A 56298-nucleotide genomic window follows, 5' to 3' on the forward strand; every position below is an offset into this window, starting at 1 on the left:
TACACATCTGCAGCCGCTCCCGGTAGCAGCTTGACATAGGAGCATCAAGGAGACCCGGTGAACGTGCATCCGTTCATTGAGGCGGAGCGAGCCGGCAAGCACAACGTCAAGCGTGCGTGTGAGCTGCTCGAGGTCTCCAGGTCCGCCTACTACCAGCGCACATCCGGTGTTCAGTCCGTTCGCGGGCGCGTTGATGCCCAGCTCACCGAGAAGATCATCCAGGTTCATGCGGTGTCGAAGGGCACCTACGGGGCGCCACGCATCCACGCCGACCTCGCTGACGCCGGTATGCGGCACGGCCGTAAACGCGTCGCCCGGCTGATGCGCGCCGCTGAACTGGCCGGCAAAAGCCCTCGCCGGTGGCGGACCACGACGACCCCGGACCCGAACGCCGGCAGACGCCCTGACCTGGTCGGGCGGGACTTCACCACCGATCCGGCTGCGCTCGATACCCGCTGGTGCGGGGACATCACCTACATCAACACCTGGCAGGGCTGGCTCTACCTGGCCACCGTCATCGACCTGGCCTCACGCCGCGTCGTCGGCTGGGCCATCGCCGACCACCTCAAAACCGACCTGATCGACGCCGCCCTCACCGACGCCCTCGTGCGGCGCCGACCCCAGTCTGGGCTGGTCTTCCACTCCGATCGCGGCTGTCAATACACCAGTGCCCAGCACGCCCGCCTCGCGCACCGGCACGGCATCCGCCTGTCCGTCGGACGACGCGGGCAGTGCTGGGACAACGCGGTCGCCGAATCGTTCTTCTCCACCATCAAGACAGAACTGCTGCACCGCCAGCCATGGCCCACCCATCAAGCCGCCCGCCAGGCCGTATTCGAGTACATCGAAGGGTGGTACAACACCCGCCGCCGGCACTCGACCCTGGGCTACCTCAGCCCCGCCGCCTTCGAAGCCACCGGCTCGCACCTTCTACCAACGGTCCAAGCAGCCTGACTAACATCAACACATCGACCCTGTCCGTCGAAACGGGTCAAGCCCAGCATGGATAGCCAACGAGCTACCTCCGCCGTGGCCGATGCAGGGCTGACGTCAAGGATGTCTTGACGTCCAACTCGCCCCTGCCGGGCAACTTCGGCATTGAACGTCGCCGCATGGTTCTCAGCGCGACGTGCACCGTCGTACGAGATGCGTCGAACCGGTCGGCCAGTTCCCGCTCTGCGGGCAGCCGCTCTCCGGGCGAAAACTCGCCCCGCTGGATAGAGCCCACCAACCTCAGCCGCTCGTTCGCTCGGCTCCGGGAAGCCGCCGGTCTGCCGGGTGTCCGGCTACACGACCTGCGGCATACCGTCGTCTCGCTGCTGATGGGGCTGGGTGTCCCGCCGCACGTCGTTCAGGCAATCGCCCGGCACGCCGACGTGAAGATCACGCTCAAGGTCTACGCCCACGCCAACCTCGACGCGATGCGTCAGGCACTCGGCAAGCTCGACGGGAAGCTCTCGTGAGTGCCGTTGCTGTCAGCATTGCTGTCAACCGACCGACTCGTGGCAGAGCCGGTCGGGAAAAGCCTTGTGGATATGGAGCCCCCGGCCGGGATCGAACCGGCGACATCTCGCTTACAAGGCGAGTGCTCTGGCCAGCTGAGCTACAGGGGCGCGTGCGTCGACGTCAGCATAGCGACTGACGTCCGGATATCCCGCTCGCGATGCCTCCCCAGCATGGGAAACGTCATCAACCCGACGCGCGGGACGCCGATTGATGTCTGAGCGTGCCCGAGTGACCGGAATGAGTAGACCGTGGGCCACGTTGAGAGGTCCCACGCCTTGGCAGCGCGGGGAAACCCGTTTACGGTTCAGTCACACGGACGACAGACTCGGCGCCCCCGCGACCGAGCCGCCGTCCGCTGACCGGCACGGACACGTGCCGGTCGCTCCTTCACTCGGATCGTCCGGCACGTTCCTGCCGGTGAAAGGAAGCGCTTCACCATGGCTACGGTCACTTATTCCAAGGCATCTCGGGTCTACCCGGGCCAAGAGCGTCCCGCCGTCAACGAGCTGGACCTCGAGATCGGCGATGGCGAGTTCCTCGTCCTGGTCGGCCCCTCCGGTTGCGGCAAGTCCACCAGCCTGCGGATGCTCGCCGGCCTGGAGGACGTCGACGCGGGCTCGATCTACATCGACCAGCGTGACGTCACTCACCTTCCGCCGAAGGCCCGCGACATCGCGATGGTCTTCCAGAACTACGCTCTCTACCCGCACATGACGGTGTACGAGAACATGGCGTTCGCCCTCAAGCTGCGCAAGACCTCCAAGTCGGAGATCGACCGGCGGGTCAAGGAGGCAGCCGGGCTGCTCCAGCTGGAGGAGTACCTCGGCCGCAAGCCGAAGGCGCTCTCCGGTGGTCAGCGTCAGCGTGTCGCGATGGGCCGGGCGATCGTCCGCGAGCCGCAGGTCTTCCTCATGGACGAGCCGCTGTCGAACCTCGACGCCAAGCTGCGTGTGCAGACCCGTACCCAGATCGCGTCCCTGCAGGCCAAGCTGGGCGTCACCACGGTCTACGTCACCCACGACCAGGTCGAGGCCATGACCATGGGTCACCGGGTCGCGGTGCTGCTCGACGGTGTCCTGCAGCAGGTGGACACCCCGCGGGCGCTCTACGACACCCCGGCCAACGTGTTCGTCGCCGGATTCATGGGCTCTCCCGCCATGAACATCAAGACCGTTCCGCTGAACGAGAAGGGCGCCGAGTTCGCCGAGCTGCACATCCCGCTGACGCGGGAGCAGGTCGAGGCGGCCCGCGCCGAGGGTGGCGACGGCAAGGTCACCGTAGGCTTCCGTCCGGAGGACTGCGAGCTGGTCAGCCCGACCGAGGGCGGCATGCCGGTCGTGGTCGAGCTTGTCGAGGACCTCGGCTCGGACGCCAACGTCTACGGCCACGCCGCACTGGGTGGCAATTCGGAGCGCTTCGTCGTCCGCACCGACCGGCGCAACATGCCGAACATGGGTGACACCGTGTTCGTCAAGCCGAGCGCCGGTCGCAGCCACGTCTTCCACGCCGCCACTGGCAGCCGGATCTGACGTAACGCCTAACCGAAAGGGGCGGTCCGCTTCGGCGGGCCGCCCCTTTCGTCGTACCCCGGTGGGTGTCTCAACCTGTGGAGCCAGCGCAACTGTGGCTCTGTGGGGTGACTCGGTACGGCAGGCCGCGCTCGTACGGTCGAGGTAACCCGAACCGAGGAGTTACCGTGCCAGCCGTTGCCGCCACCCCCGCCACCCCCGTCGCCCTGCCGAGCGGGCGTTCGTTGCCGTACCGGATGGGTCGCCTGGCCGGCCGTAACCTCGCCTACTGCGCGACGCTGGTGCCGGTCGCCCTACTCGCGCTGGTGACGGTCCCGCTGGGCGGGGCCGGTGCGGCCGCCGCCCGTTGGCGGGCCCTGCGGACCGGTCTGCTCGGGGCGGCCCCGACCGCTACGCCCAGCCGGCGGCCCGGCCTGATCGCGCTGCTCGTCCACGCGGTGCTCAGCCTGCTGGTCGGTGCGGCGGCCCTGTTGCCGCTCGGCATCCAACTGCTGCTGGTGCTGAGGGGCGTGCTGTACGGGTTTGTTGATCCCGGTCCGTACGACCACTCCTGGGGTGGTCCGACCCTGGCCGGCGCGTGGGTGGCGCACTTCCTCATCGGCCTGCCGATCGCCGCCGTCGCACTGGCCGCAATGATCGGCCTCGCGGCCGTCCACCAGCGGCTGACCCGGAGCCTCGACGGAGAGCGGCGCGCCCCCTGGCTGATCCCGACCGTGCTGCTGATCGCGCTGGCCGGTGCGCTGCTCTTCGTCGCCTGGACCCACCAGATCTAGACACACGACGAGGCCCCTTCCCGGCTCCGGGAAGGGGCCTCGTCGACGTTGTTACAGCTCGACGGCGCGCCGGCGGGCTACCTCGGCCAGGGTGACCGCAGCGGCCACGCTGGCGTTCAGCGACTCCACCTCGGAGATCATCGGGATGCTGACGGTCAGGTCGCAGGTCTCGCCGACCAGACGGGACAGCCCGCGCCCCTCGGAACCGACCACCACCACCAGCGGACCAACTGCGGCCTCCAGGTCGTAGAGGTCCGTGTCGCCGTCGGCGTCCAGGCCGACCACCATGAAGCCGGCGTCCCGGCACGCCTTCAGCGACCGGGTCAGGTTGGTCACCTGCGCCACGGGCACCCGCGCGGCCGCGCCGGCACTGGTCCGCCAGGCGGTCGCGGTGATCCCAGCGGCCCGCCGCTCGGGTACGAAGACACCCTGCGCGCCGAACGCGGCAGCCGACCGGATCACGGCACCCAGGTTGCGCGGGTCGGTGACACCGTCCAGCGCGACCAGCAGCGGGGTCTGCTGCTCCAGGGCAGCGGCGACCATGTCCTCGAACGGCTGGTACGCGAATGGCGGCACCTGCAGCCCGACACCCTGGTGCAGCACTCCACCGGTCATCCGGTCCAGCTCGGCCCGGCTGATCTCCAGGTTGGCGATGCCCCGGTCGGCGGCAGTCCGGATGATCTCGTTGATCCGGTCGTCCATGTCGATGCCCTGGGCGACGTAGAGCGCAGTCGCCGGCACCTGGGCGCGCAGCGCCTCCAACACCGGGTTACGCCCGACCAGCAGCTCCGGGGTGTCCTTGCTCGGGTTGGACTTGCGCCCCGGCGCGACCCGCGGGCCGGACCGCGCGGTGGGCTTGCCGCCCCGACCGCCGGTGGCACCCCGGCCTGCGGCAGCACCCCGCACGCCCGGTACGCCCCGACCGCCGCCCCTGCCCCAGGTGGTGTCCTTGCTGCCAGGCTGACCGATCTTGGGGGAGCGCCCCTCCTCGGCCGCCGCGCGGCGCTCCTTGTCCTGCTTCCAGGCGGTGCGCTGGGGCAGCTTCTCGGTGCCCGAGTAGCCCTTGTGCCACGGCCGCTCGTCCGCGGGCAGGGTGCGCCCCCGCCCGGCCAACGAGTCCTTGTTCTTGCCGCCGGTGCCCTTGGGGGCGCCTGCCTTCGACGTCAGTCGCCGGCCACGGCGCTGCGAGTTGCCGGCCATCAGTCCTGCTCTCCAATAGTCCAACGGGGGCCCTGGGGGGTGTCCTCGACCACCACACCGGCCAGCTTGAGCTGGTCACGTACCGCGTCGGCGGCAGCCCAGTCCTTGCGGCCCCGGGCCTGCGCGCGCTGCTCCAGGGCCAGCGCGATCAGGGAGTCCACCACGGAACGTAGATCATCCGAGCGGCCGCCACCGGTCCAGGCCGGGTTGAGGGGGTCGATCCCGAGGATATCCAGCATCGCCCGCACCACGGCCAGAGTGGTGCGGACGGTCACATCGTCGCCGTTACTCAGCGCGGTGTTGCCGTCCCGGATGTGCTGTTGCAGCACAGCCAGCGCGGCCGACGTGTTGAGGTCGTCGTTCATCGCCGCGGCGAAGCCGTCGGGCAGCTCACCGAGCTGCCCTGCGCCGACCCGCTCGGCCGCCCGCTGCACGAAACCCTCGATCCGGCGGTAGGTGGTCGCCGCGTCGCGCAGCGAATCCTCCGAGTAGTCGATCACCGAGCGGTAGTGCGCGGCGGCGTAGTAGTAACGCAGCTCCACTGGCCGCACCCCGAGCGAGTCCACGTATGCCAGGCCAAGCGCGTTGCCGGCGGACTTGCCCATCTTGGCCCCGCCGATGCTGAGCAGCCCGTGGTGCACCCAGTGGCGGGCGAACGGCAGCCCGGCCGCCTGGGACTGGGCGATCTCGTTCTCGTGATGCGGGAACGTCAGGTCCAGCCCTCCGCCGTGGATGTCGAACTCCGGGCCGAGATACCGCCAGCACATCGCCGAGCACTCGATGTGCCAGCCCGGGCGGCCACGCCCCCACGGCGACGGCCAGTAGGCATCCGCAGGCTCGTCCGGTTTGGCACCCTTCCAGAGCGCGAAGTCGCGCGGGTCCCGCTTGCCCCGGTCGGGGGCGTCCCCGGCGGACTGCATCGCGTCCGGGGATTGACCCGACAGCGACCCGTACGCCGGCCAGGACGCCACATTGAAGTAGACGTCGCCGGAATCATCGGTGGCCACGTAAGCGTGCCCGTCGGCGATCAACTTCGTGATCAGCTCGTGCATCTCCGGAATGTGCCCGGTGGCGCGCGGCTCATAGGTGGGCGGCAGGACGTTCAGCGCTCGGTAGGACTCGGCGAGGAGCAACTCGTTGGCGTACGCGATCGACCAGAACGGTCGACCCTGCTCACCCGCCTTGGCCAGGAGCTTGTCGTCGATGTCGGTTAGATTGCGAATGAAGGTGACCTCGTAGCCGGCAGCCAGCAACCAGCGGCGCAGGACGTCATAATTCACGCCGGAGCGAAGGTGGCCAATGTGCGGCGGAGACTGGAGAGTGAGACCACACAGGTAGACCCCCACCTTGCCGGCTTCCCGCGGGACGAAGTCCCGCACCGATCGGGTGGCAGTGTCATACAGGCGTAGCGTCACCGTACAAGGGTAGCTGTCCGTGCCTGTCCGAGTCGGCCGGTGCCGGGTCGTACGCTGCCAGGCGTGGATGCGACCGCACCTGCCGGTGAGCCGCCGGCCAGCCCCAGCGCCCCCGTCGACGCGCCTGCAGGGCAGCCCGGTGCCGTCGCCGGGCAGGCCGACGCAGTCAACGAGCAGGCTGACGCAGTCGCGGGGCGGGTTGCGGAGACGTCACAGACCCTCGACCGGGGGTTACGGCTGCTGCACCTGGTTGCCGACGCCTCGGCCGGTCTGACCGTCACCGAGGCGGCGAACCAGCTCGGCATCGGCCGGGCCGCCGTCTACCGGCTGGTCGGCCCGCTGACCGGGCACGGCATGCTGCGCCGCGACGGCGACGGCCGGCTGCGCCTCGGCGCCGGGCTGCTGCACCTGGCCCGACGCGCCCAACCGTTGCTCGCCGAGGGTGCGCTGCCCGCGCTACGCCGCCTCGCCGAGCGGGCCGGAGCGACCGCGCATCTGACCGTCGTCGAGGGTGGCGAGGGCGTCGCCCTGGCCGTGGTCGAGCCGAGCTGGACGTCGTTCCACGTCGCGTACCGGGCTGGGGCACGGCATCCGCTGGACCGGGGGGCGGCGGGCCGAGCCATCCTGGCTGGTCGAGCCGGGGTCGCGGAGCCGATCAGCAGCAGCGGAGAGTTGCAGGCAGGGGCGTACGGGGTGGCCGCACCAGTCCTCGGCGTGCCTGGCTTGGAGGCCAGCGTCGGCGTGGTCGCGCTCGCCCCGCTGGACGTCGAAACGATCGGCCCCCAGGTGCTGGCCGCCGCCACAGCCATCGCCACCGCCCTCAGCTGACCCCAGACAGCCAGCCGAGCGCCGACCGCTCGACCCGCTCCCAACAGCGCAACGCCCGAAAGCGCGACGCCCGAAAGCGCAACGCCCGACGGCGCGACGCCCGACAGCGCGACGCCCGACAGCGCGACGCCCGACAGCGCGACGCCCGACGGCGCGACGCCCTCCGGCTTGATCAACACCAGATCGCCGATGTTGCGGCATCATCGCGGATCGATAGCGCCATATCGCCGACATGGTGATGATCTCGCTGTATAGCACTCTGATCGGGCGGCTGGCGGTCATCCACAGGCGCGCGCCGAGCGCTCTCCGGGCGCTATCCACAGGGGTATCGGGCGCCACGCCGGAAGTCTGAGTCTGGTCGCATGCCTCCTCACCCCCACCGACCTCCTGCCCTGGCCTGGCAGGTCTTCCGCGGTTCAGACGTGATCCAACGAGGCCTGGTCACCAGACATCAGCTACGCGGATCGTCCTGGATCCGCCTTCGACACGACGTGTACGCCGACGCCCGCCTTGATCGTGACCACGAGCTGGCCTGCCGCGCTGCGATGTTGCGTCTGCCGCCCGGGGCGATGATCGCTGGGCCCTCATCCGCCTACCTGCACGGCATCGAGCATGCCGCCGGCTTCGACGACGACGTGCACGTCCTGGTGCCGAGGCTCGCCCGCGTCGACTCGCAGCGCGGCCTACGCGTACACGTGGCCGGAGCCGACACCCCTCTCACCCCGCCCCTTGGCGTGATTGCCGACGCACCGCAACCCACGGCGGCCCTTGGCGCGGCTGCCGACACACCGCAACCCACGCCGGTCCTTGGCGTGGTTACCGACACACCGCAACCCAAGCCCGCCCTTGGCGTGATTGCCGACGCACGGCGACCCACGCCGACGACGGCTCGAATTGGCGCGCGGAGCAAACCCCCACTCCGCCGAACAGATCCGACGACGGCTCAGACCGGCCCTCGCAGCAAACCCACACTCCGCCGAACAGATCCGTCCTCTGCGGCCTGGGAGACGGCCGCCTGGTTGGACCCGCTACGCGCCGTCGCGATCGTCGACTCGCTGCTCGCGAGCGGCTTGACCACCAGGGCGGCGCTGACCACCGTCGAAAACGCCAACGCGGAACGGCCGGGTGGCCGACGTGCGCGGTGGATCTTCGATCTGGCCGATCCGGGCGCGCAATCGCCACCCGAGTCGCAACTACGGGTACGACTGGTGCTGGGCGGGCTGCCCCGGCCGGTCGCCCAGCACCCGATCCAGTTGGCTGGCGGGCTCGTGCTCCACCCCGATCTGGCCTGGCCCGAGTTTCGGGTCGCCGTGGAGTACGACGGCCGATGGCACTCTGACCCCGAGCAACTGCACCGGGACCGTCGACGGCTCAACCTTCTCGTTGGTGCGGGCTGGCTTGTGTTGCACGTGACCAGCCGACGGCTGCAGAACGACTTCCCGGCCGTGCTGAGCGAGGTCCGGTCAGCCCTGATCTCTCGCGGCTGGCGCCGTTGATCACCACCGGCCATGGTCGACTCCAGCTCGCCGACATGGGTGCATCCAGCGAACCGGAAACCGCCACATCGGCGATCTGGAGTCGATCAAGGCCGGGCACGCCTCAAGGCCGGGCACGCCGCCTCAAGGCCGGGCACGCCTCAAGGCCGGGCACGCCTCAAGGCCGGACACGCCACGCGGCCACACACACCACCAGGCCACACGCACCACGAGGCCAACCTCCCGAACTCACCGACCCGCCCCAGCTCACCGACCGTCGAGCGCCAGCGCGGGCTCGGGCGAGACCGGCGCGGACGCCGACGGGGTCCCGCGCAGCTCGTCGAGGCGTACCAGCGCGACCCCGGAGACGATCAACGCGCCGCCGAAGAGCTGCCAGCTCGTGGGCAACTCGTCCAGCAACAGCCAGGCGATGAGCACCGCGAAGAGCACCTCGGTCAGCCCGACGAACGACGACAGTCGGGGGCCGAGGATTCGGGTGCCGGCGATACCGGTCAGGTACGCGATGACGGCGGCCACCAGCGAGAGCCCGGCGATGGGCAGCAGCCAGCTGGTGGACTGCCCGGCGAAGGTGACCTCGCCGAAGGTGGCGTGCAGCGGCAGCAGACCGGTCAGCCCGATGAGGAGCAGCGCGGCGGCGCCGACGGCCATTCCTCCGCTGGCCATGGCGACCGAGGGCAGTCGGGGATCGACGCGGCCAGCGAGCACGAAGTAGCCGGCGAGGCCGAATGCCGCGCCCAGACCCCAGAGGACGCCCACCGGGTGGAAGTCGGCGGTCCCGGCGAGGTCGAGCACGAACGTGAGCCCGGCCAGGGCGGCAACCGACCCGGCCACGGTGAGTCGACGGGGGCGCTGCCCGTGCCGCAGCCACATCCAACCGACGACGAGGATGATGCCCAGGTATTCCAGCAGCAGCGCGACACCGACCGGCAGGTAGCGCACGGCGTTGAAGAAGCAGACCTGCGCCAGCGCCACCCCGAGGAGCCCGAACAACCCGATGGCTGTGGCGTTGCTGCGCAGCACGTGCCACCTGCCTCGCAGGGACAGCAGAGCGGGGATCGCCAGCACCAGGGCGGCGATTCCGACCCGGGCGATCACGGCTGCCTCCGCCGACCAGCCAGCCTCGATGAGCGATCGCGCGAAGGTGCCCGAGGTGGCGAAGGTGACCGCGGAGAGCAGCGCCAACGCGCCGCCGGCAGCGGGTCGTGAGTGCATGTCGCGCTCCTCGGGACGGCACCCTGTCATGAGCAAACTATTCTTGTGCCGATGACGCTAGGCGGCCCCTGTGACAGGAGTCAAGATGCTATTCGCTCATGACACCGAATGTTCGCTGATCGCCGCCGCCGCGCTGGTCAACACCGCAGGTCGGGACGGCGAGTTGCTGCCCGACGTCGCCGCGTTGGACGCGTTCTTTGTCCGGCACGCCTACAGCGGGCGGCACGAGCACACCGACGCCGAGTTGCACGCCGTCCGGGAGTTGCGGCCCAAGCTGCGCCGCATCTGGTACGCCGATCCGCCCGAGATCGTCACGGTGGTCAACGGCCTACTGCTCGAACACCGGGCGTTGCCCCAGCTCATCGAGCACGACGACGAGCCGTACCACCTGCATGCCGTGCCCCGCGACGCGCCGCTGGCCACCCGGATCGCGGTGGAGGCGGCCATGGCGATGGCCGACCTGGTCCGTGCGCGTGAGCTGAGCCGGCTGCGGATCTGCGAGTACCCGGACTGCGACAACGTGGTCGTCGACCTGTCCCGCAACCGGTCCCGGCGGTTCTGCGAGGCCGGCTGCGGCAACCGTGCCGCGGTGACCGCCTACCGCGCCCGTCGGGCGGCCGGCCGCTCCTGACCGGCTGCCCACTCCTCGGCCCGCAACTCGTACTCCACCTCGCCATGCTCGGTGCCCGGGATCGGGTCGTCCCACTGCAGGTGGAAGGTACGCACGTGGTGCAGCCCAGCCTTGGCCATCACCCGCCGGGAGCGTTCATTGACCGCCATCGTCTCGGCCCAGACCCGACGCACCCCAACAATGTCGAAGGCATAGCGGACCAACGCCCGGGATCCCTCGGTAGCCAGCCCTCGCCCCCACGTCGAGCGACGCAGCCGGTAGCCCAACTCGGCCTCGGTGCCGTCCGCGGACGGGTCGAGCGCGAACCAGCCCAGGAATTCGCCAGTCTCCCGATCGAGCGCTGCCCAGCTGCCCAACCCGGGGTGCCGGTCGTACTGCGTCAGCAGCCTCGGCAACTGCTCGTCGCGGATCATGGCCAGCGGGGTGGCGACACCACCGCTGAGGAAACGCATCACCTCGGGGTCGCTGTCCAGCTCGACCAGCGCGCCCACGTCGCCCATGGTCAGCCGCCGCAACCGCATCCGCTCAGTCCCCGGAGGCAGCCCCACCTCATCCCAACCCATACCCCGGATCATCCCGCCCCCGTCCAGACGGGTTGATCCACTCCAGTTCGGCGATGTGGGGGTAACCCGACGGGTGCGATACCGCCATTTCGCCGATCCGGTGTCGATCAGCCCCAAAGGAACCGGACGACGGCCCAGACCCGCGGCGCTCTTCACCCGCCTCCTCGGCTGGGCGGCAACCGGTCAGGGGTGGGTCATCCGCAGCAGGTCCAGGGTCTCGTCCAGTTGAGTTTCGGTGAGTTTGCCGGAGTCGACGTGACCTCGCGAGATCACCACCTCGCGGATCGAGGTCTGCTTGGCCAGCGCCTCCTTGGCGATCGACGCGGCCTCGTCGTACCCCAGGTAGCGGTTGAGTGGGGTGACGATCGACGGCGAACCTTCGGCGTACGCCAGGCAGACCTCAGCGTCCGCGACCAGGCCGACCACCAGTCGGTCGGCGAACAGCCGGCTCGCCGCGGAGAGCAACCGGATCGACTCCAGCAGGTTGCGGCCCATCACGGGGAGCATGACGTTCAGCTCGAAGTCGCCCTGCGAACCGGCGAAACCGACGGTCGCGTCGTTGCCGATCACCTGTGCGCAAACCTGCCGCATCGCCTCGGCGACCACCGGGTTGACCTTGCCCGGCATGATCGACGAGCCGGGCTGCAGGTCGGGGATGCGCAGCTCGCGTAGGCCGGCGCGGGGGCCGGAACCCATCCACCGAATGTCGTTCGCGATCTTGTAGAGGCCGACTGCCACGGTACGCAGCTGCCCCGAGGTCTCCACCAGCGCGTCCCGGGCGCCCTGCGCCTCGAAGTGGTTGCGTGCCTCGGACAACGGCAGCCCGGTCGACTCGCGCAGCTTGCCGATGACTGCGGCGGCGAAGCCGAGCGGGGTGTTGATCCCGGTGCCCACTGCGGTGCCGCCCAGTGGCAGCTCGGCGAGTCGGGGCAGCGAGCCCTCCAGCCGGTCCACGCCGTAGCGGACCTGGGCCGCGTAGCCACCGAACTCCTGCCCCAGGGTGACCGGGGTGGCGTCCATCAGGTGGGTACGTCCGGCCTTGACCACCGTCTCGAACTCCGCTGCTTTGGCCTCCAGGGCCGACGCCAGGTGGGCCAGCGACGGCAGGAGGTCTTCCACGATGAACTGGGTGGCGGCCAGGTGGATCGAGGACGGGAAGATGTCGTTGCTGGACTGGGAGGCGTTGACGTGGTCGTTGGGGTGCACGTCCCGGCCCAGCTCACGGCTCGCCAGGGTGGCGATCACCTCGTTGGCGTTCATGTTCGACGAGGTGCCCGAACCGGTCTGGAACACGTCCACCGGGAACTGGTCGTCGTAGCCGCCATCGGCCACGTGTGCGGCGGCGGCAGCGATGGCGGCGGCCACGTTGGCGTCGATCACGCCCAGCTCGCCGTTGACCTCTGCCGCGGCACCCTTGATCTGTGCGAGGGCCTTGATCTGGGCCGGTTCGAGGCCCCGGCCGGAGATCGGGAAATTCTGCACCGCACGCTGGGTCTGTGCCCGCCACAGCGCCTCGGCTGGCACCTCCACCTCGCCCATCGAGTCGCGTTCGATGCGGTAAGCGGTCGCCTCTGGAGTCGTCACGCGTACCATCCTGCCGCGCTGATGGCCGACTCGCAGTTGATCCGTCAGCCCAACTCGGCGAGCAGGCGTTCCACCTCGTGCTCGTCCGGCGACTCGACCTGCCGGGACAGGAACAGCGCCCGGGTCAGGTGCGCGCGCGCAGCTGCCGGGTCGGTGGGACGCAGGCAACGGGCGAGGCCCAGCAGAGCCCGGGCCTGCTCGTAGCGAGCATCCAACCGGCTGGCGTCGGCGAGCACCCGGCGATGCAGATCGAGCGCGCTGGTCACGTCCCCCTGGTCGAGGATCGCCCGGGCCAGCAGGTTGCGCGAGCTGCACTGGGCGATACGGTCCCCCACCTCGGTCATCGCGACGAGCGCCGCGCGGTGTAGGTCGGCGGCCCGTTCCGGGCGGCCAGCTTCCCGCTCCATCGTCCCGATCTCGTTGAGCACCTCGCCCTCGCCAATGCGAGTGCCCACCTGCTGCTTGAAGCGCAGTGCCACCCGCAGCAACCGGCGGGCAGGTACGGCGTCACCCATCCGGTGCCGAATCATGCCCAGGTGCCCGAAGGCGTTGCCGATCCGCCGCGGGTCGCCGATCTCCCGGGCGAGCCCCAGGTGCCGCCGGGCGGTGCGCAGCGCCTCGTCGTAGCGACCCCAGAGGAGCAGGGTGATCGACAGGTTGTTGAGGATGTTGGCCAGTGCCTCCTTGTCGCGCATCTGCCTCGCCAGCGCCACGGCGTCGTCGTAGCACTCGCGGGCGCGGCGGAACTCGGCGTGGGCGGCGTACGCGGTGGCCAGGTTGCTCAGGGTGTTACGGATATCGTCACGCAGCCCAAGGCGGCGGAAGAGGTCGAGTGACCTCTCCATCAGGCGAATCGACTCGGGAAAATTGCCCAGCCGGTAGTGGGCCGAGGCGAGGTAGTTGAGCATCGTCGCCGCCGCCTTGTCGTCGCCCAGCCCTTCAGCGGCGCGCAGGCCAACGGTGTGTGTCTCGATCAACTCGTCAAGACGACCGCCCTCGAACTGGGCGTGCCAGCAGGCCCTCACCAACTGCCAGCAGTGCCGGAGAAGCCCCTCGGATTCGGCCAGGCGGACCAGGGCGGTCCACGCCGCCAGGTTCTCGTCGAACCAGGCGCGACCCTGCTGAGCGACGAGGGCTACCAGCTCAGGGCGGACCGGCTCCGCCGCCACGATCAGCGTGTGGCCCGAGGCGAGCTCCCTCGTCCGGGCGATCGCCGTGGCGACGTGCATGTGGTGGTCGAGCAGACGCCCGATGGCGTCCCGCCGTTCGACTGCTCGCTCCGGCTCGGCAACCAGCGTCCGCGCGTACTCCCGGACCAGGTCGTGCAGCCGATACCGGCCCGGCTCCGCCTCCTCCACCATGTGCGCGTCGACCAACTCGTCCAGCAGGTCCTGCGCCTCGGGTAGGGCAAGCTCAGCGAGGACCGCGGCGACGAAGCTGTCGAACCGTACCCCCGGGTGCAGGCCCAGCAGCCGGAACGCGCGCTGCGCGGTCGGCGACACCTGGGCGTACGACAGGGCGAAGGCCCGGCCGACGGACCGTTCGCCCGCTTCGAACTCGGCCAACGGATCCGGTCGGGTGCTCAGCCGTTCGGCCAGGTCGGCGATTCGCCAACGGGGTCGGTGCGCCAGCCGCGCACCGGCCAGCCGGATGGCGAGGGGCAGGTGGCCGCAGCGGCGAACCACCTCGGTGGCCGCTTCCGGCTCCGCCGCCACTCGGCTGACACCGGCCACCCGCCCAAGCAGCTCGATCGCCTCGTCGGTGTCGAGCACGGGCAGCGACGACGGGCGCCCCTCATCGACGCCGACCAGCCGGCGACGGCTGGTGATCAGGGTCAGGCAGTGCGAGCCGTTGGGCAGCAGAGGCGTCACCTGATCGGCGCTGGCCGCGTTGTCCAACACCACCAGGGCTCGCCGGCCAGCCAACTCGGTGCGCCAGAGCGCCAACCTGTCGTCCTGGTTCGTCGGCACCCGCTCGGCGGGCACGCCGAGCTGCCGCAGCAGCGTGGCAACCGCCGTGGCCGGCGTCAACGGTGTGCGCTCACTGTGCCCGTGCAGGTCGATGTAGAGCTGGGCGTCGGGGTAGTTGTCCGCGAGGGCGGTGGCGACGTGCACCGCAAGGGCGGTCTTGCCGCTGCCGGCCATTCCGTCGATCAGGTGGATCCGCGCTCCGGACTCCACCTCCTGAAGCAGGCGGGCCAGCGTCTGCTGCCGACCGGTGAAGTCGCCAATCGCCCGAGGCAGCGAGCGGACCGGGGCGAGCGGGCGGGACTCCCGACCGGCCAGCGCCAGATCGCCGGCGAGGATGCGCTGGTGCAGCTCCTGCAACTCGGCACCCGGTTCGATGCCCAACTCCTCGGCGTAGAGCCGTCGACCCTCCCGGTAGGCCCTGAGCGCGTCTGCCTGCCGACCGACCGCGGAGAGGGCGAGCATCAGTTGGCCACGCAGTCGCTCCCGCAACGGGTGCTGGTCGACGCTCTCGGCAAGCCCGTCGATCAGCTCGACGGCCTGCCCGAGGCGCAGCTCGACGTCGACGCACTCCTCCAGCACGGTGAGGCGCTGCTCGTCGAGCGCATGCGCACGTCGGCGGACGTTGCGGCTCGGGATTCCGGCGAGCGCCGGCCCTCGCCAGAGGCCCAGGGCAGCACGGAATCCTGCCCGTGCCTCGACCAGGTGACCGGCCGCGACGGCGGCACGCGCCGCCTCCACACCCCGGGCGAAGACTTCGGCGTCCAGGTCGGTGGGTGTGATGCGGACGCCGTACCCCGCCGGGTCGGTGACGATGGTCTCCGCTGCGAGCCCGAGCTCGACGAATCGGCGGCGCAGCCGCGACACACACGTCTGCAACTGGGCTCGGGCGGTGGCCGGAGGTCGTTCCTCCCACACCGCGTCGACAAGCTCGTCGACCGGCACGAGCCGGCTGGCCCGCAACAGCAGCACGGCGAGCACGATCCGGTCGCGACCAGCGGTGACAGTGGATTCGCCACCGCCGACTCGCAGGGGCCCCAGGATCCCGAACCGCATTCACTCCCCCGCATCAGTTGTGCAACCTCCAGCAGAGTAGTCCGGCGATCACAGATCGACTCAGTCAGGCAATAGTGATGTGAGAGTGGATCGACAGCGGTGCGGCCGACACTCGCTCCGGGTTGTCGGTGACGGCATCCGACGGGGGCGGTGCGCCCGTTCCATCCCAGCGGGGCGGGCGCACCGATGTCGGTGGGGCACGGACGACAAAGGGTGCCGGGCGAGTCGCCCGGCACCCTTTCTTCCGTGTACGCGCGGGGTCAGCGGCGGCCGACGGTGAGCACCGGCTTGGTGACCTCGGCGAAGAAGTCGTTGCCCTTGTCGTCGACCACGATGAAGGCGGGGAAGTCCTCCACCTCGATCTTCCAGACCGCCTCCATGCCCAGCTCCGCGTATTCGAGCACCTCGACGTGCTTGATGCAGTCCTGGGCGAGGCGGGCCGCGGGGCCGCCGATCGAGCCGAGGTAGAAGCCGCCGTGCTGCTGGCAGGATCGGGTGACCTGGCCGGAGCGGTTGCCCTTGGCGAGCATCACCTGCGACCCACCCGCGGCCTGGAACTTCTCCACGTAGGCGTCCATCCGGCCGGCGGTGGTCGGGCCGAAGGAGCCGGAAGCGTACCCCTCGGGGGTCTTCGCGGGGCCGGCGTAGTAGACCGCGTGGTCGCGCAGGTACTGCGGCATCGGTTCGCCGGCATCCAGCCGCTCAGCGATCTTGGCGTGTGCGATGTCCCGGGCCACCACCAGCGGGCCGGACAGCGAGAGGCGCGTCTTCACCGGGTATTTGGACAGCTCAGCGCGGATCTCGTCCATCGGCCGGTTCAGGTCGACTCGGACGACCAGCTCGGCGTCGAGCGAATCGTCGGTGACGTCCGGCAGGAAGCGCGCCGGGTCGGTCTCCAGTCGCTCCAGCCACACACCCGACGGGGTGATCTTGGCGACCGCCTGCCGGTCCGCCGAACAGGAGACGGCAATCGCCACCGGGCAGGACGCGCCGTGCCGGGGCAGCCGAACGACCCGTACGTCGTGGCAGAAGTACCGACCGCCGAACTGCGCACCGATGCCGAAGTTGCGGGTCAGCTCCAGCACCTCCGCCTCCAGCTCCAGGTCACGGAAGCCGTGGGCGCTCATCGAGCCCGAGGTGGGCAGCGCGTCAAGATACTTGGCGCTGGCGTACTTCGCGGTCTTCAGGGCGTACTCGGCGGAGGTGCCGCCGATGACGATGGCCAGGTGGTACGGCGGGCAGGCGGCGGTGCCGATCAGCCGCAGCTTCTCCTCCAGGAACTGCATCATCCGCGTCGGGTTGAGCAGCGCCTTGGTCTCCTGGTAGAGGTACGACTTGTTGGCCGAGCCACCACCCTTGGCCATGAACAGGAACTTGTACGCGTCGGGGTGCCCGTCCGGGTCCTCCGCGTACAACTCGACCTGAGCCGGCAGGTTGCTGCCGGTGTTCCGCTCGTCCCACATGGTCAGCGGGGCGAGCTGGGAGTAGCGCAGGTTGAGCTTGGTGTAGGCCTGGTAGACGCCCCGGGAGATGGCCTCGGCGTCGGCGCCGTCGGTGAGCACGTGCCGGCCGCGCTTGCCCATCACGATCGCGGTGCCGGTGTCCTGACACATCGGCAGCACCCCGCCTGCGGCGATGTTGGCGTTGCGCAGCAGGTCCAGTGCGACGAACCGGTCGTTCGGTGAGGCGGCCGGGTCGTCGATGATCGCCCGGAGTTGCGCCAGGTGCGCAGGGCGTAGGAAGTGCGCGATGTCGTGCATCGCCTCGGCGGTCAGCGCGGTGAGCGCGGCCGGCTCCACGGTGAGGAACCGGCGGCCTCCCGGGCCGTGTACGACGTCCACACCCTCGTCGGTGACCAGGCGATAGTCCGTCTGATCGGGGCCGGTCGGCAGGAGGGGGGCGTACGAGAATGCGGCGGCACTGCTCATGAGCGGCAAGCCTAGGGCAGACCGGTCGATCACTCCCACCCGCCGGGCTGGTCCTGGGACGCCGCTCTCACCGCCTCGGGCGCGCGGCGGTCTGCCGCCAGCTCATTCAGCAGCCGTCCTGGCCGCTCAGCCTCCCCCTGCCGCTCAGCCTGTCCCCGCCGCTCAGCCGTCCTTGCCGCCGCCCGGGTCGGGGCAGAGCTCCCCCTTCGGCCCGCAGTCGCCGTTGTCCTGCCCGCCCGGGCCGGTGCCGCCCGGGCCGGTGCCGCTGGGCCTGGGATTTCCGCCGTCGTCGGGCGGTTGGGCGGGCGAGCCCCCGGTAGCGCCGAAGCGGACGTACCCGATCTCGCGCCCCTCACCAATGATCATGCCTTGCGACCCGACCGCCAGGGCGTTCGCCGAGGTCCGCAGGACGGTCAACTCCCGGCCGCTGCGCGGGTCCACCGCGGCCAACCGGGACGGCTTCTCGTCGGCGATCACCGCCGCGTACGGGGTGAGCGCGGCACCGGCTTTGCCGCTGGCGGGCCGTGTCCACAACACCCGTTCGCTGCCCAGCTCACGGGCGACCACCGAGCGCTTGTCGGCTGCCCGGAACACCGCGGAGCGGTCGTCGACCGCGATCAGCTTGGTGCCCGAGTCACCGGCCCAGAGCAGCCGTCCGTTGTACCCGTCGATGACCGCCTCGCGGCCGTCCGGGCCGACGCCGATCAGCACGTTGCGCGCACCCTGCGGGTCTTCGCGTTGCACGCAGCCGGCGGAGTCGGCGGTACGCAGGTTGACTCCGGCCCGCTGCCAGGCCTCCTGCCCGGTCGCCGGGTCCACGGCCGAGATGGCGAAGTAACAGCTGCCGTCCTGGGAGCGGGCGCCGATCCGCAGCAACCGGCCACCCACCACGGAGAGCCGCTCCTCCCGGCCGGGCTCGACGTTCTGCAACACCCGGCCGGTGGCGGTGTCGACCACGTGCACCCTGCCGTCGACCGGGAAGCCGAGCAGCGGTGGAGCGGCCTCCGCCCCGGCCACCCCGTCGTCGATGCGGGTGGCGGTGAGTCGGCGGGTGCCGCGCAGACCCGGGTTGTCGGCGAGCAGGCCGCTGTGCACCCCGGGCAGGAAGGCCGTCCAGAGTGGTGCGGTGCCGCGCGGGTCCCAGGCGCTCAGGGTGCAGTCGGTGGCATCGGTGCAGCGGGCGTCGAGGAGCAGGTTGCGGTACGTCCAAACGGCCACCGCGTCGTCGTCGCGTCGCCGGGTCGCCCCGGTGACCGGGTCGAGTAGCTCGTACCCCTTGACCAGGAGCTTGCCCACGGCGACGACCGGGTCCCGGTCACCGCCGGCGACCGCCGACCAGTCGGCCTTGCGCTCCCAGAGTTGGGTGCCGGTCGCCAGGCTGCGGGCCTCGACCCGGGTGCGCTGCTCGACGACGACGGCGTCGCCGGCGATGGTCACGCTGCGCGGAGTCCCGCCGACCCGTTGCTGCCAGACCACGTCGGGTTCGGAGATGGGTTCGCTGCGGTCCACCCAGTCCCACAGGCCCGGGAAAGGGTTCCACACGCCGGTCGCGGCGAGCGCGACGACCACGGCGAGGCCGAGCAGCAGTCCGCCGCGCACGCTCCCCTTCGCCACACCGCACACCGTAGCCACGATCACGGATCTTCCGTACGCCCGTGCCGCCGTGTCGCCGCGCTTTCTGGGCTCGGAGGTGTTACAGCGCCCTTCCGTCGGCCCGTACGGCGCTGCGCACCAGCGGCAGCGTGCGGTAGGGAATCTGCTCGGCCAGCGCGATGATCGTCGAAGCCCGGGTGATGCCAGCGGAAGAGACGATCGAGTCGATGACCCGCTGCAGGTCCGTGTTGGAGCGGGCCACGATCCGGCAGAGCAGGTCGCTGGAGCCGGTGATGGTGTGCGCCTCCAGCACCTCGGGGATGGCGGCGAGGTGGGCGGTGACCGGGTCGTGGCCGTGCCGCTGACTGATCTCCAGGGTGACGAAGCTGGTCACCCCGAACCCGATCGCGGCCGGTGAGATCTCCGGGCCGAAGCCTTCGATGACCTGCCGCTCGACCAGCTTGTCCAGCCGGGCCTGCACGGTGCCCCGGGCCACCCCGAGCCGACGGGAGCACTCCAGCACCCCGATCCGGGGCTCCTCGGCGAGCAGTTCGATCAAGCGAACGTCGAGGGCATCGAGCTGTACATTCTGCTCACCATTCATGGGTGCTGACCATACCGAATGCACAACCTGACCAGCATTTCTGCCAACAGTTGCCCACTCGACGCCGGGGCAGCGATCCTCGCCACAAGAACCGACAACGGCGGCCCACCAGGCCGGCCGGTACGCGAGGGAGCCCACCATGACCCAGGCGATCGACCGACCCCAGTCGACCGAGGACGTCGACGTCGACCGGCTCGTCGGCGCTGTCGACCACGACATCAGCCACGACCCGTTCCCCGTCCGGGGCCTCGACCACGTGCACTTCCTGGTCGGCAACGCCAAGCAGGCCGCCCACTACTACTCCACCGCGTTCGGCATGACCTGCGTGGCGTACCGGGGCCCCGAGCAGGGTTACCGGGACCACGCCCAGTACGTGCTGACCAGCGGCTCGGCCCGATTCGTGCTGACCGGAGCGGTGCGCCCGGATGCCGACGGCGCCGAGCACGTGGCCCGGCACAGCGACGGGATCAGCGACATCGCGCTGGAGGTGCCGGACGTCGACGCCGCGTACGCGCACGCCATCGCGCAGGGCGCTGCCGGCGTCGTCGAGCCGCACGAGGTGACCGACGAGCACGGCACGGTCCGGATGGCCGCCATCGCCGCGTACGGCGACACCCGGCACACGCTTGTCGACCGGTCCCGCTACACCGGCCCGTTCCTGCCCGGCTTCGTGGCCCGCGGCCCGATCGTGGACCGGCAGCCGATGATCGACGCCGGCATCCAGCCGAAGCGCTTCTTCCAGGCCGTCGACCACGTGGTCGGCAACGTGGAGCTGGGCCGGATGGACGAGTGGGTCGAGTTCTACAAGCGGGTGATGGGCTTCTCCAACATGGCGGAGTTCGTCGGCGACGACATCGCCACCGACTACTCGGCGCTGATGAGCAAGGTCGTCGCGAACGGCACCCGCAAGGTGAAGTTCCCGCTCAACGAGCCGGCGATCGCCCGCAAGAAGTCCCAGATCGACGAGTACCTGGAGTTCTACCAGGGCCCGGGCGCCCAGCACATCGCCGTCGCCACCAACGACATCCTGGCCAGCGTGGACGCGATGCGGGCCGCCGGGTTGGAGTTCCTGGACACCCCGGACTCGTACTACGAGGACCCGGAGCTGCGCGCCCGCATCGGTAAGGTGCGGGTGCCGATCGAGGAGCTGAAGGCCCGCAAGATCCTGGTCGACCGGGACGAGGACGGCTACCTGCTCCAGATCTTCACCAAGCCGGTGCAGGACCGCCCCACCGTCTTCTTCGAGCTGATCGAGCGGCACGGCTCGCTGGGCTTCGGCAAGGGCAACTTCAAGGCGCTCTTCCAGGCCATCGAGCGGGAGCAGGAAGCCCGCGGCAACCTGTAACACTTGCGAGCGTGACGCAACCCCCGTCGTACCCGATGCCGCCGGTCGGTGGGCCTCAGCCCGCCGCCGGCGGCGTCGCGCCGCCGCCCGGACCACACCCTTATGGGTACGCTGCGCCGCCACAGTACGCCCCGCCCGGGTACGCCCCGCCGCAATGGCATGCCGGCCCACCCGGCCCGCTGCCCCCGCCGCTGAGCCCGAGCGGTCAGCCACTGGCCAGCTTCACCGACCGGCTGCTGGCCTGGCTGATCGACTCGGCGCTGGCGAGCGCCGTGTCGCTTGCGTTGTTCAGCCCGTTCTTCTTCATCCTCTGGTGGCGGATGTTCACCGAGATGACGCAGACCAACCCCGACGGGACATTCGTGGAACCCGACCCGGGCACCTTCTTCGTGGACTTCTTCCTGCCGATGATCTTGCTTCAGCTCGGGCTCCTCGTCCTGATGCTCGGGCTCTACTGGCTCTACCACGTGGAGTACCTCAAGCGCGGCGGTCAGACACTCGGCAAGAAGGTGATGAAGCTTCGCGTGGTGCCGATCGACCCGACCCACACCCTGAACCGGCGGATGGCCGGCCGGCGGTGGCTCGTGCAGTACCTGGCGGGCTCACTGGTCCCCGGGATCAGCTACGTCGACGGTTTCTGGCAGCTCGGGGACAAGCCGTGGCAGCAGTGCCTCCATGACAAGTTCGCCGCAACGGTCGTCGTTAAGGTGTCCTCGTGAGCGTTCAACCTGGCTGGTACGTCGACCCCGCCGACACTGAGACCCGGCGCTACTGGGACGGCGAGGGTTGGCTCGGTGCGCCCATTCCTGTCGACGCCACCCCACCGGACGGCCCACCGCCGGTCGAGCCGCCGCCCGCGCCGGTCACCTCGGCTGCGCCCGTAGCGTCGGGTCCCCCCGGGCCGACGACCGTCGCGCCCGGCTGGCCACCGCAACAGGGCCCACAACCGGGCCACGGCCCAGGTTGGGGAGCACCTGCCGGCCCTCCCGGCTGGGGTCCGCAGGGTGGCCCACAGGGCTGGGCACCACCGGGTGGTCAACCCGGCTGGGTGCCTCCGGCCGGCCACCCCGGTCACCCCGGCTGGCCCATGCGACCGCCCGAGCCGCGACCGCACGGCTTCGCACTGGCCGGATATGGCCGCCGGTTCACCGCTCGGCTGATCGACTTCGGCCTCGTCTTCGCGCTGAACGTGGTGGCCAACGGCTGGTTCGTCTGGCGCTGGCTGCAGGAGTGGGCGCCGTACTGGCAGGAGGTCTTCCGGCGGGCCGAGAGGGGCGAGACCTCCGCCGACGGCCTGCCGATGCCCGGCGAGCAGGCGGGCTCCCTCCTGCTGGTGATCCTGCTGATCGCCACTGCGCTCTGGCTGGCGTACGAGGTGCCCGCCATGGCCGCTGGTGGGCAGACAGTCGGAAAGCGAATGATGCGGATCCGGGCGGTGCCGATCGCCGCCGACCAGCCGCTGGGCTTTGGTCGGTCGTTGAGCCGCTGGAGCACGCTGGGCCTGCCTACTCTGCTGTGGTACTGCGCAGGGCTCGGCCTGGTGCTGCAACTGGTCGATGCTCTCTCCCCGCTCTTCGACCACCCGCTGCGCCAGGCGCTGCACGACAAGCGCGCGCAGACAGTGGTCGTCGAAGTCCCCCACGAGACCGGCTCCACCCCCTCGAACGACCGCAACCAGCCCCCGGGAGACACCCCATGACCGACTCCGGACGCCACCAACCGGCGCTACGGCTGACCCGCGCCGACCTGGACGCGCTGCCCAACTACGTCCCGGGCCGCAGCCCCGCCGACCTGGCTCGCGAGCTGGGCCTGCCGGAGGCCATCAAGCTGGCCAGCAACGAGGTTCCGTACGGGCCACTGCCCGGCGTTGTGGAGGCGGTCACCGAGGCGATCACCGCCTCGCACCGCTACCCGGACATGGGCGTGGTCGCGCTGCGTGACGCTCTGGCCCAGCGGTACGGGGTGAACGCCGACCGGATCGCCACCGGCTGCGGGTCGGTGGCGCTCACCGAGCACCTGGTCCGGGCGACCTGCCTGCCCGGCGACGAGGTGCTCTACGCGTGGCGGTCCTTCGAGGCGTACCCGATCGTCGCGGCGACCAGCGGCGCGACAAGCGTACGGGTGCCCAACGACGCCGGGCACGGGCACGACCTGGCGGCGATGGCCGCCGCCGTGACCGACCGGACCCGGATGATCCTGGTCTGCAACCCGAACAACCCCACCGGCACCTCGCTGCGCCGGGCCGAGTTGGACCGGTTCCTCGACGCGGTGCCGGACGACGTGCTGGTGGTCATCGATGAGGCGTACCGGGAGTTCGTCACCGACCCGGAGGTGCCGGACGGCCTCGACTACCTGGACCGGCCCAACGTTGCGGTGATGCGGACCTTGTCGAAGGCGTGGGGCCTGGCCGGGCTGCGGATCGGTTGGCTGGCCGCCCAGCCGGTGGTGGCTGCCGCCATCCGCAAGGTGGCGACCCCGTTCTCCACGAGCATGGCGGCCCAGGCCGGGGCGCTCGCGGCGCTGGGCCAGGTCGCGGAGATGGAGCGTCGCTGCGCGCTTGTCGTCGCCGAGCGGGACCGCGTCACCGAGGCGTTGCGCAAGTTCGTGCCCGAGGTGCCGACGAGCCAGGCCAACTTCGTCTGGCTGCCGCTGGGCGAGCGGGCGGTGGCGTTCGGCAAGGCGTGTGAGGCGCGCGGGGTGATCGTGCGGCCGTTCGCCGGAGACGGGGTGCGGGTCACCATCGGCACCCCGGCCGAGAACGACGCGTTCCTGAACGCTGCCGAGTCGGCCCTGGCCTGACCAGCTTGTGACCCGGATCGGGCCATAAGCTCCGTTTGTCCAATTCTGCGCGCTAACTGCCCTATCTTCCGAAGTAGCCGGATGTGCCGAGGACTCACTCCGGCTCACTTCGAGAAAACGGGGTAACAAACAGTGCGTACTGCCAAGATCTGCCTCGCCGGAGCGGCCGCCGCCGCGATGGTGGGCTTCCTCGCCGCGCCGGCCTCCGCCGCGCCCACCGACACCACGGACGTCACCTTCGAGGTGGAGGCGGGCACCCTCGACATCGTCGCGCCGGCCACTGCCGACCTGGGCGGCGGCCCGCCCGGTGGCACCATCACCGCTCAGCTCGGCACGGTCACGGTCACCGACTCCCGTGGCGCGGCGGACGCCTCCTGGGTCGCCACGGTGACCGCGAGCGTCTTCCAGACCGGCGGCGGCAGTCCTCCCGAGACGGTCCTTCCGGAGGAGATCGACTACTGGTCCGGCCCCGCCGTGGGGACCCCGCCGACCACCGGCGACGGTACCTTCACGGAAGGACAGCTGACGGCCGGCGACGCGGAGCCGCTGAGCAGCGTCATCCCAGTCACGGCGTTCACCCACGCGGGGGGCACCGGCGGCAACAGCGCCAACTGGAACCCGACCCTGGTCGTCAACGTGCCGCTGGACAGCATCGCGGGCATCTACACCGGGACGGTGACGCATTCGGTGGCCTAGCCGCCACGGCCGGTCGACCGTCGCGGTCGCACTGGCGCTGCTCTCCCTCGCCGGTCCGGGTCTGTCGACCCGGGCCGGCGCGGCCGAGCCAGACGCCGACGACCGCCTCGGGATCCGGCTGCTGGAGGCGCCGAGCAACCGCCGCGACGACCCTCGGGCGTTGCGTTACATCGTCGATCACCTCCCGCCGGGCACCACCATCAAGCGGCAACTGCTGATCGCCAATCGCACCGGTGAGGCCCGCCGCATCGACGTGTATCCGGCGGCGGCGGCCGTGGAGGGTTCGGAGTTCAAGTTCGGCGAGGGTCGTGCGGCCAACGAGCTGACCTCATGGATCACCCTCGACACGTCAGCTGTCGAGGTGAAAGCGTGGGGCGAGGCCCGAGTCCTGGCGACCATCACGGTCCCGCCGCCCGCCTCGCGCGGCGAGCGGTACGGGGTGATCTGGGCGTCCGCCACGTCCGCGCCCCGAGAGGGCGGGGAGGTCACCCAGATCCACCGGGTCGGCGTCCGGATGTACCTCGACATCGGACCCGGTGGCGAACCAGTCTCCGACTTCTCGATCGGTGAGCTTCGCCCGGCCCGCAGCCCCGAGGGGGTGCCGACAGTCACCGCTCAGGTCACCAACACCGGCGGTCGTGCCATCGACCTGACCGGCACGGTCGCCCTGACCGACGGACCGGCCGACAGCCGGGCCGGCCCGTTCCCGGTGGTGCAGGGCGTCACGCTACCGCCGGGTGGCTCCGGGCAGGTCATCGCACGGCTACCGGCCGAGTTGCCGAACGGGCCCTGGAAGATCGAGGTGAACCTGGAGAGCGGGCTTGTGAAGCGCAGCATCACCGCGCAGATCGAGTTCCCCGACCCGGGTCACGTCGGAAAACAAGGCAGCGTCATCTCCCGGATGGCGTCCGTCTGGACGGTGGGGGCGGCCATCGCAGGCCTGCTGCTCCTCGCCGGCCTCGCGGTGTTGGTCCGCCGCTCCCGGCGGTCCCCCCGGCCGCCCACCGGTGCGCCACGGGAGCGGATCCCCGCCGGACGCTGACGCCACGCCGGCGGCCGCGCTTCAGACCGGCCGCCGGCGGCAGGCTTCAACCGAGCCGCCGGCGGCGGGCGTACGTCAGACCGGCCGCCTGCGGCGAACGGCGAGCCCACCGACGATCAGCAGGGTCACACCCAGTCCGGTGAGCAGCAACGTCGACCCATCGGAACCGGTGACCGGCAGCTCGCCACCGTGGCTGGGTGAGGGCTGGGGTGGCGCCGACGTGGGTTGCGTCGGCGTGGGCGTCGGTGGCGGTTGCGTGGGTGTCGGGGTGGGTGGCTCGGGTTGCGTCGGCGTCGGTGTCGGCGCCGGCAAGATCTCGAAGGTGACGCCGGTGTCCGCTGACGGCGCGGCCCGGACGGCGTTGAACCCGCGCGCCGACGCGTGGCCTGCGGCAAGCACCGGCGGAACCGCCAGTGCGAGGCTCGCGGTGGCGGCTAGTGCCCCACCCACGAGGTAGTTGGTTGCTGTCCTGCCCATGCGCCGACCCCTTCCCAACGGAAACCTGAACTGTGAAAAACATACCCTTTACGGACAAAGGGAATGGACGGTTCATGTGTCCGGAGGCCGAAGACGCCACGATCAGGTGGCGGCCAGGATCACCGCCTCAGCCGTCAGGTAGTAGCGGTTGTCGTCGCCATCCGGGTCGACCGGCTCGCGGAGCCGTTCCACTGCGACGTAACCCCCCGCGGCGGCCACCGCACCCGGCGCCCAGCCCGTCCCATCCCGTCCGACGTTGAGCGAGAAGCGGGACAGTTGCACACCGGTCACCGGATCCAACGTCACCAGGTCGTTCGCCTCGGTCAGCAGGTGCACCCGTCCGGGCTGCGCGGCCAGAACCCGTGCCGCACCCAGATCCGCGGATCGCCACAGCTCGGTGCCCGTACGCGCCGACCGACCCACCGCCACCCCGTCGAGCACCACGACGGCCTGCTCACCGACCACCACGGCGCCGGCCGGGTCCAGCGCGGGGGCAGCGACCGGCTCCCCGGTGCCGACCAGCCAACCCCGGCCACCCGCATCGCCCGGCCCAGTGGTGCGCAGGGCCGAGCAGTCCGACCGGCTGGTACGACAACCGAGCGGAGTCACCACCAACTCGTCCGACCCACCCGGCGGTCGCCACCGTTCGCGAACCGCACCGGTCGCCGCGTCCCGGAACTCCACCGCCGCGGGCCCGGCGCAGTTGTCCAGACCGATCAGCTGCCCGGAAGCGGTGGTGCCGACGTCACTGCGGCAACTGCCGGGCAGATCGACCCGCCACAGCTCCCGGCCGCCACTCAGCTCGACCCCGCGGGCCTGGACGTCTCCGCTGACCACCACCACCGTGCGGCCGTCCGGAAGCTCGGTGAGGTGAAGCCCGCGCGGGTCCCAAACCGTGGCCGCACCGGTACGCCGCACCGCAGCCCCGCTCTCGGTGGGCTCCGGGCCGTCGGTTTTCCAACGCACCCGACCGGTCGCCGCGTCGAGCGCGACCAGTTGACCGTCGGACCAACGGCTGACCACCACGCTGCCGCTTGCCACCACCCCGTTCAACTCCGCTGGCCAACGCCGGTACGACCAGAACGGGCTGGTCCGGTACCGCCCGTCGACCGGCTGGTCGGCGTAGACCTGACGGTGCGCGGCGTACACCCGGAGCCTCCCGTCCACGATCAACGGGGCAACCGGCAGTCGACCGATCACACGGGCGGCCGGTTGGGCCGCGGCCGGATACGCGCCACGGGCCACCGTGCTCACCTCGGCCGGCGCGAGCACCCGGTGGACGATGACCACGACCGCCACGGTCGCGAGCAGCGCCGCGACCGCGACCGCGATCGCTCGCCGGCCCCTCGGGATCCCCATGCCGCACCTCCGCCCGGCACCCTACCCAGGGGCATCGGCCCAACCCCGCTCAGGTCACGGCGGCCACGGCCGGGCACATCGCGGAGGTGTATGGCCCTAGGGCCTGTGTCAAAGCCCCTGGCCGGCCTGCGGCGGGCCCAGACGACGACCGGCCGCGTTGGAAGTTCGTCCGGATACAACACCGGTATCCGGACGAACTTCCGCCTTGCCGGACCGCCGCCTGGACTCCGCCTCGGCTCAACCGAGGGCTTTGACACAGGCCCTAGGCGGCTTCGACGGAGCCGGTGGCACCGGCCGCGGAGGCCAGATCGGCGAGGTCACGCCGGAGTGTCACCTCGACCGCCCGCGCGGCGAGGCCGCCGAGCAGCAGCGCCACCACCCGACCGTACGGAGCGGTCGGCACCGCCTCCTGGGTGACGGTGACCGCTGTGCAACCCCGACGGCGACGCCGGACCGGCCGCAGACTCCAGGTGATCCGGTAATCCACGCCGGCACCGGAGGAACAGAGCACCAGCCGTTGTGGGGCGAGGGTCTCCACCACCAGGAACTCCTCGGTCAACGTGCCGCCGCCTGGCTGGGCGCGCTCCTCACGCCAGGCGGTGCCCGGCCCGAACGGAACCGGGGTGAGCACCTCGATCGTGCCCGCTGCGGCGAGCCGGGCCGCGCGGCCGGGCAGGTCGGTCAACAGACACCAGACATCGACAGCGTGCGCCTCGATGAACCTGGTAACCGCCACCGTCGACATGCCACCCTCCCCGTGTCCCCGACGGTACGCGGAGTAAGGGCCGGACGGGGCCCCCGGGACGGAATTCCACCGCCCGGAGGCCACTGTCCGATTAGGCGATCGTTCGGCACCGGTCGTCGTTGACCCGTGCCGGAGCGCCGGTCAGCGTTCGAGACGACCGACCCGGATCGCGCCGATGAACGCCGTCCACCCCGGCGGGCTGACCGCGAGTGTGGGGCCGGCCTGATCCTTTGAGTCGCGGATCCCGACCAGACCATGGACATCCACCAGGTTGTCCGCTACTTCCACGCAGAGCCCTTGGTCGTTTGAGCGGCTGCTGGTACGCCAGACCGCGCCCGCAAGATCGTGCATCGTCGTTACCTCCGTGTGCGATGGGATGCCCCACCGCCGCTGGCACCCGGGCATGACCCGGCCCGGATCGCGCGGCGAGGCGACGGAATCCGGACGATCAACGGATCAACCAGGGTGAGCGGTCGCACCGGCTGTGCGATCACCGGCCCCATCGACGAGACGGATGGAACGCGCCCGCTCAGCGGGCCGGACGAACCGTGCCGGTGACCTGGCCAAGGGCGATGTCCGTGCCGTCCGGGCCGGGAGCGGTGGCGGTGATGGTCACCGTGTCGCCGTCGGCGAGGAAGGTGCGGGTCTCGTCACCCAACTTGACCGGCTCCGCCCCGCCCCAGGTCAGCTCCAGGAACGAACCCACCTGCGATCGGTCCGGGCCGGAGACGGTGCCGGAGGCGTACAGGTCGCCGGTGCGCAGTGACGCGCCGTTGACGGTGAGGTGCGCCAACTGCTGTGCGGGGGTCCAGTACATGGTGGCGAACGGCGGCTCACTGACCCGCTCGCCGTTCCACTCGACCACCAGTCGAAGGTCCAGGCCCAGGTGCGGCACGTCACGCAGGTAGTCGACCACCGGCGGGTCCTGGTCGGGGGCCGGCACGAAGGCGTCGCTGAGCGCGTCGAGCGGCGTGACCCAGGCCGAGACCGAGGTGGCGAAGGACTTGCCGAGGAACGGGCCGAGTGGCTGGTACTCCCAGGCTTGGATGTCCCGGGCGGACCAGTCGTTGACCAGCACCACCCCGAAGACGTGGTCGGCGAAGTCGTCGACGGACACCCGCTCGCCCAACGGACTTGGTACGCCCACCACGAAGCCGACCTCGGCTTCGATGTCGAGGCGTACCGATGGGCCCGTGACCGGGCCCTCAGCGGAGGCGCGCTGCCCCGTCGGCCGGATCACCGGAGTGCCGGAGACGACGACTGTGCCGGCCCGCCCGTGGTACCCGATCGGCAGGTGCTTCCAGTTGGGCAGCAGCGGCGGCTGGCCGGGGCGGAAGATCTGCCCGACGTTGGACGCGTGGTGCTCGGAGGAGTAGAAGTCGACGTAGTCGGCGACCTCGATCGGGAGCAGCAGTTCCACGTCGTCGAGGGGCACCAGCATCGGCTCCGCCGCAGCCCGGTGCGCCGGGTCGGTCAGCAGCTCGGTGATCCGCTGCCGCACCGCCGTCCACTGCGGACGGCCAAGCGCCATGAAGTCGTTGAGGGTGGGTCGGCACAGCGCACCGGCGGCCAGCACCAGCTCCGCGGCCTCGGCCGCAGCCAGGTCGAACACCCAGGACCCGATCCGTACGCCGATCCGTGGCTGCCCCCCGTCGGTCCGAAACACCCCGTACGGCAGGTTCGTCACCCCGTACGGCGAACCGTCGGCGCCGGTCACCCAGGTCATGCGTCGTAGCCCCCGTTCACCAGCCCAAGCCGGATCAGATCGGTAAGTGGTTCCAGAATGCTGCACGAGCCGAAGCCGACCCACAGTGGGCGGGGTTCGTGCAGCCGTGCCGTCGCGCGCTCCAGCAGGGGGCGCGGGTCGACCACGGTCAGCAGTTCGGCGACCACCCCCACGCCGTCGCCGTCGGCGGCCGCGAGCGTCGCGGCCAGCACGTTGGCGTAGCCGTGGTGGGTGAACCCGGTCTCCGGGTCCAGGTGTCGGACGGCCTGGTGCAGCCCAGCGGTGAGCTTGAACGGCAGGCCACGGTCGCGGCACGCGCAGATGACCGCGGCCAGCTCGGCTGGCGTGGGGAAGAGCTCGGCGGCCAGGCCGCCGGTGCGGAACTTGGCCGCGATCGGCACCCCGTCGTTCCGGGCGGCGGCCAGCGCGTCCAGCGCACCCATCAGCCCGAAGGTCAGGGGCAGCTCGGCGTAGACGGCCTCGACACCTGGCAGCGCGTCGGTCAGCCGCAGCAACTCGGCGATGCCGGGCAGCGGGTCCTCGCCTCGTTTGGCGACGGCTACCTCGATCTGACGAGCGGTGACGCCGTCCGGGGCCAGGAACGACAGCGCGAAAGGCAGGTGACCGATCCCGGTGTCGCCGATCAACCCGACCGTCAGGCCCTTGCCGGGGTCGACGAGACCGCTCAGGTCGCCGCGCGCCACGGTCGAGGCCGGGACCAGCAGCGGGCCGACCAGGTCGGCGTACCAGGCGGTGCGGTGCCGACCATGGGCGGCCAGGGCGTCCGGCAGCGCGGCGCTGCCGGGTGGGAAGACGGCGGCGTCGTCCACCAGGCCGTCGAGGAGTGCGGGCACCTGCGTTGACACGGAACAAGAATGTACGGGACGCTACGAGGAACGGACAACAGCGTCCGATTATCGGACAGATTCGGCCGGTGGACGGGACATATCGGGAGGCGAGATGCCGTATTACCGCAGCGTCGGCGAGGTGCCGCGCAAGCGCCACACCCAGTTCCGTCAACCCGACGGCAGCCTCTACGCCGAGGAGTTGATGGGCCAGGAGGGGTTCTCCTCCGACTCGTCCCTGCTCTACCACCGGCACGCGCCCACGGCGATCCTGGCCGCCGACGAGTTCACCCCACCCGCGTTCACCCGGGCACCGAACCTGCCGCTCAAGCCCCGCCACCTGCGCACCCACAAACTGGACACCGGCGGCGTCGACCCGATCCTCGGCCGGCAGTACCTGCTCGCCAACGACGACGTTCGCATCGGATACGTGCTCGCGGACCAGCCCTCACCGCTGTTCCGCGACGCCACCGGCGACCACTGCCTCTACGTCGAGGCCGGCACCCTGCGCGTCGAGTCCCCGTTCGGGGTGCTGGACGCGGTCGCCGGCGACTACGTCATCATCCCCACCTCGACCATCCACCGGCTGGTGCCCACCGGCGATCAGCCCGTCCGCCTGCTCAGCGTCGAGGCGTCCGGGCACATCGGCCCACCCAAGCGCTACCTCTCCGTACGCGGCCAGTTCCTGGAGCACTCGCCGTACTGCGAGCGCGACGTCCGCGGCCCCGACACCCCGCTGCTCGTCGACGACGAGGAGGTCGAGGTGCTGGTCCGCCACCGCCGCGGCTGGACTCGACACGTCTACGCCAACCACCCGTTCGACGTCGTCGGCTGGGACGGGCACCTCTACCCGTGGGCGTTCTCCATCCACGACTTCGAACCGATCACCGGCCGCATCCACCAGCCCCCGCCGGTGCACCAGACCTTCCAGGGCCCCAACTTCGTCATCTGCTCGTTCGTGCCCCGCAAGGTCGACTACCACCCGGAGTCGATCCCGGTGCCGTACAACCACCACAACGTCGACTCCGACGAGATGCTCTTCTACACCGGCGGCAACTACGAAGCCCGACGCGGCTCCGGCATCGAGCAGGGCTCGATCTCGCTGCACCCGTCCGGTTTCACCCACGGCCCCCAGCCGGGTGCCGCCGAGCGTTCAATCGGTGCGGACTACTTCGACGAGTTGGCCGTCATGGTCGACACCTTCCGGCCCCTGGATCTCTGCGACGCCGCCAACAACTGTGAGGACGAGGGGTACGCCTGGACTTGGGCGCGTTCTGTTTAGTCGGCCTTGTGGGGGTTTTCGCCGGAGCCCGACCCGCTCCGGGCGGTCAGGCTTGATCCCTGCGCGGGTCGGGCTCCGGCGAAAACCTGACCTGGTCGAGCTGAGCGACGCTGGGGATCTTTAGGGGTTACGCCGGAGGTTGGGGTGCCCGAGGTTGGGGTGTCGGAGGTTGGGGTGCCGGGGGGTGGGTCAGCGGATGGCGGTTCTGGTGAAGACGGCGCACTGGGCGATCCCCGTGACGGCGATGGCCAGCACGAGCGGCCACGGCGAGCCGACCGCCGCGTACACCAGCAGCAGCGCCGGCGCGGCGGCCACCGCGTAGATCGCCAGGGCCATCGCCCGATCCGAGATCAGCATCGCGGGCAGGACGGTCCGGGTCAGCCCCGGCAGCCGGGCCCCGAGCTGCCAGACGACGACCCCGCCGGTGAGCGCGGCGAGCACCGCCAGGATGCGGGAGAACCCGTCACTCGCGGAGGCCACGAACGCCACCAGCACCGCCGCCACCAGCGTCCAACCCGCGCCGTAGAGCACCAGGCGGTGCAGGCCGTGCGCGAGGGCCCGCGGCGAGTCGATTCGACTCGGGGTGATCGTCACGGCCTCGGCAACGTGTTCCAATGCCTCCGACCAGCGGCGCTGCTCCAGTCGCATGACACCCACATCCTGCCCGGCCTCGGCGATGCGCGGGTCGAGCCGCAGCGCCTCCCGGTAGGCCCGCTCGGCCAGGTCGAACAGGTCCAGCCGGGCGGCGACCAGGCTGAGCACCAGATGCGCCTGCGGCTCCTCCGGGGCCAGTTCGACCCCGCGCCAGGCCGCGTTCAGCGCGGGCTGGCCGTTGCGAGCCCCAGCCAGGATCGCCGCCGCACTCCGTTGGGCGTACGCGTCGGCCGGGCCGAGGGCGAGGATCCGGTCGGCTGTGGCAGCCGACTCGGAATAGCGCTCCAGGTCGGCCAACGCCATGCCCCTGGCGACCAACGGCGGGAGGGCATCCGGTGCGGCTGCCACGGCCGTGTCCGTAGCGGTGAGCGCCTCGGCCGGGCGCTCGGCGGCCAGATGCACCCGGGCCAGCATGGTGAGGGCATCCACGTCGTCCGGCTGCAGGGCCAGCCCGTAGGTCAGCTCCCCGGCCGCCTCGTCGTGACGGCCGAGCTCGGCGAGAAGTTGGGCCCGCTGGACGTAGCCGTCGGCGGCGGACCGGTCGGGGGCGGGGTCGCTGGGCATCGCGGCGAGCCTAGGCGGCCGGCGCGTCGTACACCAGGGCCACTGCGATGCCCGCCAGCCCTTCCTCGCGGCCGGTGAAGCCCAGCCCGTCGGTGGTCGCGGCCGAGACGGTGACCGGGGCGCCGACGGCTGCGGACAGCACCTGCTGGGCCTCCGCCCGGCGGCGGCCGATCTTGGGTCGGTTGCCGACGACCTGCACGGACACGTTGCCGATCTCCAGGCCAGCGGCCCGCACCCGGCGGGCCGTCTCAGTCAGCAGGGCCACCCCGGACGCGCCGGCCCACTCCGGCTCACCCACCCCGAAGGCGGAGCCGAGATCACCGAGGCCAGCGGCGGAGAGCAGCGCGTTGCAAGCGGCGTGCGCGGCCACATCAGCGTCCGAGTGACCGGCCAGGCCGTCCTGGTCGGGCCAGAACAGGCCCGCGACCCAGCAGGGCCGGCCGGGCTCGAACGCGTGCACGTCAGTGCCGATGGCCACCCGGGGAACGATCATGATCAGAGGGTACGCGTCAACCGGAGGCGGCAAGCAGGTGCTCCGCCAGGGCCAGGTCGAACGGTCGGGTGATTTTCAGGGCGTACTCCGAGCCCGGCACGCAGCTCACCGCGACGCCCTGCTTCTCGACGAGCCCGGCGTCGTCGGTGAGGGAGTCGCCGGCGACGGCGTGTGCGGCGGTGAGCACGGCCCGGCGGAAACCCTGCGGGGTCTGCACCGCGCGCAGGGCGGAACGGTCGACGGTGCCGAGCACCACCTCGCCGGCACCGACCTCCTTGATCGTGTCGACGACCGGCAGAACCGGGATCACCGCATCGCGCCCGTCGCGGACCGCCGCGGCGACGGATTCGACGAGTTCAGGAGGGGTGAGCGCGCGGGCGGCGTCATGCACCAGGACGATCGTCGGGCCGGCGGGCACCGCAGCCAGCGCGGCGGCCACCGACGCCTGCCGTTCCGCACCGCCTGACACCACGATCACCGGCGCAATCGGGGCCAGCAGCTCGCGGACGGCCTGCACCTCGGCGGCCGGCGCGGCCACCACGATCGTGTGCACCGAAGGTGCGGCTGCCAGCCGACGCACGGCGTGTACGAGTAGCGGCTCACCGGCGAGCAGGCGCAGCGCCTTGGGACGGCCCGGGCCGAGCCGTACGCCAGCACCCGCCGCAGGCACGAGGACCGCGACGTCACCGCGCGGATTGAGCTGCGCGGTCACGTCGCGGTCCTCGGTGGTTTCTCTGTTACGAATCGGGTAACGACGATGCTGTGCGGACTAGGCCTCGGTGAGGACCTTGTCGAGCAGCGTCTCCGCCTCGTCCTTGGTGCTCTTCTCAGCCAGCGCAACCTCGCCGACGAGAATGTCGCGGGCCTTGGCAAGCATCCGCTTCTCGCCTGCGGAGAGGCCCCGCTCCCGCTCCCGGCGCCACAGGTCGCGCACGACCTCGGCGACCTTCAGCGGGTTGCCGGACGCCAGCTTTTCCAGGTTGGCCTTGTAACGCCGCGACCAGTTGGTCGGCTCCTCGGTGTGCGGAGCCCGCAGAACGTCGAAGACCTTACCGAGGCCCTCTTCGCCGACCACCTCGCGAACACCCACGATCTCGGCGTTCTCGGCGGGCACCCGGACCGTCAGGTCACCCTGCGCGACCCTCAGGACGAGGTATTGCTTAGGCTCGCCCTTGATGACCCGAGTCTCGATTGCCTCGATGAGTGCGGCCCCGTGGTGGGGGTAAACAACGGTCTCGCCGACACTGAAAACCATAGGTTCGAAACCCCTTTCGCTGTGTCTAGGGTAACACGGTCAGGCAGCGATGTCTCACCGATGTCCTGACCGTTGGCGCAGCTCAGGGGCCCTGTGAGAGGTCTTGCTTCAGCTTGACAGGCGGTCAAACCAATGGTTCGAACACGCTCCGTAACGTGCGGATGACTGCCCGGCACGAATGAACAGAACGTCGAGATCAAGGGCTATGCGCTCCTCCCATGGTATCGCGGTCGGCGAGACTGCGCCCAGGTGTAGCGGGAGGTGCCCCTGGTGCGGGACCCTGGAGTCCGAGCCGCACTCCGCTCTCGAGACCCTTCCAGGAGGTCCGATGGGCAAGCCGGATGCAGAGGGCCACGGGCCAGCCGACGGCCTGCCCGGCCTCCCACCCGAATGGGGCCGGGTGGTGGTCCCCGACGACGCCTCCGCGCTCGCCGCCGAGGCCGCCCAGATCCGCCGTGAACTGCGCCGGGCCACCCGCCTACCCGGCGGCCGCCGGGCTCTGGGCCTGCCGCTGCTGGTCCTGCTGGTGGCGGTCCTCACCACGCTGGCCGGCCTGCTCGTGGTCACCTGGCCGCGAGCCAACCGTGGCAACGACCGGCCAACCCCGGCTCCCTACTCGCCACCCGCGCCCCTCGCCGGGCGGGCGCTGCCCGCACTGGACCTGGTCGACGCGAGCCAGGCGCCGGTGCCACTGCGCGGCCTACTGCCCGCCATGATCATCCTGGTGGACGGCTGCCCCTGCCCAGCGCGCGTCGCCGACGCACTGGCGGCCGCGCCCACCGGCGTCTCCGTGGTGACCGTCACCGGAGAGCGGACGGTCCCGGCTGGGCCAACCACCCAGCGGCAGGCTCGGGCCCTGGCCGATCCGGCTGGAGGGCTGCGCTCGTTCCTGGGCCAACCAGCTCGCCCTGGCGCCGTGACCGCCCTGTTCGTCGACCGCGCCGGCATCGTGACCCGGGTGCTGCCCGACCTGGGCACGATCGAGACGTACCGGCAGGACCTGGCCGCCCTCGCCTCCTGACCCGACGAGCCCTAGGTAGATCGACTCCATGTCGCCGATGTGGCGGTTTCCCGGCAGCTGGATGCCGCCACGTCGGCGATGTTGAGTCGATCTTGCGCCCGGCGATCGGCTGGCGCCGCTGGGCTCAGGCTCAGGGCTCCACGAAGAGTTGCGCCTCAGCGTCGATGGGCTTGTCGCCCACGGCCGACAGGGACACCCGGATCAGCCCGCCAGTGGGCGTCACCTCAGCGAGGGTGGTCGTGCCGTCGCAATCGATGCGCGACGGGCCGACGATCTCGGCCCCGGTGCTCGTCACCATCATCGCGCCGGGCCGGGTGCACCGGTATTGGAGCAGGTAGCGCGCGCCGTCGTTGGTCGACTGCCTGGTGACGTCCTGACCAGGGATCAACTCCCCCTGGTGCCGCCAGATCGTCTCTTCGAAATCGGGCAGGTCGCCCGGAGCGTCACCGGCGCCAAGGGTCGGACTCGTCGGGCGTCTGACCTCGAGGGCCTCACCCGTCTCGGGGTCCACTCGAAAGGTCACCGACGACCCATCGGGCCCCGACAACACCAGGGCACGTTCCAGCGCGGTGCTGACGCTCGGCTCGACGCTCGGCTCGACGCTCGGCGTGGTCGCTGGTGGACGAGCCGAACTGGCCGCCGGGGTGGGCGCGGCGGCACGCCACCACCAGCCACCGACGACCAGGACGGCCACCGCCGCACCAAACAGGACCGCCGAGCGCAGCCGGTCGTCTGCCGTTGGATCCATGCCGTGAGCGTACCGGTCGGATGTTCAGTCTTGTCGATCGAGCAGAGCCGCGTAGAGGGTGAGACCGGGGCCGAACGCCAGCATGACGATGCGCCGAGCCGCAGGCGTCGAGCGGCCCAGCCGGTCCAGGATCAGCAGCACGGTCGGCGACGAGCAGTTGCCATGCTCGTCGAGAGTCGCGCGGGAGGCCGCCAACCCCTCCGGAGGAAGAGCGAGCTCCCGCTCCACCACGTTGAGGATCCTCGGCCCGCCCGGGTGCACCGCCCAACCGTCCACCTCGGAGCTGGTTACGCCGTGCCGGGCCAGCAGGTCGTCCACCAGCCCACGGACGTGCCTTGAGAGCACCTGCGGCACCTTCGGTGACAACCCCATCCGAAAGCCCGCGTCGGTGACGTCCCACGTCATGTGGTCGGCACTCGACGTGTCGGTGACCGAGGTGACCTCGCGTAAGGCGTACCCTCGCCCCCCCGGCACGACCACGGCGGCGACCGCGGCGTCCGAGAAGAGCGCGTGGGAGACGATCTGCTGGGTGTCCACCCGGGCGCTGGACGGCTGGATGTGCAGACTTGTCAGCTCCGCGCAGAGCAGCAGCGCCGGTCGCCCCCGCGCGGTGACGAAGTCACTCGCCGCACCGAGCCCCGGCAGTGCCGCGTAACAGCCCATGTGGCCGATGAACATCCGCTGGGTGTCCGCAGCCATACCGAGATCCCGGGCGAGCAGGATGTCCAGCCCGGGGGTGGCGTACCCGGTGCAGGAGCAGACGATGAACAGCCCGATGTCGCCGGCGCCCAGCCCGGCGGCGGTCAACGCCCGACCAACCGCCTCCTTGCCCAGCGGCAGAGCCTCCACCTGGTACCGGCGCATTCGGCGCTCGGTCGGCCAGTCCGAGACGTCCTCCAGCAGGGGGTTGACCGAGGCCTGCCGGCGGGTCACTCCCGAGTTCGCGAAGATCCGCTGGGCCAACGACCGGGTGGTGCCGGAGAAGTGCCGAGAGAAGAAGCCCTCCCACAACTCGTCCTGCGAAGCAGACGGCGGCTGAGCAATCCCGAGCCCCGCGATCACTGGTACGGACACGATCCCCACCTCTCGTCAGATGCTGTCCTCCCCCTGGCCGACCCACCAGCCACCTCGGCTGGCCTACCTTCCGCGCGAGTCCCGCGAGGTCGGCTCACCAACGCGGTGCCGATCCGTCGCGATCCGGGTCGCCGCCCAGCGCGGCGATGCCGAGCCAGTCGGCGCAGACATCCGACGTGGCCGGGTGCAGCGAGCCGCATCGGGCATCGCGGTAGAGCCGCTCCAACGGATGACCACGCCGGGTCGCCGAGGTGCCCGCCGCCTCCAGCACCGACGCCGCCACCTCGGCGGCCGTGGTGCCGGCGAGCAGCTTTGCCCGCCACACCCAGCGGTTGGTCTCCGCGTCGCCCGGCGTCTCGTCCACTCGACGGGCCGCCTCGGCGACCACCAGTTGCGCAGCCGCCGTCGCCGCGTCCGCCCGACCCAGCCGGGCGCGCACCGCCGGCAGGCCGGCCAGCTTGCGCTCATTGAGATGCTCGACCGCCGCGTCGATCGCAGCCCGGGCGACCCCCACGTAGACGGCCGCGTAGCTCGCCACCAGCCAGTGCGGCATCAGCTGGGCGACCACCAACGCCAGACCCTCGACCCCGCCGAGCAGCCGGCCGGCGGGCACCGTGACGTCCAGGTGCAGGTCATGTGAGGACGTGGCGCGCATGCCGAGCGCGTCCCAGGTCGGCTCCACGGTCAATCCATCGCTGGCCGGCACCAGAAACTGCGAGACCACCGACTGATCGGCCGCGCTGCGTGCCGCCACCAGGTAACCGTCGGCGTGCCCGGCACCGGAACAGAAGGTCTTGCTGCCCTTGAGATGCCAGCCCTCGTCGGTCGCCTCGTAGACCGTGCTCAACTGGGACAGCCGCGCACCGGCGCCGCGCTCGCTCATCGCGACCGCGTACCAGGAGCCCTGCGCGGCCGCGGTGAGCAGGCTGTCCCGGGCCACCAACGCCTCGTCCGGCACGCCCAGCGCCTCGGCCAACTCCTCGGTGACGGCGCCCAGTGCGCCGGTCACCGAGGCGTGCATGTTGAACACCAGGGCCGTCGCGCCGTTGCCCCGGGCAAGCTCAGTGGCCACTGCGGCGTACTCGGCGAAGGTGGCCCCCATGCCTCCCAACGCGCGGGGCACCATCAACCCGAACAGACCAGCGTCCCGCAGGTCACGGAAGTCGTCCGCCGGAAAGGAACCGTCCCGGTCATGCTCTGCGGCCCGCGCGGCGAAACGCGGCGCCAACCGGCGGGCTGCCTCAAGCGCCTGCACCGTCATAACGCCTCCTTCTCCAGTGCCGTACCCCGCGACGGCCCGACTATCCGTTTCGGACCCCCCGGCCCTGGTAGAGCACTGCGGTGGATCGGGTCGGCACGATGCGCGGGGCGCGACCGGCCGACGTCGCACCCGTCCGGGCCACGCGACGCCGCCGCAGCAGCCAGGCAACCAGGCCGCCGGCCTGCGGACGGATGCCGCGCAGCCGCAGGTCGACGCCGTGCCGAGCGCACTCGGCCACCAGCGCCCGAGCGTCCACGAACAACCGCGGATCGTGAATGCCCCGCGGCACCGTCGGCAGCCGCTCAGCGATCCGTACCGCGACGAGCCGGGCCAGCGCCGTGTCGTTCAGGGTGTCCAGCACCAGCAGGCCCCCCGGGCGCAACAGCCGGCACGCCTCGGCCACCACACGCGGCCAGGCCGGCACATGCTCCAGCAGCTCACCTGCGGAGACCACGTCGGCACAACCGTCCGGCAGCGGAACGGCTGTCGCATCGCCCTGCACGACGCACACCCCGTGCTCGGCCGCCTGGGCCAGGGCCGAGCGGGTCACATCCACCCCGACGTGTCGGTAGCCCTTGCCGGACAGGTGCGGCGCGAGCAGACCCGCGCCACAACCCAGATCGACCAGCAGCGCGTCAGGTCGACTCGTCGGCGGCACCAGCGCCGCGCGGGCCGCAGCCAGCCAGTGCAGCATCGCGAACGCGCCATCCGGCCGCCACCACTCACCGGCCAGGTCGTCGTACTGGCGCGGGTCGTTTCGCGGCAGCACCCGAGGCCCGGTGGACGCCGTACCCGCATCCACGTCTCGCATGGCTCCGAGCGTGGCACGACTGCTCGGTAACGACCAGACTTCCCTTATGTCGTCGAGGGTGTTAGGGCTGGTCAGAGCGAGCCATCCAGAACCGGCCGCAGCGGTGACCACGGTGGCCGGTCTACTGGCGTGGGGAGTGGGCCATCGACCGTCCGGAATCGTCTCGGTGGTGCTCGCCGTGCTGGCCAGCCAGCTTGCCGTCGGCTGGACCAACGACGCACTGGACGCCGAACGGGACGCCACTGTGGGCCGTACCGACAAACCGGTCGCCGCCGGCATGGTCGGTCGCCGCACCACGGCCTGGGCCGCCGCGGCGGCCGCGGTGGCCTGTCCGTTGCTGGCGCTGACCACGAACCCGGCGGCGGCGTTCTGGCTGACCGTCGCCCTGGTCTCCGCGCTGCTCTACGACTGGCCGCTCAAGGCCACCGCGTTCTCGGCGCTGCCGTACGCCGTCTCCTTCGGTGCGCTGCCCGCCTTCGTGGTGCTGGCACTGCCCGGTCAGCCGACCCCGCCCGCCTGGCTGTTGGCGGCGGCGGCGTGCCTGGGTGCCGGCGCGCACTTCGCCAACGTGCTGCCCGACCTGGCCGACGACGCTCGGACGGGGGTGCGTGGCCTGCCACATCGGCTGGGTGCCTCCGGGAGCCGTGCGGCGGCGGCCGGGCTGCTTCTCGCGGCGACCGCGGCCCTGGCTCTCGGGCCACCCGGGCCGCCGTCGGCGATCGGGTTGGCGGCGGTCGGCACGGCCGCCGTGGTCCCGCCACTGAGCTGGTACGCCGGGCGCTCGGCGGTCCGGGCGGGCCGGCGGCCGGTGGCGGCCTTCCGGGCGGTGATGCTGGTGGCCCTGATCGACGTGGTCCTGCTGGTGGCGAGCGGTCGGGTGGTGTGAACGGCGCCCGGGTAGGTGGCATTGCCGGGTCCGCGTGCGGACCTCGATCAGCCCCAACTACCCTGGAGCGCGGTCTGCGCGGGTATGGCCACCGTGCCCGGCGTGCGGCCCGGGTGGGGATTGTGACGAGGAGGACCGACGTGACGCGCTCGATCAGGGGATCCCGGCGGGCGGCCCTGTTGCTGTCCGGGATTGCGGCGACCGGCCTGCTGGCGTCCGGATGCGGCACCGGTCAGATCGCCGAGACCGCATTGAAAGAGCCGTCGGTCCAGGGCGTCAACCTCACGACCGACAGCGGTTCCTTCTCGGTGCGCGGCCTGCTTGTCGACTACCCGGGCACCGAGGGCTACCGAGCCGGCCAGGACGCCCCGCTCAGCGCCGTGATCTACAACGACTCCAAGGAGACGGTGACTGTCACCGTCACCACCGAGAGCGCTCGCGAGTTGGTGATCAGCGGCGGCTCGGCGAGCCCGTCGCCGTCCGCCTCGGAGTCCGCCTCCATGAGCCCGACGCCGTCCGGTTCGGCCAGCCCGTCGACCTCGACGTCCCGTTCGGCCAGCCCGTCGGCGACCCCGTCCGAGACCGGGTCGTCCTCGGCGACCCCGTCCGCACCGGAGTCGGCGCGGGCGTCAGGCTCGGCCAGCCCCGCCGCCCCGGGTCAGCCGGCACGGATCGAGCTGGCTCCGCTGAGCTACATCCAGCTCAACTCCGAGGCCACCACCCAGCTCCGGCTGATCGGCCTGACCGAGGCGCTGCGCTCCGGTCAGAACGTCGTCGTGACCTTCGACTTCGGCAACGGCAACACGGTGACCGGCCAGGCGCCGATCGCGGTGCCGCTCACCCCGGCGGCGCCCGCCTCCCCGATCATCGAGCGTGAGGGCGGCTTCGACGAGGGCGGCACGACCCACGAGTGACACGATCTTCGCATCGACCGACACCCCGGCGTGGTGACCACCACGCCGGGGTGTTTTCGTCGTACGCGAGGGCTAGCGTCCTGATGTGACCACCTCCCGATCGACCCCTCCGCGTGGCGGCACGGCCGGTGCCTCCCGTGGTCGGTCCACCACCCGCGAGCCGCGTCCGGCCTACGAGTGCGACGCCTGCGGGCACCAGCCGCCCAAGTGGGTGGGGCGCTGCCCAGAGTGCGGCGAGTGGGGCTCGGTGGTCGAGAGCACGGTGACCGGCCCGACGGTCTCCGGTCGGGTGGTCAGTTCCCGGATGCCGGCCGAGCCGGCCCGCCCGATCGCCACCATCAGCGCCGCACCGGCTCGCGCGCGCCCCACCGGCGTGAGCGAGCTCGACCGGGTGCTCGGCGGCGGCCTGGTCCCCGGTGCCGTGGTGCTGCTCGCCGGCGAGCCGGGCGTGGGCAAGTCGACCCTGCTGCTGGATGTGGCTCAGCAGTGGGCGGTCGGCGCCGGCAGCCCCTCGTTGGTGGTCAGTGGGGAAGAGTCGGTCAGTCAGGTGCGCTTGCGCGCCGAGCGGATGGGCACCCTGCACGACCAGCTCTACCTCGCGGCGGAGAGCGACCTGGCCTCGGTGCTCGGGCACCTCGACGCGGTCAAGCCGGGCCTGCTGGTCCTCGACTCCGTGCAGACCATCTCGACCACCGGCACCGAGGGTGTGCCCGGCGGGGTGACCCAGGTGCGCGCGGTCACCGCCGCGCTGGTCTCGGTCGCCAAGGAGCGGGGCATCGCCACCGTGCTGGTCGGGCACGTCACCAAGGACGGCCAGGTCGCCGGGCCTCGGGTGCTGGAGCACCTGGTCGATGTGGTGCTGCACTTCGAGGGTGACAAGCACTCCTCGCTGCGCCTGGTGCGCGGCATCAAGAACCGGTTCGGCGCGGCCGACGAGGTCGGCTGTTTCGAGATGCACGAGGGCGGCATCAGCAGCCTGGCCGACCCGTCCGGGCTGTTCCTGACCCGCTACGCGGAGCCGGTCCCGGGCACCTGCGTGACCGTGGCCATGGAGGGGCGGCGGGCCCTGGTCACCGAGGTGCAGGCCCTGATCGGCGCGACGGTGGCTGGTTCTCCCCGACGCACCGTCTCCGGCCTCGACTCGGCGCGACTGGCGATGGTGCTCGCGGTGCTGCAACGGCGCACCGAGCGGCTGACCCTGCACGACCGGGAGGTCTTCGCCGCCACGGTGGGCGGCATCCGGGTGGTGGAGCCGGCCGCAGACCTGGCGGTCGCGTTGGCGGTCGCCTCCGGCGGGCTCAACCTGGCCATCGCGCCACACCTGGTGGCGATCGGCGAGGTGGGGCTGACCGGCGAGGTGCGCCGGGTCGGGGCGGTGCCGCGCCGGCTGGCCGAGGCGGCCCGGCTGGGCTTCAAGGTGGCCCTCGTGCCGCCCGGATGTGGCCCGGCCAGCACCGGCGCCGGCCCCGAGCAGATGCGCGTGACCGAGGTCACGGACGTCCGTTCGGCGCTGCACCATGCGGCCCGCGCGTCCGCCGAGTGACCCACTGTGCCGACGGGGATGGCGAAACCGGACAGCACGTCGCAAGCAGGAAACGGGTTGGAAGGGCCGCATCGTGACACATCACAGTAACCACGACAGCACCCAACGCACGACAGTCCGTAGACTGTGCCCGTGCCGACCGACCGCGATACCACCAAGCCAGCCGGCGCGCCGCCCCAGGCCCGCACCGGCGCCGTGGGCTCGCCCGCCCGCCCGATCAGCGTGAGCGTGGCCGCGGGAGCCGCCGGGAGCGCCGGAGACCCGCTGCGGGCCAACCTCGCCCTGATGGCCCCCGGCACCGCCCTGCGCGACGGTCTGGAGCGCATCCTGCGGGGCCGCACCGGCGCGCTCATCGTGCTGGGCTACGACAAGGTCGTCGAGGGCCTGTGCACCGGCGGCTTCCCGCTGGATGTGGAGTTCTCCGCGACCCGCGTACGGGAGCTGTGCAAGATGGACGGCGCCGTCGTGCTCTCCAGCGACGGCACCAGGATCGTCCGGGCGGCCGTGCACCTGATGCCCGACCCGTCCATCCCGACGGAAGAGTCCGGCACCCGGCACCGCACCGCCGAGCGGGTGGCCCGACAGACCGGCTACCCGGTCATCTCGGTCAGCCAGTCCATGCGAATCATCAGCCTCTACGTCAACGGCCAGCGGCACGTGCTCGACGACTCGGCGGCGATCCTCTCCCGAGCCAACCAGGCGCTCGCCACCCTCGAGCGCTACAAGCTCCGGCTGGACGAGGTCTCCGGCACGCTCTCCGCACTCGAGATCGAGGATCTCGTCACCGTGCGGGACGCGGTGGCCGTGGTGCAGCGACTGGAGATGGTTCGCCGGATCGCCGACGAGATCGCCGGGTACGTGGTGGAGCTGGGCACCGACGGCCGTCTGCTGGCCCTGCAACTCGACGAGCTGATGGCCGGCGTGGACGCCGACCGGACGCTGGTCATCCGGGACTACCTCCCGGTCGGCCGCAAGTCGCGCACCCTGGACGAGGCACTGGTCGAGCTGGACCTGCTCGGCGCCACCGAGCTGATCGACCTGGTGTCGGTGGCGAAGGCGATCGGCTACCCGGCCGCATCCGACGCGCTGGACGCCGCAGTCAGCCCTCGCGGCTTCCGGCTGCTGGCAAAGGTGCCCCGGTTGCCGGTGGCGGTTGTCGACCGCCTGGTGGTGCACTTCGGCAGCCTCCAGCGGCTGCTCGGCGCGACCGTGGAGGATCTACAGGCCGTCGAAGGGGTCGGTGACGCGCGGGCCCGCGGCGTCCGTGAAGGGCTGTCCCGGCTCGCCGAGGCATCAATCCTGGAGCGGTACGTCTGACCCGGCTCAGCCGGTGACGGTGAGCTTCACCGGCGCGCTGAGCTTCGTGCCAACCCGGGCAAACACCTCGTACGTCCCAAGCGGTGCGAGCGGCCCCGCGGCCAGCCCGCTGCCGTCGCACCGGCTGGTGTCCCGCCCGTTCCAGGTCACCTCGTAGAAACGCTCCAAGGTCGGCGTGAAGGACTGCGGGTCTGAGCCCTGGGCCTTGCCGCAGGTGTCTGATGACCAGATCTTCTCGGCACCGGACTTGATGAAGATCTCCTGCAGATCGGCACCGACGTTCCGGCTGCACGTCCGTTCAGACGTGTTCTTGATCTTGAGTTGCAGGTCGACCATCGCCCCACGCTGCACCGAGGTTGGAGTCACCACCGAGACCACACGGATCTCCGCGTCGGTGCAGGTGCCGTCGTCCTCCGAACCGGCCGCCGCACCCAGTGGGGGGTCGTTGCTGGTCATCGCGGGGCTCGGGGTCGACGCACCAGGACCAGCGGACGTCGGCGGAGCACCGGTCTGCGGTGTCAGCACCGGGCCGCCCGGACCGGACCCAGAGGGCTCGGCGGACGTCGACGTCGAGGTCGGCGTCGCCCCCGCCTTCGGGCCCCCGTCGGAACGACCCGAGCCGGTGCAGGAGTAGAGCAGGACAATCAGGAAAAGAAGCCCCGCTCCAAGTACGACGACGCGACGCCGCCAGTACACGGCGGGTGGCAGGGGGCCGACCGTCAGACGCATGATGCCCTCCACCGTAGCCGCGCTCTACCCGCCAGTGCGGCGCGACGCGCCGGAGCCACTCCGGGCCGCTTGCTCCACACTCCACACAGGACGGACGCGTGACCGCTCAGAGATAGACCTTGCGCTGATAGACGGCATGCGCACCGGCCACCCGATCCAAAAAGAGCAGCCCCGCACAGTGGTCGATCTCGTGCTGCAACGCCCGCGCCTCGAAGCCGTCGGTCACCAACCGAACCGCCTCGCCGGTGCCCGGCAGGTCGCCCTCCACCACAAGCCGGCTGGCCCGCTTCACGTCCCCAGTCAGGTCCGGCACCGACATGCACCCCTCGCGGCCCGGTTTCCACCGGGTCGCCTCGACCACCCGGGCATTACACAGCACGAAGGTGCCATGCACCGTGACCGCCTTCGGATGCCCGCTCACATCGACGGCGAAGACCCGAACGCCCACCCCGACCTGCGGCGCGGCCAGCCCCACGCAGCCCGGCGAGACCCGCATCGTCGCCACCAGGTCAGCCGCGAGCTGGACCGTCTCCACGGCCGTCGGATCGACCTCGACGGCCGCCCGGCTCAAAACCGGATGTGGGGCCGACACCACCGCCCGCACCACACCCGGCACCACCAGCGACTCCGGTGCCCAATCGCCCAGACCGGCGTACGCCTCGGCGTCCGGCCCGCTCTCCGCCCCCGTCACAACAGATCCGGGTCCGCCGGCCGGAGCGTGACCTCCACGCCCAGCTCGGCAGCCGTCCGGTGCAGCCGGCCGACCAATGTGTCAGCCACAGCCGCCGGCAACTCCACCTCAGCCAGCACCACATAGAGCGAACCAGACAACCGGGTGCTCAGGTCGGTGACATTCCCGCCCGCGTCCACCAGCACCCGGGTCATCGCAGCGACAATGCCCATTCGGTCCGAACCGTGCACCGCCATCACGTACGGCTCACCCGCCGGAGGCACCTCGCCGTCGGGGGTGACCGCGCGTACCGTCGCCAGCAGCTGACCCTCGGCGGCCAGCGGCTCCAGGGCGGCCTCAACCTCGGCGGCGGCCGGCCCGGTGCAGATGAGGGTCATCGCGAAATGCCCCCGCAGCCGCGTCATCGTGCTGTCGGTGAGGTTCGCGCCCAGTCGGGCCAGCACCTCGGCAACATCGGCCACGATGCCCGGCCGGTCCCGACCGATGACGGTGATCGCGAGCTCGTTCATCCGCGCATTCTCTCCGATCCGTCGGCCGCCGCCGTGACACCCCGCCCGAGCCGCCCACCCAGCGGGACCACACCGCGTGACATCATCGACGGCGCCATGACTCAACCCGATTTCGCCACCCTGGTCAGCCGATGGTTCCAGCAGCACGCCCGTGACCTCCCGTGGCGTGCGCCCGGAACCACCCCGTGGGCCATCCTGGTCAGCGAAGTCATGCTCCAGCAGACGCCCGTGGTGCGCGTGGTGCCAGCCTGGCAGGCATGGCTGGCCCGCTGGCCGGAGCCGGCAGCATTGGCGGCGGACACCCCAGCCGAGGCGATCCGGATGTGGGGACGCCTCGGCTATCCCCGTCGTGCAGTCCGGCTGCGGGAATGCGCGCTCGCGATCGTGGACCGACACGGCGGCCAGGTGCCCGACCGGCTGGAGCAACTACTGGCACTGCCGGGGGTCGGCACCTACACGGCGCGGGCCGTAGCGGCCTTCGCGTACGGGCAGCGGCACCCAGTGGTCGACACCAACGTACGCCGAGTGGTCTGCCGGGCCGTGGCCGGCGAGCCCGACGCCGGGCCGGTCACCCGGCCAGCCGACCTGGTCGCCACCGAAGAGCTGCTCCCGGCGGAACCCGCCGCGGCGGCGTTGGCCAGCGCCGCGTTCATGGAACTGGGCGCGGTGATCTGCACAGCCCGGTCACCACGCTGTACGGCCTGCCCGGTCGAGTCGGTCTGCGCGTGGCGTGCCTCCGGCCAGGAGGCCCCAATGGGGCCAACCCGCCGACCCCAGCGGTACGCAGGCACCGACCGACAGGTACGCGGCCTCCTGCTCGGGGTGCTCCGCGAAACCACCGGCCCGGTCCCCCACCAACGGCTGGACCAGGTCTGGACCGATGACGTGCAGCGTGCCCGCGCACTGGCCGGCCTGGTGCAGGACGGGCTGGTCGAACCGGCCGGCACCGATTCCTTCCGCCTCGTCGGTGACGGCCCGTCCCAACCCACCGCGGACCTCACCACCTGACCCACACCCGCCAGACGCGCCCGCCGCGCCACTAGAGCCGCGCCGCTCGGGCCTCGCCGCGCCGTCATGGCCCCGCCACGCCGCCCTGGCCCCGCCGCCCTGGCCCCCGCCACGCCGCCCTGGCCCCCGCCACGCCGCGCCCTGGCCCCGCCACGCCGCGCCCTGGCCCCCGCCACGCCGCCATGGCCCCGGCGCGCCGCGCTCGGCTGCCCGCGGGGACCCGGCTGTCACTCGCGATGATCGACTCCAGGTCGGCGACATTGGGGCATCCCGGCAGCGAGAAACCACCACATCGCCGACCTGGTGTCGATCACGCCCACCTCGACCGCCGCGAACCACCCACGCGCACCCACCACCCACAAGATCGACACCAGATCGGCGACATGGGGGCATCCCCAGAGGGCGAGAAACCACCACATCGCCGACCTCGTGTCGATCACCCCAACCACCCCGACCGACACATCACCCACACCCACCACCAGCCGCCGAGATCGACACCAGGTCGGCGACATGGGGGCATCCCGACAGCGGAACACCACCACATCGCCGACCTGGTGTCGATCACGCTCGCCTTGGTCAACGGGCCAGCTGAACACGCCCGCCTCGACCGACGAACCAGCTCACCACGCCCGCCTCGACCGACGAACCAGCTCACCACGCCCGCCTCGACCGACGAACCAGCTGATCACGCTCGCCTTGGCGGCTGCGCCAGCTGGTCTGGCAGTAGGTGCCAAAAAAGGGCGGGTCCGATGGCGCTCGCGCCACCGGACCCGCCCTTTGACTGGTCGTGCTACTCGTCCGCGCCCGCGACGGCGGTGCCAGCGGCAGTGCCACCGAGGTCGGCCGGCACGGCGTCCGGAACTTCGACAGGCTTTTCCGCGCCCCGGAAGACGAGCTTGGACTTGTCGATGTCGTTCGGGTCGCCCTCGCAGTCCACCACGACGATCTGACCCGGGGTCAGCTCGTTGAACAGGATCCGCTCGGAGAGGTTGTCCTCGATGTCGCGCTGGATCGTGCGACGAAGCGGACGGGCACCGAGCACCGGGTCGAAGCCCTTCGCGGCCAAGTACTTCTTGGCGTTGTCGGTCAGCTCCAAGCCCATGTCCTTGTTGCGCAGCTGGCCCTCGATCCGCTGGATCATGATGTCCACGATCGAGAGGATCTCGGTCTGACGCAGCTGGTGGAAGACGATGGTGTCGTCGATCCGGTTGAGGAACTCAGGCCGGAAGTGCTGCTTGAGCTCGTCGTTGACCTTCTGCTTCATCCGGTCGTAGTTGGACTCGGAGTCCTCCGACTGCTGGAAGCCCAGCGACACCGCCTTGGCGACGTCACGGGTGCCCAGGTTGGTGGTCAGGATGATGACCGTGTTCTTGAAGTCCACGATCCGGCCCTGACCGTCGGTGAGCCGACCGTCCTCGAGGATCTGCAGGAGCGTGTTGAACACGTCCGGGTGGGCCTTCTCGATCTCGTCGAAGAGGACCACCGAGAACGGCCGACGCCGCACCTTCTCGGTCAGCTGCCCGCCCTCGTCGTAACCGACGTAGCCGGGAGGGGCACCCACGAGCCGGGAGACCGTGTAGCGGTCGTGGAACTCGGACATGTCCAGCTGGATGAGGGCATCCTCGCTGCCGAAGAGGAACTCGGCGAGCGCCTTGGACAGCTCGGTCTTACCGACACCGGACGGGCCGGCGAAGATGAACGAGCCCGACGGGCGCTTCGGGTCCTTCAGGCCGGCCCGGGTACGCCGGATCGCCTTCGAGACCGCCTTGACCGCGTCCTCCTGGCCGATGACGCGCTTGTGCAGCTCGTCCTCCATGCGCAGCAGGCGCGAGGTCTCCTCCTCGGTCAGCTTGTAGACCGGGATGCCGGTCCAGTTGCCGAGCACCTCGGCGATCTGCTCGTCGTCGACCTCGCTGACGACGTCCAGGTCACCGGCCTTCCACTCCTTCTCCCGCTGAGCCTTCTGGCCAAGGAGCTGCTTCTCCTTGTCGCGCAGCTGGGCGGCACGCTCGAAGTCCTGAGCGTCGATCGCGGACTCCTTGTCGCGACGCACCTGGGCGATGCGCTCGTCGAAGTCACGCAGGTCTGGCGGCGCGGTCATCCGACGGATCCGCATCCGGGCGCCAGCCTCGTCGATCAGGTCGATCGCCTTGTCCGGCAGGAAGCGGTCGGAGATGTAGCGATCGGCCAGAGTCGCGGCTGCCACGAGGGCTGCGTCGGTGATGCTCACCCGGTGGTGCGCCTCGTAGCGGTCACGCAGGCCCTTGAGGATCTCGATGGTGTGCGCCAGCGACGGCTCACCCACCTGGATCGGCTGGAACCGGCGCTCGAGAGCGGCGTCCTTCTCGAGGTGCTTGCGGTATTCGTCAAGGGTGGTGGCACCGATGGTCTGCAGCTCACCACGGGCCAGCATCGGCTTGAGGATGCTCGCTGCGTCGATCGCGCCCTCGGCGGCACCCGCACCCACCAGGGTGTGGATCTCGTCGATGAACAGGATGATGTCGCCCCGAGTGCGGATCTCCTTGAGCACCTTCTTGAGGCGCTCCTCGAAGTCACCGCGGTAACGGGAACCAGCGACGAGTGCACCGAGGTCGAGCGTGTAGAGCTGCTTGTCCTTGAGAGTCTCGGGCACCTCGCCCTTGATGATCTTCTGGGAAAGCCCCTCCACCACGGCGGTCTTACCGACGCCGGGCTCACCGATCAGGACCGGGTTGTTCTTGGTACGGCGGGAGAGCACCTGCATGACCCGCTCGATTTCCTTCTCGCGCCCGATGACCGGGTCGAGCTTGCCCTCGCGGGCGGCCTGAGTCAGGTTGCGGCCGAACTGGTCCAGCACCAGGCTGGTCGACGGCGCGGCCTCACCCGGCGCGGCACCCGCCGCAGCGGGCTCCTTGCCCTGGTAGCCGGAGAGCAGCTGGATCACCTGCTGGCGGACCCGGTTGAGGTCGGCGCCGAGCTTGACCAGCACCTGGGCGGCAACGCCCTCGCCCTCACGGATCAGCCCGAGCAGGATGTGCTCGGTGCCGATGTAGTTGTGGCCGAGCTGCAGCGCCTCGCGCAGCGACAGCTCCAGCACCTTCTTGGCCCGCGGCGTGAACGGAATGTGCCCGCTCGGCGCCTGCTGACCCTGGCCGATGATCTCCTCGACCTGCTGGCGGACGCCCTCCAGGGAGATGCCGAGGCTCTCCAGGGCCTTCGCCGCGACGCCTTCACCTTCGTGGATCAGGCCCAGCAGGATGTGTTCCGTACCGATGTAGTTGTGGTTGAGCATCCGGGCCTCTTCTTGGGCCAGGACGACAACCCGTCGCGCTCGGTCGGTGAACCGCTCGAACATGCCCTCGTGCTCCTCACGTGCCGTGCGCCTTGATGGTCAAGATCTTGGCGGGGCCGGTGCACGAACGTCCGGGACGGGCGTCCGTGCCTCCTTACTCTATCGTCGCTGACCGACTCAGCTGAGGTCGTGTGTCTCTGCTCGGGGTCGGTTCCACGTTGTTTTGGACAACCGTCCGCGCTCAGGAGGTGTTCCGGTAGTCCTGTCGCTACGCGCAGAGCGAAATCCGACTGGCGCGACGAAAGCCAAATCCCGCCTCCGGAAGCGTTCCGGAGGGCTCGGGGAGGGCGGACCAGCGGTCTCGACGACCGCCGCACCCCACCCTGCGGGAGGTTATCCACAGGCTGTGGATAGCTGTTCCACTGGTTGTGGACAACGCCGGTCGGCACGGAATGCTTCCCGGCCCCCGGACGCGTCCGATCGGGGCCGGTCGCGGACACGGCGACGCCGGCCCGGAGAACTACTCCGGCCCGGCGTCGGTGTCGCCTGCGGTGGCGTCAGCCACCCAGCTGCTGACGAATCAGCGCTTTGCGTGGTACTCGTCGACGATCTCCTGCGGGATACGACCCCGGTCCGAGATGTCCTTGCCGGCCTTCTTGGCCCACTCCCGGATCGCCTTGTTCTGTTCCCGATCGGCGGTCGCGCCGCCCCGACCGCGGGCAGCCCGCCCACCGATCACCACGCCGCCCCGGCCAACCTTCGTGCCGGCGCCCACGTACGAGGCGAAAGCGTCGCGCAATTTCGAGGCGTTGGCACTCGACAGGTCGATCTCATACTGAACGCCGTCGAGGGCGAACTTGACGGTCTCGTCAGCGTCCCCGCCGTCCAGGTCATCGACCAGCTTGTGAATGATCTGCTTGGCCACGTCCCACATTCCTTTCGAGCAGGGCGCTCCTGCTAATGAGAGCACAATAACCCGCGTGCCGCTCACCACGTCAATAGGATGCCGTTACGGCTCGGCGCGAGCCGGGCGAGACTACTCCGGGCGGACCAGCGGGAAGAGGATCGTTTCCCGAATTCCGAGCCCGGTCAGGGCCATCAACAGCCGATCGATTCCCATTCCCATACCGCCGGCCGGCGGCATTCCATACTCCATCGCCCGGAGAAAGTCCTCGTCGAGACGCATCGCCTCGACGTCGCCGCGGGCCGCCAGCTGCGCCTGGGCCACCAGCCGCTCACGCTGCACGACCGGGTCGACCAGCTCGGAGTACGCGGTGCCCAGCTCGAAGCCGAGCACGTAGAGGTCCCACTTTTCGGCCAGCCCCGGCTCGCTGCGGTGGGCCCGGGTGAGCGGGCTGGTCTCCTCCGGGTAGTCCCGCACGAAGGTGGGTGCTTCCAGGCCGGGGACGACCAGTTCCTCGAACAGTTCCTCGGCCAGCTTGCCCGGGCCCCACTTCGGGTCCACGGCCAATCCCACCTTGTCCGCGTACTCCACCAGGCGGGATCGTTCGGTGCGGACCGTGACCTCCTCGCCGAGTGCCTCGGAAAGCACGCCGAACAGCGTCACGGACCGCCACTCGCCGCCCAGGTCGAACTCCCGCCCGTCGGCGTGGGTCACCACCATCGAGCCGCTGACGGCGATCGCCGCCTGTTGCACGAGATTGCGGGTCAACTCGGCCATCGTGTCGTAGTCGCCGTACGCCTGGTACGTCTCCAGCATCGCGAACTCCGGCGAGTGCGAAGAGTCGATACCCTCATTACGGAAGTTGCGGTTGATCTCGAAGACGCGGTCGACGCCACCGACGACGGCGCGCTTGAGAAACAGTTCCGGAGCGATTCGCAGATACAGATCAGTGTTCAACGCATTGCTGTGGGTCACGAACGGTCGGGCCGCCGCACCACCATGCAGCAGTTGCAACATCGGCGTTTCCACCTCGATGAAGCCCTGCCCGTGCAATGAATCACGCAGACTGCGGACCGCGGCGGCGCGAGTACGGACCATCTCCCGTGCCTGTGGCCGGACGATCAGGTCGACGTAACGCTGCCGGACGCGGGCCTCCTCGGAGAGCGGCTTGTGCGCCACCGGCAGCGGTCGCAGCGCCTTGGCGGTCATCTCCCACTGCTGCGCCAACACCGACAGCTCACCCCGGCGGCTGGTGATGACCTCACCAGTGACGCCGACATGGTCACCGAGGTCGACCAGGCGCTTCCATGCCTCCAACCGCTCCGGACCGACCCGGTCCAGGGAGAGCATCGCCTGCAACTCGGTGCCGTCACCGTCGCGTAGAGTCGCGAAGCAGAGCTTGCCCGTGTTGCGTACGAAGATCACTCGGCCGGTGACGGCGACCTGGTCGCCGGTCGCGGTGTCGGTCGGCAGGTCGGCGTAGCCCGCCCGGACCTGCGCCAGGGTGGCCGTACGGGCGAAGCCGACCGGGTAGGGCTCGACGCCCTCGGCAAGCATCCGGTCCCGCTTCTCCCGGCGGACCTTCATCTGCTCGGGAAGGTCGTCGGCGGGGTCCACTGGCACGGCGTTCTGCTCGCTCACGGCACGCTTCCTCGTCAAGGGAGATACAGGGGGTCAGGCCCGAGCGTACTCAAGCGTCCCGGGGGCTGTTAGCGGATAACCTGCCCGTCATGGTCGATCACACTCATGCCCTCTCCTTCGGCGCCGCAGCGAGCGATTATGACCGGTTTCGTCCCCGTTATCCGGAAGCCGCCCTCCGCTGGGCTCTCGATGGGCTGAGCAAGGCCGAGGTCGTCGACCTCGGCGCGGGCACCGGCATCCTGACCCGCGCGCTGCTGGCCCTGGGCCACCAGGTCGTACCCGTCGAGCCCGATCCGGGGATGCGGACGCAACTCGCGGACGCAACGCCGGGCACGAGGGCGCTCGCGGGCAGCGCCGAGGCCGTGCCGCTGACCGACGGTGCGGCGGACGCGGTGCTGGCCGGCACGGCCTACCACTGGTTCGACCGGGAGCCCGCGCATGCCGAGATCGCCCGGGTGCTCCGACCCGGCGGCACCTTCGCCCCGATCTGGAACGTTCGGGACGACCGGGTCGACTGGGTCGCGGAGCTGAGCCGGATCGCCGACATACGCGACAAAGCCGGTGACATCGCCGAGAAGTACGCGGACTTCGGCCCCGCGTTCGGCCCGGTCGAGCTGCGCGAATTCACCCACCGCACCACGCTCACCCCGGACGAGGTGCTCGGCATGATCCGTACTCGCTCGTACTGGCTCACCGCCTCCGCCGAGGATCAGCAGCGGGTCGAGCGGGAGTTGGCCGAACTCCTGGACACCCACCCCGCCCTGGCCGGCCGAGGAACCGTCGACTTGCCGTACCGGACGATGGTCCTGCGCGCCCGGCGGCGCTGAAGTCCGCGCGCGGTCAGAGGTTGCGGTCGTAGACCATGCGCAGGCCGATCAGCGTGATCATCGGCTCGTGGTGGGTGATGGTGCGGCACTCGTTGATCACCAGGGAGGCCAGGCCACCGGTGGCGATCACCGCCTTCACCTCGCCCAACTCCTCGGTCATCCGCTCGACGATCCGGTCCACCTGCCCGGCGAAGCCGAAGTACAGGCCGGCCTGAAGGCACTCCACAGTGTTCTTGCCGATCACCGAGCGGGGCTTGGTGGCCTCGACCTTGCGCAGCTGAGCGGCCCGGGCGGCAAGCGCGTCGAAGGAGATCTCGATGCCCGGGGCGAACGCCCCGCCGAGGAACTCGCCCCGCCCGCTGATGACGTCGAAGTTGGTGGTGGTGCCAAAGTCCACCACGATCGACGGCCCGCCATAGAGGGTGTACGCGGCCAGCGTGTTCACCACCCGGTCGGCGCCCACCTCCTTCGGGTTGTCGATCGCCAACTGCACCCCGGTCCGCACGCCCGGCTCAACGATGACGCTGGGCAGGTCGGCGTAGTAGCGGTCGAGCATGGTGCGCAGCGACCGCAGTGCAGCCGGCACCGTGGAGCAGGCAGCCACACCGGTGATCTCGACGTTGTCCCCGGCGAGCAGGCCCCGGAACATCAGGCCCAACTCGTCAGCCGTCGAGCGGGCATCGGTCTTGATCCGCCAGGAGTGCACCAGCTTGTCGCCGTCGAAGGTCGCCAGCACGGTGTTGGTGTTTCCGATGTCGATGCAGAGCAGCACGCACGCAGCCTAGACAACCAGGGCGCCCTACTCGCTGCGCAGGTCCAGCGCGATGTCCAGGATCGGCGACGAGTGGGTCAACGCACCCACCGAGAGGAAGTCGACGCCGGTGGCGGCGTACCGGCCCGCGACCTCCAGGGTCAGCCCGCCGGTCGCCTCCAACTCCGCCCGGTCACCCACCGCGGCCACCGCCTCGGCCAACACCTCCGGCGTCATGTTGTCGCAGAGCAGGAAATCCGCCCCGGCCTCCACCGCCTCCACCGCCTCGTCGACCGTGGTCACCTCGACCTGCACCGGCACCTCCGGGAACGCCTCCCGAACCCGCCGGTACGCCGCAGTAATGCCCCCGGCCGCCAGCTTGTGGTTGTCCTTGATCATGGCGACGTCGTAGAGGCCCATCCGCTTGTTGGTGCCCCCGCCGGCTCGCACCGCGTACTTCTCCAGCGCCCGCAGGCCCGGCGTCGTCTTGCGGGTGTCCAGCACCATCGCCTTCGTGCCAGCCAACGCATCCGCCCAGGCGCGGGTGTGGGTGGCCACCCCGGACATCCGGCAGAGCAGGTTGAGCGCCGTCCGCTCGGCCGTCAGCAGCAGCCGGGTCGGGCCGGTCACCGTCGCCAGCACCGCGCCGCGCACCACCCGCTCGCCGTCGCGGGCCACCACCGACACCTCGACGGTACGACCGAAGCCGGTCACCTCGCCCACCAACTCGAACACGGCGGCGGCCACGGCCATGCCGGCCACCACACCATCCGCGCGGGCCACCAGGTCAGCGGTGTCGCTCTGCTCCGCCGGAATGGTGGCCACGCTCGTGACGTCCAGGAAATCCGGGCCAAGATCCTCGACCAGCGCGGTCTCGATCACCTGCCGCACCTGCTCCGGATCCAGCCCGGCCGCCCGCAAAGCCGCCTGCGTCGACTCCGTCATGATGATCGCCCCTCCCAGTGCTGACCAATCCGACCCTGTGCCCCGACCGACCCGACCAGGTGGCCCAGCCACCGCTCGTCGGCCGTCGGAAAGTCCTCCCGCCAGTGGCAGCCCCGGGTCTCGCCGCGTGCGTACGCGGCAGCAACCAGCGTCGACGCCACCGTGAGCAGGTTGGTCGCCTCCCAGTCGGCGGTCCGCGGCCGACCCCGGGCAGCGCCCAGCTCACTCAGCGTCCCAGCCGTCCCGGCCAGCGTCGCCGCAGACCGGAGCACGCCGGCCC

At 70.7% G+C, this 56298-nt stretch carries 55 protein-coding genes and 1 tRNA gene (1 of these 56 only partly in view); 21 read left to right on the top strand and 35 right to left on the bottom strand.

The genetic code is table 11. From position 1 onward, the window contains the following. Positions 1 to 57: 57 nt before the first annotated feature. Complete coding sequence (locus ACLQ28_RS18945; protein ID WP_425687610.1) at positions 58 to 954, top strand: IS3 family transposase; 897 nt, start codon at positions 58 to 60, stop codon at positions 952 to 954. A gap of 64 nt (positions 955 to 1018) precedes the next feature. Here the strand turns inward: ACLQ28_RS18945 and ACLQ28_RS18950 are convergent, their stop codons facing one another. Further along, positions 1019 to 1186, bottom strand: coding sequence for a hypothetical protein (locus ACLQ28_RS18950; protein ID WP_425687776.1), 168 nt, complete (start codon positions 1184 to 1186; stop codon positions 1019 to 1021). Here ACLQ28_RS18950 and ACLQ28_RS18955 point away from each other — a divergent pair. After that, the gene (locus tag ACLQ28_RS18955; protein ID WP_425687611.1) at positions 1113 to 1463 is read left to right on the top strand and encodes a tyrosine-type recombinase/integrase; all 351 of its coding nucleotides are present in this window, start codon (positions 1113 to 1115) and stop codon (positions 1461 to 1463) included. The two genes, ACLQ28_RS18950 and ACLQ28_RS18955, sit on opposite strands and share 74 nt — an antisense overlap. A 73-nt stretch (positions 1464 to 1536) precedes the next feature. Here ACLQ28_RS18955 and ACLQ28_RS18960 read toward each other — a convergent pair. Further along, a tRNA-Thr gene (locus ACLQ28_RS18960) sits at positions 1537 to 1613 on the bottom strand. Between the two features lie 330 nt (positions 1614 to 1943). Between ACLQ28_RS18960 and ACLQ28_RS18965 the strand changes: the two genes are divergently transcribed. Beyond that, entirely contained in the window at positions 1944 to 3035 is a 1092-nt protein-coding gene (locus tag ACLQ28_RS18965) for an ABC transporter ATP-binding protein (RefSeq protein ID WP_425687612.1), read from the top strand. A gap of 167 nt (positions 3036 to 3202) precedes the next feature. Continuing rightward, on the top strand, positions 3203 to 3808 hold the full coding sequence (locus ACLQ28_RS18970; protein WP_425687613.1) for a hypothetical protein: 606 nt from the start codon (positions 3203 to 3205) through the stop codon (positions 3806 to 3808). A gap of 51 nt (positions 3809 to 3859) precedes the next feature. On the opposite strand, the gene rlmB is transcribed toward ACLQ28_RS18970, so the two are convergent. Beyond that, positions 3860 to 5008, bottom strand: coding sequence for a 23S rRNA (guanosine(2251)-2'-O)-methyltransferase RlmB (gene rlmB, locus ACLQ28_RS18975; RefSeq protein ID WP_425687614.1), 1149 nt, complete (start codon positions 5006 to 5008; stop codon positions 3860 to 3862). Then, positions 5008 to 6423 carry a cysteine--tRNA ligase gene (cysS, locus tag ACLQ28_RS18980; protein ID WP_425687615.1) on the bottom strand — a complete coding sequence of 472 codons (1416 nt, stop codon included), beginning with the start codon at positions 6421 to 6423 and terminating at the stop codon, positions 5008 to 5010. The genes rlmB and cysS overlap by 1 nt, the downstream gene beginning before the upstream one ends. Positions 6424 to 6486: 63 nt before the next feature. On the opposite strand from cysS, the gene ACLQ28_RS18985 reads away from it, so the two are divergent. Beyond that, positions 6487 to 7251 carry an IclR family transcriptional regulator gene (locus ACLQ28_RS18985; protein WP_425687616.1) on the top strand — a complete coding sequence of 255 codons (765 nt, stop codon included), beginning with the start codon at positions 6487 to 6489 and terminating at the stop codon, positions 7249 to 7251. Between the two features lie 422 nt (positions 7252 to 7673). After that, the gene (locus ACLQ28_RS18990) at positions 7674 to 8747 is read left to right on the top strand and encodes a hypothetical protein (protein WP_425687617.1); all 1074 of its coding nucleotides are present in this window, start codon (positions 7674 to 7676) and stop codon (positions 8745 to 8747) included. Between the two features lie 246 nt (positions 8748 to 8993). Here the strand turns inward: ACLQ28_RS18990 and ACLQ28_RS18995 are convergent, their stop codons facing one another. Next, entirely contained in the window at positions 8994 to 9959 is a 966-nt protein-coding gene (locus ACLQ28_RS18995; RefSeq protein WP_425687618.1) for an EamA family transporter, read from the bottom strand. Positions 9960 to 10044: 85 nt separating this feature from the next. Between ACLQ28_RS18995 and ACLQ28_RS19000 the strand changes: the two genes are divergently transcribed. Next, positions 10045 to 10590: a CGNR zinc finger domain-containing protein gene (locus tag ACLQ28_RS19000; RefSeq protein ID WP_425687619.1), complete on the top strand. Its 546-nt coding sequence runs from the start codon at positions 10045 to 10047 to the stop codon at positions 10588 to 10590. Here ACLQ28_RS19000 and ACLQ28_RS19005 read toward each other — a convergent pair. From ACLQ28_RS19005 to ACLQ28_RS19030, 6 genes are all read right to left on the bottom strand, one after another. Next, on the bottom strand, positions 10557 to 11153 hold the full coding sequence (locus ACLQ28_RS19005) for a GNAT family N-acetyltransferase (RefSeq protein WP_425687620.1): 597 nt from the start codon (positions 11151 to 11153) through the stop codon (positions 10557 to 10559). The two genes, ACLQ28_RS19000 and ACLQ28_RS19005, sit on opposite strands and share 34 nt — an antisense overlap. Positions 11154 to 11336: 183 nt before the next feature. After that, entirely contained in the window at positions 11337 to 12746 is a 1410-nt protein-coding gene (locus tag ACLQ28_RS19010) for a class II fumarate hydratase (protein WP_425687621.1), read from the bottom strand. Between the two features lie 35 nt (positions 12747 to 12781). Continuing rightward, on the bottom strand, positions 12782 to 15760 hold the full coding sequence (locus ACLQ28_RS19015; RefSeq protein WP_425687622.1) for a BTAD domain-containing putative transcriptional regulator: 2979 nt from the start codon (positions 15758 to 15760) through the stop codon (positions 12782 to 12784). Between the two features lie 260 nt (positions 15761 to 16020). After that, on the bottom strand, positions 16021 to 17688 hold the full coding sequence (locus ACLQ28_RS19020) for a fumarate hydratase (protein WP_238648277.1): 1668 nt from the start codon (positions 17686 to 17688) through the stop codon (positions 16021 to 16023). Between the two features lie 162 nt (positions 17689 to 17850). Beyond that, positions 17851 to 19311 carry a PQQ-binding-like beta-propeller repeat protein gene (locus ACLQ28_RS19025; RefSeq protein WP_425687777.1) on the bottom strand — a complete coding sequence of 487 codons (1461 nt, stop codon included), beginning with the start codon at positions 19309 to 19311 and terminating at the stop codon, positions 17851 to 17853. A 70-nt stretch (positions 19312 to 19381) separates the two neighbouring features. Further along, a complete protein-coding gene (locus ACLQ28_RS19030; RefSeq protein WP_425687623.1) occupies positions 19382 to 19885 on the bottom strand; it encodes an Lrp/AsnC family transcriptional regulator in 504 nt (167 codons plus the stop codon). A 139-nt stretch (positions 19886 to 20024) separates the two neighbouring features. Here ACLQ28_RS19030 and hppD point away from each other — a divergent pair, with 139 nt between their 5' ends. From hppD to ACLQ28_RS19060, 6 genes are all read left to right on the top strand, one after another. Beyond that, a complete protein-coding gene (gene hppD, locus ACLQ28_RS19035) occupies positions 20025 to 21230 on the top strand; it encodes a 4-hydroxyphenylpyruvate dioxygenase (protein ID WP_425687624.1) in 1206 nt (401 codons plus the stop codon). 11 nt (positions 21231 to 21241) lie between these two features. Then, positions 21242 to 21949, top strand: coding sequence for an RDD family protein (locus tag ACLQ28_RS19040; RefSeq protein WP_425687625.1), 708 nt, complete (start codon positions 21242 to 21244; stop codon positions 21947 to 21949). After that, positions 21946 to 22929 (top strand): RDD family protein, encoded by a 984-nt coding sequence (locus ACLQ28_RS19045; RefSeq protein ID WP_425687626.1) that lies wholly within the window; start codon positions 21946 to 21948, stop codon positions 22927 to 22929. The genes ACLQ28_RS19040 and ACLQ28_RS19045 overlap by 4 nt, the downstream gene beginning before the upstream one ends. Beyond that, a complete protein-coding gene (hisC, locus tag ACLQ28_RS19050; RefSeq protein WP_425687627.1) occupies positions 22926 to 24029 on the top strand; it encodes a histidinol-phosphate transaminase in 1104 nt (367 codons plus the stop codon). Before ACLQ28_RS19045 ends, hisC begins: the two co-directional genes overlap by 4 nt. A 132-nt stretch (positions 24030 to 24161) precedes the next feature. Beyond that, positions 24162 to 24725, top strand: coding sequence for a hypothetical protein (locus ACLQ28_RS19055; RefSeq protein WP_425687628.1), 564 nt, complete (start codon positions 24162 to 24164; stop codon positions 24723 to 24725). A 160-nt stretch (positions 24726 to 24885) separates the two neighbouring features. Next, entirely contained in the window at positions 24886 to 25767 is an 882-nt protein-coding gene (locus tag ACLQ28_RS19060) for a hypothetical protein (RefSeq protein WP_425687629.1), read from the top strand. A gap of 75 nt (positions 25768 to 25842) precedes the next feature. On the opposite strand, the gene ACLQ28_RS19065 is transcribed toward ACLQ28_RS19060, so the two are convergent. From ACLQ28_RS19065 to ACLQ28_RS19090, 6 genes are all read right to left on the bottom strand, one after another. Further along, a complete protein-coding gene (locus ACLQ28_RS19065; RefSeq protein WP_425687630.1) occupies positions 25843 to 26244 on the bottom strand; it encodes an LPXTG cell wall anchor domain-containing protein in 402 nt (133 codons plus the stop codon). A 102-nt stretch (positions 26245 to 26346) separates the two neighbouring features. Further along, the gene (locus ACLQ28_RS19070; RefSeq protein WP_425687631.1) at positions 26347 to 27603 is read right to left on the bottom strand and encodes a PQQ-binding-like beta-propeller repeat protein; all 1257 of its coding nucleotides are present in this window, start codon (positions 27601 to 27603) and stop codon (positions 26347 to 26349) included. Positions 27604 to 27865: 262 nt separating this feature from the next. Next, complete coding sequence (locus ACLQ28_RS19075) at positions 27866 to 28348, bottom strand: SRPBCC family protein (protein ID WP_425687632.1); 483 nt, start codon at positions 28346 to 28348, stop codon at positions 27866 to 27868. Between the two features lie 141 nt (positions 28349 to 28489). Next, positions 28490 to 28699, bottom strand: a complete 210-nt coding sequence (locus ACLQ28_RS19080) for a DUF397 domain-containing protein (RefSeq protein WP_425687633.1) — start codon at positions 28697 to 28699, stop codon at positions 28490 to 28492. Positions 28700 to 28877: 178 nt separating this feature from the next. Beyond that, positions 28878 to 30074 (bottom strand): fumarylacetoacetase, encoded by a 1197-nt coding sequence (gene fahA / locus ACLQ28_RS19085; RefSeq protein ID WP_425687634.1) that lies wholly within the window; start codon positions 30072 to 30074, stop codon positions 28878 to 28880. Next, entirely contained in the window at positions 30071 to 30940 is an 870-nt protein-coding gene (locus tag ACLQ28_RS19090) for a hypothetical protein (RefSeq protein ID WP_425687635.1), read from the bottom strand. Before ACLQ28_RS19090 ends, fahA begins: the two co-directional genes overlap by 4 nt. A 94-nt stretch (positions 30941 to 31034) precedes the next feature. Between ACLQ28_RS19090 and ACLQ28_RS19095 the strand changes: the two genes are divergently transcribed. Further along, positions 31035 to 32201 (top strand): homogentisate 1,2-dioxygenase, encoded by a 1167-nt coding sequence (locus ACLQ28_RS19095; protein ID WP_425687636.1) that lies wholly within the window; start codon positions 31035 to 31037, stop codon positions 32199 to 32201. A gap of 189 nt (positions 32202 to 32390) precedes the next feature. On the opposite strand, the gene ACLQ28_RS19100 is transcribed toward ACLQ28_RS19095, so the two are convergent. Genes ACLQ28_RS19100 through ACLQ28_RS19115 form a run of 4 tightly spaced genes read right to left on the bottom strand, consistent with a single transcriptional unit; the run spans position 32391 to position 35167 of the window. Then, positions 32391 to 33419 (bottom strand): tetratricopeptide repeat protein, encoded by a 1029-nt coding sequence (locus tag ACLQ28_RS19100; RefSeq protein WP_425687637.1) that lies wholly within the window; start codon positions 33417 to 33419, stop codon positions 32391 to 32393. A 10-nt stretch (positions 33420 to 33429) separates the two neighbouring features. Then, positions 33430 to 33915, bottom strand: a complete 486-nt coding sequence (gene ispF, locus ACLQ28_RS19105; protein WP_425687778.1) for a 2-C-methyl-D-erythritol 2,4-cyclodiphosphate synthase — start codon at positions 33913 to 33915, stop codon at positions 33430 to 33432. Positions 33916 to 33928: 13 nt separating this feature from the next. Continuing rightward, on the bottom strand, positions 33929 to 34624 hold the full coding sequence (ispD, locus tag ACLQ28_RS19110; RefSeq protein ID WP_425687638.1) for a 2-C-methyl-D-erythritol 4-phosphate cytidylyltransferase: 696 nt from the start codon (positions 34622 to 34624) through the stop codon (positions 33929 to 33931). A gap of 57 nt (positions 34625 to 34681) precedes the next feature. Continuing rightward, positions 34682 to 35167 (bottom strand): CarD family transcriptional regulator, encoded by a 486-nt coding sequence (locus ACLQ28_RS19115; protein ID WP_007073334.1) that lies wholly within the window; start codon positions 35165 to 35167, stop codon positions 34682 to 34684. A 328-nt stretch (positions 35168 to 35495) separates the two neighbouring features. Between ACLQ28_RS19115 and ACLQ28_RS19120 the strand changes: the two genes are divergently transcribed. Further along, the gene (locus ACLQ28_RS19120; RefSeq protein ID WP_425687639.1) at positions 35496 to 36188 is read left to right on the top strand and encodes a hypothetical protein; all 693 of its coding nucleotides are present in this window, start codon (positions 35496 to 35498) and stop codon (positions 36186 to 36188) included. A gap of 130 nt (positions 36189 to 36318) precedes the next feature. Here ACLQ28_RS19120 and ACLQ28_RS19125 read toward each other — a convergent pair whose 3' ends face one another. The 4 genes from ACLQ28_RS19125 to ACLQ28_RS19140 all read right to left on the bottom strand — a co-directional run bounded on the left by ACLQ28_RS19125 (position 36319) and on the right by ACLQ28_RS19140 (position 40082). Further along, positions 36319 to 36936: a hypothetical protein gene (locus ACLQ28_RS19125; protein WP_425687640.1), complete on the bottom strand. Its 618-nt coding sequence runs from the start codon at positions 36934 to 36936 to the stop codon at positions 36319 to 36321. A gap of 24 nt (positions 36937 to 36960) precedes the next feature. Then, entirely contained in the window at positions 36961 to 38010 is a 1050-nt protein-coding gene (locus tag ACLQ28_RS19130) for a type III polyketide synthase (RefSeq protein ID WP_425687641.1), read from the bottom strand. Between the two features lie 94 nt (positions 38011 to 38104). Beyond that, positions 38105 to 39271 (bottom strand): acyl-CoA dehydrogenase family protein, encoded by a 1167-nt coding sequence (locus tag ACLQ28_RS19135; protein WP_425687642.1) that lies wholly within the window; start codon positions 39269 to 39271, stop codon positions 38105 to 38107. Between the two features lie 40 nt (positions 39272 to 39311). Then, the gene (locus ACLQ28_RS19140) at positions 39312 to 40082 is read right to left on the bottom strand and encodes a methyltransferase domain-containing protein (RefSeq protein WP_425687643.1); all 771 of its coding nucleotides are present in this window, start codon (positions 40080 to 40082) and stop codon (positions 39312 to 39314) included. Between the two features lie 46 nt (positions 40083 to 40128). On the opposite strand from ACLQ28_RS19140, the gene ACLQ28_RS19145 reads away from it, so the two are divergent. The 4 genes from ACLQ28_RS19145 to disA all read left to right on the top strand — a co-directional run bounded on the left by ACLQ28_RS19145 (position 40129) and on the right by disA (position 44742). Continuing rightward, complete coding sequence (locus ACLQ28_RS19145; RefSeq protein WP_425687644.1) at positions 40129 to 40968, top strand: UbiA family prenyltransferase; 840 nt, start codon at positions 40129 to 40131, stop codon at positions 40966 to 40968. A 140-nt stretch (positions 40969 to 41108) separates the two neighbouring features. Next, entirely contained in the window at positions 41109 to 41882 is a 774-nt protein-coding gene (locus ACLQ28_RS19150; protein ID WP_425687645.1) for a hypothetical protein, read from the top strand. Between the two features lie 85 nt (positions 41883 to 41967). After that, the gene (gene radA, locus ACLQ28_RS19155) at positions 41968 to 43425 is read left to right on the top strand and encodes a DNA repair protein RadA (protein WP_425687646.1); all 1458 of its coding nucleotides are present in this window, start codon (positions 41968 to 41970) and stop codon (positions 43423 to 43425) included. Between the two features lie 132 nt (positions 43426 to 43557). Continuing rightward, complete coding sequence (gene disA / locus ACLQ28_RS19160; protein WP_425687647.1) at positions 43558 to 44742, top strand: DNA integrity scanning diadenylate cyclase DisA; 1185 nt, start codon at positions 43558 to 43560, stop codon at positions 44740 to 44742. Positions 44743 to 44748: 6 nt separating this feature from the next. Here the strand turns inward: disA and ACLQ28_RS19165 are convergent, their stop codons facing one another. From ACLQ28_RS19165 to ACLQ28_RS19175, 3 genes are all read right to left on the bottom strand, one after another. Beyond that, positions 44749 to 45471 (bottom strand): hypothetical protein, encoded by a 723-nt coding sequence (locus tag ACLQ28_RS19165; protein ID WP_425687648.1) that lies wholly within the window; start codon positions 45469 to 45471, stop codon positions 44749 to 44751. Positions 45472 to 45577: 106 nt separating this feature from the next. Then, positions 45578 to 46162 (bottom strand): peptide deformylase, encoded by a 585-nt coding sequence (locus tag ACLQ28_RS19170; RefSeq protein WP_425687649.1) that lies wholly within the window; start codon positions 46160 to 46162, stop codon positions 45578 to 45580. Next, on the bottom strand, positions 46159 to 46671 hold the full coding sequence (locus ACLQ28_RS19175) for a glycine cleavage system protein R (RefSeq protein WP_425687650.1): 513 nt from the start codon (positions 46669 to 46671) through the stop codon (positions 46159 to 46161). Before ACLQ28_RS19175 ends, ACLQ28_RS19170 begins: the two co-directional genes overlap by 4 nt. A 96-nt stretch (positions 46672 to 46767) precedes the next feature. Here ACLQ28_RS19175 and ACLQ28_RS19180 point away from each other — a divergent pair, with 96 nt between their 5' ends. Then, positions 46768 to 47679 carry an A/G-specific adenine glycosylase gene (locus ACLQ28_RS19180; RefSeq protein WP_425687651.1) on the top strand — a complete coding sequence of 304 codons (912 nt, stop codon included), beginning with the start codon at positions 46768 to 46770 and terminating at the stop codon, positions 47677 to 47679. A 227-nt stretch (positions 47680 to 47906) separates the two neighbouring features. Here ACLQ28_RS19180 and ACLQ28_RS19185 read toward each other — a convergent pair whose 3' ends face one another. From ACLQ28_RS19185 to lysS, 4 genes are all read right to left on the bottom strand, one after another. Beyond that, entirely contained in the window at positions 47907 to 48275 is a 369-nt protein-coding gene (locus tag ACLQ28_RS19185; RefSeq protein WP_425687652.1) for a hypothetical protein, read from the bottom strand. Between the two features lie 194 nt (positions 48276 to 48469). After that, a complete protein-coding gene (locus ACLQ28_RS19190) occupies positions 48470 to 51013 on the bottom strand; it encodes an ATP-dependent Clp protease ATP-binding subunit (protein ID WP_425687653.1) in 2544 nt (847 codons plus the stop codon). A gap of 517 nt (positions 51014 to 51530) precedes the next feature. Further along, on the bottom strand, positions 51531 to 51875 hold the full coding sequence (locus tag ACLQ28_RS19195; RefSeq protein ID WP_425687779.1) for a histone-like nucleoid-structuring protein Lsr2: 345 nt from the start codon (positions 51873 to 51875) through the stop codon (positions 51531 to 51533). Between the two features lie 111 nt (positions 51876 to 51986). Then, complete coding sequence (gene lysS / locus ACLQ28_RS19200) at positions 51987 to 53495, bottom strand: lysine--tRNA ligase (protein ID WP_425687654.1); 1509 nt, start codon at positions 53493 to 53495, stop codon at positions 51987 to 51989. 89 nt (positions 53496 to 53584) lie between these two features. Between lysS and ACLQ28_RS19205 the strand changes: the two genes are divergently transcribed. After that, positions 53585 to 54322 carry a class I SAM-dependent methyltransferase gene (locus ACLQ28_RS19205; RefSeq protein ID WP_425687655.1) on the top strand — a complete coding sequence of 246 codons (738 nt, stop codon included), beginning with the start codon at positions 53585 to 53587 and terminating at the stop codon, positions 54320 to 54322. Positions 54323 to 54335: 13 nt separating this feature from the next. On the opposite strand, the gene ACLQ28_RS19210 is transcribed toward ACLQ28_RS19205, so the two are convergent. The 3 genes in view from ACLQ28_RS19210 to ACLQ28_RS19220 are tightly spaced (at most 27 nt apart) and all read right to left on the bottom strand, a layout consistent with a single transcriptional unit that may run on beyond the window. After that, the gene (locus tag ACLQ28_RS19210; RefSeq protein WP_425687656.1) at positions 54336 to 55094 is read right to left on the bottom strand and encodes a type III pantothenate kinase; all 759 of its coding nucleotides are present in this window, start codon (positions 55092 to 55094) and stop codon (positions 54336 to 54338) included. A 27-nt stretch (positions 55095 to 55121) separates the two neighbouring features. After that, complete coding sequence (nadC, locus tag ACLQ28_RS19215; RefSeq protein ID WP_425687657.1) at positions 55122 to 56018, bottom strand: carboxylating nicotinate-nucleotide diphosphorylase; 897 nt, start codon at positions 56016 to 56018, stop codon at positions 55122 to 55124. After that, positions 56015 to 56298, bottom strand: the final stretch of a protein-coding gene (locus ACLQ28_RS19220) for an L-aspartate oxidase (protein ID WP_425687658.1). 1414 nt of this gene lie beyond the right edge of the window; only the last 284 of its 1698 coding nucleotides appear in the window; its start codon lies off the right edge, out of view; it ends in the stop codon at positions 56015 to 56017. Before ACLQ28_RS19220 ends, nadC begins: the two co-directional genes overlap by 4 nt.

The sequence above is a fragment of the Micromonospora sp. DT201 genome, assembly GCF_049841575.1.
Classification (GTDB): Bacteria; Actinomycetota; Actinomycetes; order Mycobacteriales; family Micromonosporaceae; genus Micromonospora.

Excerpts from the sequence above, each read along its gene's own strand:
- ACLQ28_RS18955 (WP_425687611.1), top strand. The coding sequence starts at position 1,113 with ATGGTTCTCAGCGCGACGTGCACCGTCGTACGAGATGCGTCGAACCGG.
- ACLQ28_RS18965 (WP_425687612.1), top strand. The coding sequence starts at position 1,944 with ATGGCTACGGTCACTTATTCCAAGGCATCTCGGGTCTACCCGGGCCAA.
- rlmB (WP_425687614.1), bottom strand. The coding sequence starts at position 5,008 with ATGGCCGGCAACTCGCAGCGCCGTGGCCGGCGACTGACGTCGAAGGCA.
- ACLQ28_RS18995 (WP_425687618.1), bottom strand. The coding sequence starts at position 9,959 with ATGCACTCACGACCCGCTGCCGGCGGCGCGTTGGCGCTGCTCTCCGCG.
- ACLQ28_RS19000 (WP_425687619.1), top strand. The coding sequence starts at position 10,045 with ATGCTATTCGCTCATGACACCGAATGTTCGCTGATCGCCGCCGCCGCG.
- ACLQ28_RS19005 (WP_425687620.1), bottom strand. The coding sequence starts at position 11,153 with ATGGGTTGGGATGAGGTGGGGCTGCCTCCGGGGACTGAGCGGATGCGG.
- ACLQ28_RS19010 (WP_425687621.1), bottom strand. The coding sequence starts at position 12,746 with ATGGTACGCGTGACGACTCCAGAGGCGACCGCTTACCGCATCGAACGC.
- ACLQ28_RS19015 (WP_425687622.1), bottom strand. The coding sequence starts at position 15,760 with ATGCGGTTCGGGATCCTGGGGCCCCTGCGAGTCGGCGGTGGCGAATCC.
- ACLQ28_RS19020 (WP_238648277.1), bottom strand. The coding sequence starts at position 17,688 with ATGAGCAGTGCCGCCGCATTCTCGTACGCCCCCCTCCTGCCGACCGGC.
- ACLQ28_RS19030 (WP_425687623.1), bottom strand. The coding sequence starts at position 19,885 with ATGAATGGTGAGCAGAATGTACAGCTCGATGCCCTCGACGTTCGCTTG.
- hppD (WP_425687624.1), top strand. The coding sequence starts at position 20,025 with ATGACCCAGGCGATCGACCGACCCCAGTCGACCGAGGACGTCGACGTC.
- hisC (WP_425687627.1), top strand. The coding sequence starts at position 22,926 with ATGACCGACTCCGGACGCCACCAACCGGCGCTACGGCTGACCCGCGCC.
- ACLQ28_RS19065 (WP_425687630.1), bottom strand. The coding sequence starts at position 26,244 with ATGGGCAGGACAGCAACCAACTACCTCGTGGGTGGGGCACTAGCCGCC.
- ACLQ28_RS19070 (WP_425687631.1), bottom strand. The coding sequence starts at position 27,603 with ATGGGGATCCCGAGGGGCCGGCGAGCGATCGCGGTCGCGGTCGCGGCG.
- ACLQ28_RS19075 (WP_425687632.1), bottom strand. The coding sequence starts at position 28,348 with ATGTCGACGGTGGCGGTTACCAGGTTCATCGAGGCGCACGCTGTCGAT.
- ACLQ28_RS19080 (WP_425687633.1), bottom strand. The coding sequence starts at position 28,699 with ATGCACGATCTTGCGGGCGCGGTCTGGCGTACCAGCAGCCGCTCAAAC.
- fahA (WP_425687634.1), bottom strand. The coding sequence starts at position 30,074 with ATGACCTGGGTGACCGGCGCCGACGGTTCGCCGTACGGGGTGACGAAC.
- ACLQ28_RS19095 (WP_425687636.1), top strand. The coding sequence starts at position 31,035 with ATGCCGTATTACCGCAGCGTCGGCGAGGTGCCGCGCAAGCGCCACACC.
- ACLQ28_RS19100 (WP_425687637.1), bottom strand. The coding sequence starts at position 33,419 with ATGCCCAGCGACCCCGCCCCCGACCGGTCCGCCGCCGACGGCTACGTC.
- ACLQ28_RS19115 (WP_007073334.1), bottom strand. The coding sequence starts at position 35,167 with ATGGTTTTCAGTGTCGGCGAGACCGTTGTTTACCCCCACCACGGGGCC.
- ACLQ28_RS19120 (WP_425687639.1), top strand. The coding sequence starts at position 35,496 with ATGGGCAAGCCGGATGCAGAGGGCCACGGGCCAGCCGACGGCCTGCCC.
- ACLQ28_RS19125 (WP_425687640.1), bottom strand. The coding sequence starts at position 36,936 with ATGGATCCAACGGCAGACGACCGGCTGCGCTCGGCGGTCCTGTTTGGT.
- ACLQ28_RS19135 (WP_425687642.1), bottom strand. The coding sequence starts at position 39,271 with ATGACGGTGCAGGCGCTTGAGGCAGCCCGCCGGTTGGCGCCGCGTTTC.
- ACLQ28_RS19140 (WP_425687643.1), bottom strand. The coding sequence starts at position 40,082 with ATGCGAGACGTGGATGCGGGTACGGCGTCCACCGGGCCTCGGGTGCTG.
- ACLQ28_RS19145 (WP_425687644.1), top strand. The coding sequence starts at position 40,129 with ATGTCGTCGAGGGTGTTAGGGCTGGTCAGAGCGAGCCATCCAGAACCG.
- ACLQ28_RS19165 (WP_425687648.1), bottom strand. The coding sequence starts at position 45,471 with ATGCGTCTGACGGTCGGCCCCCTGCCACCCGCCGTGTACTGGCGGCGT.
- ACLQ28_RS19175 (WP_425687650.1), bottom strand. The coding sequence starts at position 46,671 with ATGAACGAGCTCGCGATCACCGTCATCGGTCGGGACCGGCCGGGCATC.
- ACLQ28_RS19180 (WP_425687651.1), top strand. The coding sequence starts at position 46,768 with ATGACTCAACCCGATTTCGCCACCCTGGTCAGCCGATGGTTCCAGCAG.
- ACLQ28_RS19190 (WP_425687653.1), bottom strand. The coding sequence starts at position 51,013 with ATGTTCGAGCGGTTCACCGACCGAGCGCGACGGGTTGTCGTCCTGGCC.
- ACLQ28_RS19205 (WP_425687655.1), top strand. The coding sequence starts at position 53,585 with ATGGTCGATCACACTCATGCCCTCTCCTTCGGCGCCGCAGCGAGCGAT.
- nadC (WP_425687657.1), bottom strand. The coding sequence starts at position 56,018 with ATGACGGAGTCGACGCAGGCGGCTTTGCGGGCGGCCGGGCTGGATCCG.